Source organism: Salinivibrio sp. SS2, from assembly GCF_001722075.1.
Classification (GTDB): domain Bacteria; phylum Pseudomonadota; class Gammaproteobacteria; order Enterobacterales; family Vibrionaceae; genus Salinivibrio; species Salinivibrio proteolyticus.
This window is the reverse complement of the sequence record NZ_MEBP01000124.1, coordinates 1-57,671: the sequence shown is the minus strand read 5'-3', so window position 1 is coordinate 57,671 and position 57,671 is coordinate 1. Positions and strand designations below refer to the sequence as shown.

The window sequence follows — 57,671 nt, the reverse complement described above, 5'->3', positions numbered from 1 at the left end:
AGATGCAGGAGTCCATAGGCGCTCACAACCGCAGATGGTCATCACAAACTGCTCTAGCATACGTTTGCCTTGGCGAGTATGCGTGACTTCCGGGTGGAACTGTACGCCGTAGAAACGCTTCTCTTCATTAGCCATCGCCGCAAACGGACAGGTGTCGGTTTCAGCGATTTTGACGAAATCTTCTGGGATAGCGACCACTTTATCACCGTGGCTCATCCACACATCCAATAGCGCGGTGCCATCTTCTGCGATCGCATCTTCAATACCATCAAACAAAGCACTGTTGGCAACACGCTTAACTTGGGCATAACCAAATTCGCGGTGCTCAGAGCCGGCCACTTTACCGCCCAGTTGCTCAGCCATGGTTTGCATGCCGTAGCATACGCCAAGCACCGGCACGCCAGCATTAAAGACATACTCAGGCGCACGCGGTGAGCCAGCTTCAGCGACACTTTCAGGGCCACCGGAAAGGATGATGCCATCAGGGGCAAAATCACGGATATCTTGCTCTTCTACATCCCAGCTCCACAACTCACAATACACTCCGATTTCACGGACACGACGTGCAATCAGTTGCGTGTACTGGGAGCCAAAGTCGAGGATCAAAATACGTTGAGCATGAATGTTTTTGGTCATTATCTGGCTTTCTCAATTAAGTGGAACAAAGGGGCGTTGTCAGCCCTCTTGGACGAATAGAAAGCGGTGTGACCCTTAAGCCACACCGCCATACATTATCCGAGGCGATAGTTAGGCGCTTCTTTAGTGATGGTCACATCGTGAGCGTGTGACTCTTTCATGCCCGCGCCAGTCACGCGAACAAATTGCGCTTTGGTGCGTAAATCGTTGATGGTGGCAGAGCCAGTCAGACCCATGCATGAACGCAAACCGCCCATTTGTTGGTGAATGATTTCTTTCATCATGCCTTTGTAGTCTACGCGGCCTTCAATGCCTTCTGGGACCAATTTGTCGGCAGCATTGTCGCTTTGGAAGTAACGGTCAGATGAGCCTTTTGACATCGCGCCCACCGATCCCATACCACGGTACGATTTGTAAGCGCGGCCTTGGTAAAGCTCAACTTCACCCGGTGATTCTTCCGTTCCTGCCAGCATGGAGCCAACCATCACGCAGGATGCGCCAGCGGCAATCGCTTTACACATATCGCCCGAGAAGCGAATGCCACCGTCAGCAATGACCGGAATACCATATTCCTGCGCAACCGCTGCTGCATCACTGATAGCAGTAATTTGTGGTACGCCAACCCCGGTCACAATACGGGTGGTACAAATCGACCCTGGACCAATCCCTACTTTAACGGCATCAACACCAGCTTCAATCAGGGCACGAGCACCGTCTGCCGTGGCAACGTTCCCCCCTACGATTTGCAGGTTTGGATACGCGGCGCGTGTATCACGAATGCGTTGTAACACGCCTTCAGAGTGGCCATGTGATGAGTCAATCAAAAGAACGTCAACACCGGCTTCCACCAAGGCGGCCACACGCTCTTCATTGCCCGCGCCAGCACCGACGGCGGCACCCACGCGCAGACGGCCTTGCTCGTCTTTACAGGCGTTTGGTTTGCTTTCTGCTTTCTGGAAGTCTTTTGCGGTGATCATGCCGCTTAGGTGGTGGTCTTGATTGACGACCAAGATTTTTTCCACGCGGTGTTGCTGCATCATTTGCTGAACTTGTTCTCGATCGGCACCTTCTTGCACCGTGGCTAAGCGCGACTTCGGCGTCATCACTTCATCAACACGCTTGCTCAAGTCAGACACAAAACGTACATCACGGCCGGTGATAATGCCGACAAGCTCTTTTTGTGCGTTAACCACTGGATAGCCGGCGAAACCGTTGCGTTCGGTGAGTGCTTTCACATCCGCAATGGTCATTTCTGGCGTCACTGTCACAGGGTTTGTGACCATGCCCGCTTCGTAAATTTTAACCAAGCGAACTTGCTCAGCTTGCTGTTCAATGGTCATGTTTTTGTGGATAAAACCAAGGCCACCTTCTTGCGCAAGTGCAATCGCCAGACGGGCTTCTGTCACCGTATCCATCGCTGCTGATAAAACAGGGATGTTCAGGCTAATAGAACGAGTCAGTTGGGTTCGCAGATCCGCAGTGTTCGGAAGAACAGTGGAATGGGCAGGGACGAGGAGTACATCGTCAAAGGTTAGCGCTTCTTTCGCGATTCTCAGCATTGCAATATCTCACACCAAAATTTGTGAAGGGGAACAAAATATTGCCGCAGCATTATACGTATAGCGCAAACGTTTGGCTACAGGTTTTTACTGAGAATTTTCATTTATTGGTGTCTTTGATTTTAGGCGCTTAATATTCAATCACTTCGGGTGAAAACGCCCACTCACGCATGGCATACGCTTAGCAATTGGCATCCTCAAACCAGACAGGTAGTATGCGTGCAGGTGAATGAAAAAGGTTGGCGACGTGAGCACAAACAATCGCAACATTTTGACGGTGTCTCGGCTGAATGCCGAAGTTCGGCTGTGTCTTGAGCGCGATATCGGCATTGTCTGGTTAAGCGGGGAGATTTCCAATTTTACCGCCGCAGTCTCGGGGCATTGGTATTTATCGCTAAAAGATAACCAAAGCCAAGTGAAATGTGCCATGTTCCGCGGTAACAACCGTCGTGTTACCTTCAAACCGAAAAATGGCGACCAGGTGTTAGTCCGCGCCCGAGTGTCCTTGTATGAGCCACGCGGTGACTATCAGTTGATCCTCGAAAGCATGCAACCTGAAGGGGATGGGCGGTTACAACAAGAGTTTGAGCAACGTAAGCAAACGCTTGCGGCCCAAGGGCTTTTTGCTCAAAGCGAGAAAAAGCCGTTACCCGCTCAACCACGCCGTATTGGCATTATTACCTCCAAAACCGGCGCTGCCTTGCATGATATTCTGCATGTGCTCAAACGGCGCGATCCTAGCCTACCCGTTGTTATTTATCCTACGCTGGTGCAAGGGCGCGATGCCGCGGTCAGCATCGCGCAAGCCATTGGTCGTGCCAATAGCCGTGCAGAGTGCGATGTTTTGATTGTCGGTCGTGGCGGGGGGTCGCTAGAAGATCTCTGGTGTTTTAATGAGGAAATCGTCGCTCGTACTATCGCGGCCAGCACAATTCCTATCGTCAGTGCGGTGGGCCACGAGGTGGATGTGACCATTGCTGATTTTGTCGCTGACATGCGCGCCCCAACCCCTTCAGCTGCTGCGGAGCTGGTTAGCCGCGATCTGAGTTATCGGCTTCAGCAATACCAGCAACGCGAGCAGGCACTCAGTCGCGCGATGGCCGATGTGCTTTATCGTCAACAACGCCATCTCACCCAATTGTCGCACCGTTTGTCCCACCAGCATCCGCGCACGCGCTTACAACAGCAAAGCCAGCGATTAGATGAGCTACAACGGCGCATGCAACAGGCGATGATGACCAAAATTCGTCGCGCTCAGGCGCAATGTAACCAGTTGGACGGCCGATTGCAGCGTGCAACGCCAATCCACACCATTCATCGCCAGCAAGGGCATGTGAGCCAGCTTGAGCAGCGTCTTAATCACGCCATGGACGCTCACTTGCAGCACGCACAACAGCGGTTGCATACCCTGATGGCAACCTTAGATGCCGTTAGCCCACTGGCCACCCTAACCCGAGGTTATTCCATCACGCGTACGGACGATGGCAAAGTGGTGACCCAGACCGATCAGCTTAGCGTGGGTCAAACACTACATACCCATCTGCGTGAGGGTGACATCACAAGTACGGTCACCGCGCTTGCACCCGCTTCTGTCTCCCCCACGCAGGATTAACCTCTGCGCAACCGACTTCTTTCTGATCTGATTGTGATCGCCTGATCGAGGGGTTAATGCCCCTTGATCAGCTTCCTACCCTAAAAAGAATATTTATCAATACACTTCCCGAAAGCATAAGTTACATGTTCTGCATTTGGATTTTAAGCGATATAAAAAACTATCTAGGCATCTATTTTGGACGTGATCCAGAATTAATGAAAAGAGAATAGCGTCAGGTGATGGTTGAATTCTCACCGCTCAAAAACCCGCCTAGCGCGGTATGACAGCGGATCGTTTCACTGACTGTAACCTGCATTTTAATGTGATTTAGATCACTTTATTTCCGCAAAAGATCATGAAAAGGATCATAGAGCGACAAAGAAGATCAAAAAAAGCCCAGCGCGATGGCTGGGCGAGTCATTATTTTTTGTTTCGGTTTTTCACCATATCCATCAAGCGCTTGCGCTGTCTGGACTGAGAAAGCGTCAGCTTCTCTTTCTTCCCTTCATACGGGTTTTCACTATTCTGGAACTGGATCTTAATCGGGGTGCCCATAATATCGAGCGTCCGGCGATAGTAGTTCATTAAATAGCGCTTGTAGGAGTCCGGAAGTTCATTGACCAAGTTACCGTGAATCACCACAATCGGTGGGTTATAACCCCCGGCGTGTGCATATTTCAGCTTCACTCGGCGACCTCGAATCATCGGCGGTTGGTGGTCGTCCTGCGCCATCTTCATGATGCGCGTCAGCATCGATGTGCCTACACGCTTAGTCGCTGACTCATAGGCTTCTTGAATCGACTCAAACAAGTGACCCACCCCCGTACCATGCAGGGCAGATATAAAATGAACACGCGCAAAGTCGACAAAACCAAGACGGCGGTCGAGCTCTGATTTGACGCGCTCTTTCACTTCGCTATCCAATCCATCCCACTTGTTAACTGCCAGCACAATCGAGCGTCCGGCATTCAAGGCAAAGCCCAGTAGGCTTAAGTCTTGGTCAGAGATGTTTTCGCGCGCATCAATCACCAGCAACACCACATTGGCGTCTTCAATCGCTTTAAGGGTTTGGATGACCGAGAACTTCTCGACTTTATCCGTCACGCGCTTACGACGTCGTACACCGGCGGTGTCAATCATCACGTATTCGCGTCCATCACGCTCCATAGGAATGTAGATAGAGTCGCGTGTGGTGCCCGGCATATCGTAAACCACCACGCGCTCCTCGCCGAGCATGCGGTTGGTTAGGGTCGATTTACCCACATTTGGACGGCCAATAATGCCGATTTTAATCGGCTGGGCTTGAAGGCGGGCGTACTCGTTTTCCGCTTCCTCTTCGGTCATGGTGGTTTCGTCTACCGGCTCGATATCATCCTCACCGGTGAGATCAACCAAGCCAGCTTCTTGGTCTTCTTTAGCTTGTTCCGCGAACGGCATCAGCGCACGGTTGATCAAGGTACTTACACCGCGACCATGTGCGGCCGCAATTTGGTACATGTTGTCCATGCCTAATTGCCAAAAGTCAGACGCGGCGGTGTCCGGATCCATCCCGTCGACCTTATTCACCACCAAGAAAGATGTTTTTTCTCGGGTGCGAATATGCTGTGCAATCTCTTGGTCGGCCGGGGTTAAACCCACACGACCATCAACCATAAACAGGACAACGTCTGCTTCTTCAATGGCGGCCAAAGACTGCTCGGCCATTTTGGTTTCTACGCCTTCCTCGGTGCCATCAATACCGCCGGTATCGATTACGATGAACTCATGTTCACCCAGCATCGCTTTACCGTATTTTCGATCCCTGGTCAGTCCCGGAAAGTCCGCTACTAGCGCATCACGCGTGCGGGTTAGACGATTAAAGAGCGTCGATTTCCCCACGTTCGGGCGCCCTACAAGGGCAATAACAGGAATCATGTAGACCTCTTCTCTTTCATTCTCTTATCAATGAACAAGGCTCCTCACTGTCAGAGCAGTCAGGAGCCCAAAATAGTTATGTTGGCTAATTCTACTCGATGGTCAGTTTTCTCATTTGACCATCACGTGTGATCACAATATAGCCGTTATCCGTTTGTACTGGCGCAACGGCGATGCCATTGCCTTCCAGTGACTGCTGAGCAACAAACTCACCGGTTTGTGGATCAAGCCAGTGCAAATAACCTTGGCTGTCACCCACCATGATGTAACCACTGCTCGCCGAAGGTGGCGTGAGAATCCGGTATTCCAGTTCAGTGTTACGCCATTTTTCTAGGCCGTTGCGCGCATCCAATGCCACGACATCGTCTTTATCATCAATTAGATAAACGGTGTTGCCCGCAACCATAAAGTCTGTCGCTGTCGAAAAATCACGCTTCCACGCCGCTTGGCCAGAGCGCAAATCAATCGACACCAATTGACCATTATACCCCACCGCGTACAGGCGGTCGCCTTCAATCACCGGAGTGGCATCCACATCGACCAGACGATCAATTTCGGTCGCCCCTTTCGGCGTGGCAATCGGAATTTGCCAGAGCGAGCGACCATCTTGGATCATCGCCGCGCCCAATCGACCATTGGCCATGCCCCAGAATAAACCGCCGGAGATAGTGACTGGCGCACTGTCGCCACGCAAGCTGAGATTGGGCACATCGTTGGTGTTGTTCCATTGCACTTCACCCGATTCGGCGTCCAACGCAACTAGCTCACCACGGCTGGTATTGACCACGACCAGTCCAGCTTCAACCAAGGGTTTTGACAGGATTTCGCCGTTGACGTTTTGTTGCCAAACGAGCTCACCGTTTTCGGCATCCAGTGCATAGAGCACCCCAGTTTCCGCGCCGACATAGACTTTCCCGTAAGACGCACTCAAACCGCCCGAGAGCAACGCAGGTACATCGGTTTGCACTGATTGTTCCCATACCGACTGACCGGTCTGTAAATCGTACGCACCGATAAGGCCGTTACGATCTGCGGCAAAGACTTTGTCATAAGCCACGACCGGACGCAGTGCAGAGTAATAATGACCGACGCCATCACCGACTTGTGCTTTCCATTGCAAGCTTGGGGTAAATTGGCTATTCACCGTCGGCAATGGTGCCATTTGCACCACATCTTCTTCACCGGCACAACCGGCGAGCAACGCCAAGGCAGCTGCCATCGCCGCCCCACGCCATAATCCTTTTGTCATACCGCGACCTTACTGACTGAGGTTGTTAAGCTTCATATTGACGGTTGGGTTCTCTGCCGCTGCAAGTGACGCTGCATAGGCGCTACGTGCCGCATCTTTGTCGCCTTTAAGCAGCATGATATCACCACGGATCTCTTCCACTTTCGCGTGCCAGCTTGGTGCCTTCACGCTATCGAGCTCAGTCACTGCGGTGTCATAATTACCTAACTCCGCCTCAATCCGCGCAAGACGAGTGGCAATTAAACCATGAATGGCATCATCTTTAACCCAAGCACTGGCTTGACGCAGCTGTTCGCTCGCTTGCGCAAGCTCCCCTTGTTCAACCAGTTTTTTCGCCAATCGCATGGCAGCTAACGCACGATAGCCTTCGTGATCTTCGCTTTTAACCACGTTCTCAAGGGCGGCGGTTTCGCCTTTGTCCAGACCACTAAGCGCTTGAACATATTGCTGTGAGGCTTGTTCCTTGCTCTCAGTCACGTGTGCTTGGTAGTAACGCCATCCATATAGCACACCCAATCCGACTACAGCGCCAATAACAACGGCTTTGCCGTTATCTCGCCACCACTTTTTAATCGCTTCAACTTGCTGTTCTTCTGTGGTGTAGACGTCCACGATCTGTCCTCTCTAAATCAAATCTGCGAGTGTCGCGGCGACCTCGTCTTGTTTCAAGGTTTGCTGCTCGCCGCCTTTCAAATCTTTTACTGCCACGGTGCCATTCGCGACTTCATCTTCGCCAAGCACCAGTGCCACAGACGCACCGACTTTGTCCGCACGTTTAAATTGTTTTTTGAAGTTACCCCCGCCAAAGTGCGACATAACACGTAGGCCCGGGACTTGCTCACGTAAGCGCTCAGCCAGCTGCATACCGGCAACGAGGCTACCTTCTCCAACCGTGACAACATACACATCCACAGCAGGACGCACATCATCTTGGTTCAGAGTTTCGAGCATCAGAACGAGACGCTCGAGGCCCATCGCGAATCCAACCGCAGGCGTCGCTTTACCGCCGAGTTGTTCAACCAGACCATCATAGCGACCGCCGCCACATACTGTACCTTGGGCGCCAAGGCTGTCTGTGATCCACTCGAACACGGTGCGGTTGTAGTAATCAAGGCCACGGACCAAACGGTGGTTAACTTCGTATTGGATGCCTGCTGCGTCCAAGAGTTCACACAAGCCGGCAAAATGCTGCTTCGATTCCTCATCGAGGTAGTCGCTCAGCTTAGGTGCATCCACCAGAATGGCTTGGATGTCAGCATTTTTGGTATCCAACACACGTAATGGGTTGGTTTTCATGCGGCGTTTGCTGTCTTCATCCAAAACAGATTCATGCTGCATCAAAAAATCCACCAAGGCTTGGCGATAGTCAGCACGCGCTTGTGGCGAGCCAATTGAATTAAGCTCTAAACGGACGTGATCGGCAATGCCTAGCTCACGCCAGAGACGCGCCGTCATCATGATCAGTTCAGCGTCGACGTCTGGGCCATCGATGCCAAACACTTCCACACCAAATTGGTGGAATTGACGATAGCGGCCTTTTTGTGGACGCTCGTGACGGAACATTGGGCCGGTGTACCAAAGGCGATGTTCTTGGTTATAAAGCAAGCCATTTTCAATACCGGCACGCACACAACCCGCTGTCCCTTCAGGACGCAGTGTGAGGCTGTCACCATTGCGATCATCAAAGGTGTACATTTCTTTTTCGACAACGTCGGTGACTTCACCAATGGCGCGGCTAAAAAGATGGGTTGCTTCCACGATAGGCATGCGTACTTCGCTATACCCGTAAGCGCTGACCACCTGCTTGACCGTGTTCTCTAGTTTTTGCCATAGGGGAGACTGAGACGGGAGGCAATCGTTCATGCCTCGAATTGCTTGAATTGTTTTAGCCACGTTAACTTCCGTTACCGATTAAAGAGTGAGAATGGAGAAGGCGGCCGTTAGGCTTCGCCTTCCTTTTCAATTTGTGAGACGTCGATGCGGTTCTTTTCATCCATCATCGCCGCTTTCGCGCGAATTTTTGCCTCAAGTGCGTCGACAAGGTTCTCGTTATCAAAACGCTCTTTCTGACGCTTGCCATCGAGGTAATAGGCGCTGCGTTTGTTGCCACCCGCCAAGCCTAGGTGAGAGACTTCGGCTTCACCGGGTCCATTCACCACACAGCCAATCACAGAAACATCCATCGGCGTGGTGATGTCTTCAAGGCGCTGCTCGAGCGCATTCACGGTTCCTATCACATCAAATTCTTGACGCGAACAGCTTGGGCAGGCAATAAAGTTCACCCCACGTGAACGGATACGCAGTGATTTTAAAATATCAAAACCGACTTTGATTTCTTCCACCGGATCAGCGGCAAGGGATACACGCAAGGTATCACCAATGCCTTCCGCTAATAGCATCCCTAGGCCCACCGCAGATTTAACCGCACCCGCACGGGCGCCACCCGCTTCGGTAATGCCAAGGTGCAGCGGTTGATCGATTTGCTGCGCCAATTTTCGATATGACTCGACGGCCAAGAATACGTCTGAGGCTTTCACGCTGACTTTAAATTGATCAAAGTTGAGCCGATCCAAGATATCGACATGGCGCATCGCTGACTCAACTAGCGCGTCTGGGGTCGGTTCGCCATATTTTTCTTGTAAATCACGCTCCAGTGAGCCGCCATTCACGCCAATACGGATAGGGATATTCTTATCTCGCGCAGCATCCACCACGGCACGAATGCGTTCTTCACGGCCTATATTACCGGGATTGATGCGCAAGCAATCCACACCGTATTCTGCGACTTTTAAGGCAATACGGTAGTCAAAGTGGATATCCGCGACCAACGGGATCGAGGTTTGCGCCTTGATCAATTTAAAGGCTTCAGCCGCATCCATCGTCGGTACCGAGACACGTACAATGTCGGCGCCCACTTTTTCTAGCGCTTTAATTTGCGCTACTGTGGCATCTACATCTGTGGTGCGTGTATTGGTCATCGATTGCACCGCTATCGGCGCACCATCACCAATGGGAACATTACCGACGTAAATACGTTTAGACGGACGGCGTTTAATCGGGGATTCGGTATGCATGTCGACGTTCTCTGATTACTGCGGAAGGCGCAACCGTGCCACTTGGCCGGTTGGATAGCCATCAAGATCAATATTATCGCCATTAAAAGTAATGGTCACCGCACTCGGGGCGCCCAATACCAGTTGATAAGGCGGCTCACCGTTTAAAGTCAGTGCATCGCCGTTGGTTTTAATGCCCGTGGCCAAGCGCGCACCGGTGGCATCACGGACGTCAATCCAGCAATCGCTGCTAAAGCGCATGACCAATGTGTTGTCCGCAGCGACCGGCGCTTCGTTGTCGTTGCCGACACTGTCATTGGCAGCACGCTGGGCTTCATCGATTTGTTCGCTGATGCTCGGTTCGCTGGTCGTTGACTCTGGCGCCACGGCTTGTGTCGCTTGTTGTCCTTCGCCAGAGGCCGGCACCGATAGCTCTGGTTCAGCGTCCGAGATAGGTGCTTGTGCAGGGTCAGCCCCCGGCATGGTATCGGTGTCATTCGGCGTGGTCACCAACTCGTCCGCTGCTTGCTGTGGCACTAACGGTTCAACGGTTTGTTGATTTTGCCAGTACCAAGCACCCGTGATCCCAACCAAGATCAGCGCAATCACTCCTGAGAGCATCATCAAACGGCTCTCGCTTTTCTGACGACGTGTTTTGCGTGAAAAGCTCTGCATTTTTTGAATTGTCTCAGAACTATTAGCGTCGATATCCTGTTCTTCTAACAATTTATTCGAATCAATTTGCAGCAACTTAGCGTAGGATCGCAAATAGCCACGTGTAAACGTGGCCAATTGATCGGTATCTGGATTGTTGTTTTCGAGATCTTCAATCACGCTCACGCGTAATCTCAGCCTGTCGGCAACATCGCGAACACTCCAGCCCATTTTTTCACGCGCTTGCTTTAATACTTCCCCGGGCGCAGGTTGAGTATGCGTTTGCGCTTGTTCTTCCGTCTGTTCAGTATTCATTCGCTAGGTACAATTGATATTCTTTGGATTCTGGAAACTGTTGCGCCAATCGTTGTGCATCATGGGCAGCTTGCTCCGCGTTGCCTTGTTGTTGATGTGCCTTCACTAAAAGCAGCAACCCCGCAGGGCGCTCGCCGATCTGTCTTTGCAGACGTTGAATACGTGCGATAGCACGCGTCTCTTGCCCATCTTCGATTTCAAGTTTGGCAAGTTGCAATCCTGACCGTACTCGAAGTGGGTCATGATCGACGGCTTTTTCAAACAAGGCTTTTGCACTTTGCCTTTCCCCAGCCGTTAGCTGACAAAAGGCAGCATTTTCGTAACTGTCTGACACCCGATGATAATACGGTTGCGCAATGGCTTGCAAAAATGCTTGCTTCGCCGCAGCGAAACGCCGCTGCTCACACAAAAATACACCGTAATTGTTATATACGTCGCCATTATCGGGCGCCTGGCGCAATGCTTGTTGATAAAAACGGTCGGCTTTTTCACTTTCACCGACACGTTGTTGATAATACGCCATTGACAGCAAGGCACGATAGTAGTCTGGCGCATATCGTAGCGCTTGTTGTAAGTTTTGCTGCGCTTGTTGATAGCGATCACTGTTTAGGTAGCCTAATCCCAGTGATATTCGGGCATCCGCTGCCCGAATACTATCAAATTCTGAACTTTTTTGCTTTTCTACTGGCGTGGCACATCCAGCCAACGTCATGATGAGTAAGAGTACACAGCCAGTACGGTGCATGTCCCTATCCTTTTTTCTGAGCCTATCGGTCAGACTGGACGAACAGGGATAACCTCCTGTGCACCCAGTCGCTTCTCGGCGCGTTTGGTTCGATCAATGATATCGCCGGCCAATTGCCCACAAGCAGCATCAATATCATCTCCACGCGTCTTGCGTACCGTCACGGTAAAGTCGTATTCCATCAAGGTTTTCATAAACCTATCGATACGAGAATTACTCGGTTTCTTGTACGGAGACTCAGGATACGGGTTAAATGGAATAAGGTTAATCTTCGCTGGCGTATCTTTCAGTAGCTCTGCGAGCTGACGCGCATGCTCCATATAATCATTGACATGATCGAGCAAAATATACTCAACCGTGACACGACCACGGTTCGCATTCGATGTCGCAATATAACGGCGCACGGCATCAAGGAATGCCTCAATGTCCCAGCGGTCATTGATTGGCATGATCTGGCTGCGAAGCTCATCATTCGGCGCATGCAGAGAAATCGCCAACGCCACGTCGATTTTACCGATCATTTGCTCAAGACCTGATACAACCCCTGAGGTTGAGACCGTCACACGACGCTTCGATAGGCCGTAGGCGTTATCATCTAGCATCAGGTTCAACGCTGGGATCAGGTTTTTCATGTTCAGTAACGGCTCGCCCATGCCCATCATCACCACGTTGGTAATCGGACGGCGACCGGTTTCTTTTTCAATCCCGATTTCTTTCGACGCACGCCATACCTGACCGATGATCTCAGACACGCGCAAGTTACGGTTAAAGCCTTGGGCACCGGTCGAGCAGAATTTACAGTCCAACGCACAACCAACTTGCGAAGACACACACAAGGTAGCCCGGTCATCTTCTGGGATATAGACGGTTTCAACATCTTGACCAGCCACACGCATGGCCCATTTAATGGTGCCATCTTTTGAGTACTGGGCCGATGCCACTTCTGGTGCGCGGATCTCCGCCACACGCTTGAGTTTCTCACGCAACTTCTTGTTGATGTTGTTCATCTCATCGAAGTCATCGCAACCGAAGTGATAGATCCACTTCATGACTTGGTCGGCACGGAATGCCTTTTCGCCGAGCTCGTCAGCAAAATATGCACGGAGTGCCTGCCTGTCAAAATCAAGCAGATTAACTTTCTCTGTTGTCATTGGGGGTTGCCTCGTAAGAACTAGCTGTGTGGTAAAGACAAGTATATTCGCCATTGCGTCACGCTGCTTGTCCGCCCTGTTATGCTAACAAGGGGCTGGCGTGCGCGCGCAAGGCGCGAAATTGTACAGGCTTTAGATCACAGTTTCCACTCTCAGCGAGCAGGGTTATTTGCACTTAAGACGTAAAAAAAGAGGCCAACGCCTCTTTTTAAAACACCCGTGCGCTAAAAGCGGGATTAGCAACGAGGATGGATCTCATCGGCTGTGAAGAAGTAAGCAATTTCACGCTCAGCAGACGCGGGGCTATCCGAGCCATGCACTGAGTTGTATTGCATGCTTTCTGCAAAATCGGCGCGTAAGGTGCCACAGGCCGCTTCTTCTGGGTTGGTTTTCCCCATCAGCTCGCGATAACGGCTAATCGCGCTCTCACCTTCTAGCACTTGGACCATAATGGGACCCGAGGTCATAAACTCGACCAGTGACGCAAAGAACGGTTTGCCTTGGTGTTCGGCATAAAACCCTTCTGCTTGCTCCTTGGTCAGATGCAGCATTTTCGCTGCGACAATACGCAAACCAGCACTTTCGATACGCTGATAGATAGCACCAATGAGGTTACGCTCTACGGCATCAGGCTTGACGATAGAAAAAGTGCGTTCAATGGTCATTCGCTTTTCCTTTCACTCTCTATAATGGGCCTCAAGGGACGATACGGGCCTACCCTAGCAGACTTTATCCGTGCGCCCTAAGCCTAATCAGGCGAAGCGTTAACTGGCACAAAAAATCAGTGACATGCTTCGCCTGTTTTCAGTCAATGAGCGATTATTTCGCCTCATCCAACAACACACGAGCGAGGGTTTTCACACCCATACCGGTCGCGCCCACCGCCCATTTGTCATTCGCAGCTTTTCGGTAGGTGCCGGAGCAATCAACGTGCATCCAACCTTTTTGATAATCATCCACGAAGTAGGACAAGAACGCAGCTGCGGTGCTCGCGCCTGGCATGTATGCACCAGAAGACGCATTGGCAATGTCCGCGAACGATGAAGGCAAGAGTTTCCGGTGGAATTCTGCCAGTGGCAGCGGCCACATGCCTTCACCTTCTTGCTGCGCCGCCTCAAGAGTGCGATGCGCCAGTGAGTCGTCAAAACTGAATAAAGCGTGATAGTCATTACCCAGCGCGGCTTTCGCTGCACCGGTTAGGGTCGCACAATCAATCAAGAGTTCAGGCTTGTGTTCACTGGCGTACATCAGACCATCGGCTAAGACTAATCGGCCTTCCGCATCAGTGTTGAGCACTTCGACCGTCACACCGTTTTTGTAGGTAATGATATCCCCAAGCTTATAGGCGCTGCTTGAGATCATGTTTTCTGCGCAGCATAGGATCAGTTTGACGCGCTTATTCAGCCCTTTAGCAATCGCCATCGCTAATGCGCCGGTCGCGGTGGCAGCCCCCCCCATATCGGCTTTCATCGACGCCATAAAGTCAGACGGCTTAATGCTGTAACCGCCCGAGTCGAAGGTGATCCCTTTCCCCACTAAACACGCATAGACAGGGGCAGATTCATCACCAGTTGGGTTGAAGTCAAGCTGCAGCATGGTCGGTTTACGCGCCGAACCACGTCCAACGGTGTAAATGCCGTTCCAGCCTTGCTCAAGCAAATCGGTGCCAGAAATAATTTTATAACTGACCGCCTCCGGGGCCATGGATTTGACAAACTCCCCCGCGCGGGCAGCCAGTTGATGAGGGCCCACTTCTTCGGCAGTTTGGTTGATAATGTCGCGCACCCAATCGCCCACTTGCTGGCGCAGGGCGAACTCATCGGCATCGGCGCCACTGAGCACCGCCTGTTCAAATGCGACGGTATTTTTCGGGGCGCGCAAACCTTGATAGAACGCCCACGCCAGTTCCAAGTCCCACTGGTCACCACCAAGCGTTAATGCGGGTACGCCTTGCCCTTCAAGCTTGCGAGCGGCTTGCTGTACTCTATCGCGTTGCGTCTCGCCTTTTGGCGCGTGTACAACCGCTTTATCCGCCTCAAATGAGACCAAGGCGTTCTCGCCCCAATGCGCGGCTGCCGGTTCATGCGACAAAGTAACCATTAATGTTTCAGACATAGTTGCACTCCTTGTACTATCGCGCTGCTTTTTGCTGCGCAGCGTCATCCGGCTATCTTAATCGAGGTCGATGACAGCCAGTTGAATGTAAAAAAGCGAGCCGATTGGCCCGCTTTTAATAATGTGTTAGGTATTTGGCCACAGATACTGTGCCGAGGCAGTGGCTAAAATACAAGTATTATCAGCCACTCACGAGAGTTAACCCTCAGTCTAGCTCATCCATCCAACACATGATGATCGCTTCTAGGATACGCTCATTGGAACGTTCCGGATCGTCATCAAAATCCTCTAACTCAGTGATCCAACGGTGCAAATCCGTAAAACGTACCGCTTTAGGGTCTACATCTGGGTAGGTATCACTCAGTTCAATCGCGATATCGCGTGAGTCTGTCCATTTCAAGCTCATCTTGCTTCTCCGTCCTTAGCGGCTTGGATTAATGGTTTTCTGCCGCATGGTTGAGGGTATAACGTGGGATCTCGACCACGAGATCTTCATCCGTGATTTTTGCCTGACAGCCGAGACGCGATTCAGGCTCCAGCCCCCACGCTTTATCCAGCATATCGTCTTCTAGCTCGTCACTTTCGTCGAGAGAGTCGAAGCCCTCACGAACAATGATGTGACATGTGGTACAGGCACAGGACTTTTCACAGGCATGTTCGATCCCAATACCGTTTTTTAGCGCCACGTCGAGAACCGTTTCACCTTCTTTGGCCTCTAATTCTGCGCCTTCTGGACACAAATCTTGGTGTGGCAGAACAATAATCTTAGGCATGATTACACCTCATCAATGGATTGGCCGGCCAACGCATGACGAATCGATTGGTCCATGCGACGTGCCGCAAAGGTCTGGCTTGCTTTATCCAGCGCTTTGATTCCGGCTTCTATCGCAGCGCCATCATCACCGTTGCGCAGAGCGATCAGTTTTTCTATTTCATTCACCAGTGCTTGTTGCTCATCGGCATCAAGCAAGGTATCGCCATCTTGTTGCATCGCAACAAGCAGCCCTTCAATCACGCGGTCAGCTTCAACACGCTGCTCCGCTAAGTAGCGCGCGTCTTTGTCTTCTGCCGCATGGGTAAACGATGATTTGATCATCGTAGCGATCTCGTCATCGCTGAGCCCGTAAGACGGCTTCACTTGGATGGACGCTTCAACCTCGGTCGATTTTTCCATCGCGGTGACAGACAGCAAGCCGTCAGCATCCACTTGATAGGTAACGCGCACATGTGCGGCGCCAGCCGTCATGGGTGGAATGCCTTTCAGGCTAAACTGGGCCAGTGAGCGACAGTCGTCGACCATCTCACGCTCGCCTTGTACCACATGCACTTTCATGCCGGTTTGGCCGTCTTTGAAGGTCGTAAACTCTTGCGCTTTGGCGACAGGAATCGTGGTATTACGTGGAATGATTTTTTCCACCAAGCCACCCATGGTCTCAATACCGAGTGACAAGGGGATCACGTCCAACAACAACATGTCAGAGTCTGGCTTGTTGCCGACTAGAATATCCGCTTGAGTGGCCGCGCCCATGGCAACCACTTTATCTGGGTCAATGCTGGTGAGGGGCTCACGACCGAAGAATTGGCCAACCTGCTCACGAACCGCAGGCACACGGGTTGAACCGCCCACCATAACCACTTCCAGCACTTCATCAGCACTGACACTGGCATCTTTCAGTGCACGACGGCACGACATCAAGGTTTTCTTGATCAGTGGCGCCACCAGCTGATCGAAGGTTTCTCGCGTCAGCACGCCCTGCCAACCAAGCACATCAATGGCCGTGGTATCCGCCGACGATAGCGCAATTTTGGCTTGTGTCGCCGCGTGAAGCACCGTACGACGCTCATCACCACTCAGGGTTTCAAATCCGGCTTGCTCGCAGATCCACTGTTCAACCAAGTGGTCAAAATCGTCGCCACCCAGTGCCGAGTCACCGCCCGTGGCCATGACCTCAAACACCCCTTTCGAAAGGCGCAAAATAGAAATATCAAAGGTACCGCCGCCAAGGTCGTACACGGCAATCACGCCTTCTTGACCAGAGTCGAGGCCGTAGGCAATCGCCGCCGCAGTTGGCTCATTAAGCAGGCGCAAGACATTAAGGCCTGCAAGTTTGGCCGCATCTTTGGTCCCTGCACGCTGCGCATCGTCAAAGTAAGCAGGCACCGTAATGACCACGCCTTCTAAGGCGTCGCCTAGGCTGTCCTCTGCGCGCTCACGAACGGCACGTAAAATATCGGCCGAACCTTGAACTGGGTTAATCGCCCCTCGACGTGTCTCGACTTGTGGAAGACCGTTTTCGGTTTTAGAAAACTGATAAGGCAAATTAGGGTAGCGGGCTTGGACATCTTCCAATGAGCGTCCCATCATACGTTTCACGGACACCAAGGTGTTCGCGCTGTCTGTCTGCACTTTGTCTAGCGCATCGTAACCGACAGAAACAGTCTCTTCACCGTAGTGGACGACGGAGGGGATCAAAGGTCGGTCTTGATGGTCGTTCAAGGTGGTCGCCTTGCCACTTCGCACCGACGCTACCAAGGTGTTGGTGGTCCCTAAATCAATGCCCACCGCGTGTTTGTGCTCGTGCGGCGCAGCACTTTGACCGGGTTCTGAAATCTGTAACAGTGCCATGTCGAATCCTTAAACTTTACTGCGTTGACAGGCGAATAAGTGCAACATCAGCCCATGAGCTGATCTTCAACGCGTTCCACTTCTTGACGAAGTTTGACCGCAAACTTGAGCTTACGAACGATCACCGCAGCATCTTGCCACTGCGATTGTGCTAGCGCGGTTTTAACATCCGCAATCAAGCTGTCGTAAAGCGCTTGGGCTTTCTCACCAAAATCAAACAATGCCGCGTCGTCATGACTGTCGGTGATTGACTCAAGTTCTTCGCGCAGCATCATTTGCTGCATTAAAAACTCCGGATCCTGCATGGTCTGTTGCTCGTCTTTCAAGTCAATGCCTTGCAGGAGCAGCATGTATTCTGCGCGACTCACCGGATCTTTTAAGGTCTGGAACGCATCGTTTATTTGGGATGCTTTCTGTACCGCCTGAAGACGAGTCTTATCGTCTTGGCTAGCCACATTGTCGGGGTGGTACTGACGTTGCAGTTCCCGGAATGTGGAAGAAAGCGAGCTACCGTCCAGCTCAAACTGGTACGGTAGCTCGAAGAGTTCAAAATGATTCATGTGCTCTCACGAATTACACGTTAAAGCTTTCGCCACAACCACACTCGCTGCTCACGTTAGGGTTGTTGAACTGAAAGCCCTCATTCAGGCCTTCTTTCACAAAGTCCAGCTCTGTCCCTTCGAGATAAAGCAGGCTTTTGCTGTCGACAATCACCTTTACACCGTCACGTTCGAACACCTGATCGCCTTCTTGCAGCTCATCAGCAAACTCAAGGACATAAGCCATGCCTGAGCAACCTGACGTTCTGACACCCAGTCGCAGGCCGATGCCTTTGCCTCGGTTATCCAAAAAAGCTCTGACGCGATCAGATGCCGCTTGTGTCATGGTAATCGCCATAGTTACAACAACCCCTTGGTTTTACTGCTGGTGTTTTTTCTTGTAATCACTCACTGCCGCTTTGATAGCGTCTTCTGCCAAGATAGAGCAGTGCACTTTTACCGGCGGAAGTTCTAGCTCTTCGGCGATCTCTGAGTTTTTGATCGCGGCGGCATCATCAATTGAGCGGCCTTTTACCCACTCAGTCACCAGCGAGCTTGATGCAATCGCTGACCCACAGCCGTAGGTTTTAAATTTGGCGTCTTCGATGATGCCTTGGTCGTTCACCTTGATTTGTAGCTTCATAACGTCACCACAAGCCGGCGCACCCACCATGCCGCTACCGACAGACGGATCATCTTTTTCAAACGCACCGACGTTACGTGGGTTTTCGTAGTGGTCAATTACTTTATCGCTGTAAGCCATAATCGTTTCCTCAAATATGATTGCTCACTGTTGCCAGCTGGCGCGTTTTTTGAATTAGTGGTGCGCCCATTCAACGGTACTTAGGTCGATACCGTCTTTGTACATATCCCACAATGGAGACATTTCACGCAGTTTGTTAACCGCTTCGCGGACTTTTTCAACCGCGTAGTCCACTTCTTCCTCAGTGGTGAAGCGGCCAAATGAGAAACGCAGTGAGCTGTGTGCAAGCTCATCGTCACGTCCCAGTGCACGCAATACGTAAGAAGGCTCAAGGCTTGCTGACGTACAGGCTGAGCCTGAAGAAACGGCAAGGTCTTTCAATGCCATCAGCAAAGATTCGCCTTCAACAAACGCAAAGCTTACGTTTAGGTTGTGTGGAACACGCTGTTCCATATCACCGTTGACGTAGACTTCTTCCAGATCTTTAACGCCTTCGTAGAAGCGGTTACGCAATGCCAGTGCGTGTTGGTAATCTTTTTCACGCTCTTCTTTGGCAATACGGAACGCTTCACCCATGCCCACGATTTGGTGGGTAGGGAGTGTACCTGAACGCATACCGCGTTCGTGGCCACCACCGTGCATTTGCGCTTCGATACGCACGCGAGGTTTACGGCGAACATACAGCGCCCCGATACCCTTAGGTCCGTAGGCTTTGTGGGCGCTGAATGAAATCAGGTCCACTTTCATTTCTTGCACATCGATAGGCAGTTTGCCGACAGATTGCGCCGCATCGACATGGAACATGATCTTGCGCTCACGGCACAGTTCGCCAATGGCCGCGATATCTTGAATCACACCGATCTCGTTGTTCACGTGCATGATAGACACCAAGATTGTGTCGTCACGCATCGCTGCTTCGAGCTTTTTCATGTCTACCAAGCCATTTTCTTCTGGCTCAAGGTAGGTAACTTCAAAACCTTCACGCTCGAGTTGACGGCATGGGTCCAACACCGCTTTATGCTCGGTTTTACAAGTAATGACGTGCTTGCCTTTCTTCGCGTAGAAGTGAGCGATGCCTTTAATTGCCAAGTTGTCAGACTCGGTCGCACCAGAGGTAAAGACGATTTCACGAGGATCAGCATTACAGTAGTTCGCGATGTGCTCACGAGCGGTATCCACCGCTTCTTCTGCCTGCCAGCCAAAACGGTGCGAGCGAGAGGCCGGGTTACCAAAGAACCCGTCCATAGTCAGGTACTGACTCATTTTTTCAGCCACACGCGGGTCAACCGGACACGTGGCTGAGTAATCAAAATAAATGGGCAATTTCATGTTTTTCTCCAATTACACCGACATGGTCATCAGGAGCGAACATTGACACCAATGGTGGCACTGTCTTGCTTTACTTGTGAGCTAAAAGAATGTCTGGGCGCCAAGGTGGCATCCAGTTTAGCGTCCTGACGATCTGCTACTTGCTTCACTTCGTTATCTTGCATCAGCTCACCGAGCGTGATGTCATTTAGAAAACCGCTTATACGGGCACTTAAATCGCGCCACAAGGTATGCGTCAAACAGCGAGTACCGCCTTGACAATCAGCTTTACCTTGGCACTTAGTGGCGTCTACGGATTCGTCAACCGCCGCGATCACGGCACCTACCGCGATATCAGTGGCTTCTACACCAAGACGATAACCACCGCCTGGGCCACGAACACTGCTCACTAGCCCCGCCTTGCGCAGGCGAGAGAAAAGTTGCTCAAGGTAAGACAATGAAATGCCTTGACGCTCAGAAATGTCCGCCAGTGGCACCGGGCCCTGCTCAGAATGAAGGGCGACATCGAGCATCGCGGTTACCGCATAACGGCCTTTCGAAGTCAGTCTCATAACACGCTACCTGTGGTGAATAGATGGTCAAATGGTTACATACTTGAGTGTTTTGGTCAAGTATTTACCTGAGTAATTTAGTCAGGTTTTATTTGCCCTATTACGTCGTGCCAATGAAATCGATCAATGCCGTTATGAATTCTCTTTATTGGATGGTGATGCGTCTGTTGGCCGGGTCCCTTTTTCAACCGACGACAAGACGCCGCGCAGAATATTAAGCTCTTGGCTCTCCAGCCTTGCGCGATTAAACAGACGACGCAATTTGGTCATCACCATGCCAGGATGCTGTTTACGAATAAAACCGGTTTGGGTTAACACCTTTTCAAGGTGTTGGTAAAAACGGCTCAGCTCTTCATTAAGCGGATAGTCTTGAACCTGACTCTCGCCTTGATACGCTTGGCTTTCTAACCATGCCATACGCAGCTCATAGCAGAGTGTTTGTACCGCCATGGCCAAATTCAACGAGCTATAATCTGGGTTGGCAGGAATGGCTACATGATAATGACAGGTTTGCAACTCCTCATTTGTGAGTCCTGTGCGCTCACGGCCGAACACAATCGCAACCGGATGAGACGGTGCTTCAGACAAGGCCTTTTTCCCACACTCGCGGGCATCTAGCATCGGCCATTCTAGCGTTCGGCTGCGTGCACTGGTCCCAATCACCAAGCCACAATCGGCCACGGCTTTTTCAAGCGTGTCCACCACTCGCGCGTTATTGGCGATATCACTGGCACCGGCAGCCAGTGCAATGGCTTGTCCATCAACGTCACATTGAGGTGCCACTAGGGTCATACGGCTTAAGCCCATTACTTTCATGGCTCGTGCCGCCGAGCCGATATTGCCGGAGTGGGAAGTGCCCACTAGCACTACGCGAATTTGATCTAGCATGGTGTTATCGTCGTCTCTTGCACTACTGGGGTAATTATTGGCTTTGACTACCCGCAAGCAGAGGTCTGAAAGATCTGCGCAGTTTATCACAGTGCAATCGATAATACTTCTCAGCTAGGACCAGAGCGACTATTGACGAAAAACATGTTACCGCGCTAATTGCCTGATCCGTGGCGATGAAAAAATAACCACTTTCCTTTTCATCCAGCTCTGTTATACTCGCGCCCGCTTTCGTTCTTTAACATCCGTTGGGAAAATCGTATGCATCCGATGCTAAACATCGCCGTCCGTGCTGCACGGAAGGCTGGCGACTTTATCGCTAAATCTGCAGAACACAGAGACAACATCGAAACCGCGCAAAAAGGCACCAATGACTTTGTCACCAATGTGGACAAAGGTGCTGAGCAAATCATCATCGACATTATCAAGAAGTCCTACCCTGACCACACCATCGTTGGTGAAGAATCTGGCGTTGCGGAAGGTAAAGATAGCGACTATCAATGGATCATCGACCCACTGGATGGCACCACTAACTTCGTTAATGGCTTACCTCACTTCAGCGTTTCTATCGCTGTGCGCATTAAAGGCCGCACCGAAATCGGCTGCGTGTATGACCCAATGCGCAACGAGCTATTCACCGCACAACGCGGTGCTGGCGCGCAACTTAACAACAAACGTATCCGTACCGGCAGCGCAAAAGATCTGAACGGCACCATCCTCGCGACGGGTTTCCCCTTCAAAGCGAAGCAACATGCTGAAGGCTTTATGGCCGTGATCAGTGCTTTGTTTGTTGATTGTGCAGACTTCCGTCGTACCGGTTCAGCAGCCTTGGATCTGTGCTACGTGGCCGCTGGCCGTGTGGACGGTTTCTTTGAGCTAGGCCTTAAGCCGTGGGACCTTGCGGCCGGTGAGCTGATTGCTCGTGAAGCGGGTGCAATTTGTACCGACTTTAGTGGCGGCACCGATTACATGCACTCAGGCAACATTGTCAGTGGTAACCCACGTATCGTGAAAGGTATGCTGGCAAAAGTGCGTGAGAATGCGCCTGAGTCGATGAAGAAATAATCGACACGACAGACGAAAAAAGCGGTGCTCATCGAGCGCCGCTTTTTTTTATTCTCCAAACTGAATGGTAAAGCCGCGGCCACCGAGTCGGTAGCCGACAGCATTAAGGCATAGAGTCGAACTCTTGACCTTCTTTTTCCACCTCGGGTACCAGCAAGTGCTCGCGAGTAATCCCCAATTTCAGCGCCAACGCTGACGCAACGTAAATCGAAGAATACGTACCTACCGTGATACCAATCAGCAATGCCATGGCAAACCCGTGGATCATTGAACCGCCCAAGGTGAATAGGGCGATGACCACAAACAAAGTAGTCCCGGATGTAATCGTGGTCCGGCTTAAGGTTTGTGAGATAGAGGCATTGATGATCTCATCCGACTCACCTTTACGCAGCTTACGGAAGTTTTCACGAATCCGGTCAAATACCACGATGGTATCGTTCAACGAGTAACCCACCACCGTTAGCAACGCGGCAACAATGGTCAAGTCCACTTCCACTTGGAACAGTGAGAAGATCCCTAAGGTGATGATCACATCATGCGCCAACGCCATAACCGCACCGGCTGCTAGACGCCACTCAAAGCGGAATGAGACGTAGATCAAAATACAAACCAAGGCAATGATGATCGCCAGACCACCCGCTTCGGTCAGTTCGTCCCCGACGTTTGGACCCACAAACTCAATCCGGCGCATTTCAACTGCTTCACCCGTGCCTTCTTTGATCGCACGGAGCACTTCGTTACCCAGATTTTCGCCCTGCATATCATCGCGCGGACGCAAACGGACCATCACATCCGTGGCGCTGCCGAAGTTTTGCACCACCGCATCGTCAAACCCATTAGCGGATAAGGCTTCACGAATTGCAGGCAAATCTGCCGGCTGTTCGAAGCCGACTTCAATCAGGGTTCCGCCAGTAAAGTCCAGCCCCCAATTCAACCATTTGGTTGACAGGGTGACCACAGACGCGACAATCATGACAAGCGAAAAAACGAAGGCCAACTTGGACCAACGCATAAAGTTGATCGACATGTCTGGTTTAAAAATTTGAAACATGCTTGGCTCCCTTAAATCGACAGTTTCTTGACGCGTTTACCGCCGTACACCAGGTTAACTAGCGCACGTGTACCGATAATGGCCGTAAACATTGAGGTCAAAATACCGATCGACAGCGTCACAGCAAAGCCTTTGATTGCCCCTGTACCCACTGCAAACAAGATGATGGCAGTGATCAATGTGGTGATGTTGGCATCGGCAATGGTACTGAAGGCATTGGAGTAACCCCGATCAATCGCATGTTGTGGATTACGCCCTTCAATCAGCTCCTCGCGGATACGCTCAAAGATAAGTACGTTCGCATCCACGGCCATCCCCACGGTGAGGACAATACCGGCAATGCCGGGTAGCGTCATGGTCGCCCCAGGAATCAAAGACATGATACCGATGATCAGCACGATATTCGCAAATAACGCACAGTTAGCAAAAAGGCCAAAGCGACGGTAGTAAATCAAGGTGAAGATCATCACCGCGACCAATCCCCAGATACAGGCTTGTACTCCCATATTGATGTTTTGCTGCCCCATAGATGGACCAATGGTGCGCTCTTCAACAATAGAGATGGGAGCAATCAAGGCACCTGCACGTAACAGCAACGCGAGGTTGTGTGCTTCTGCAGGCGAGTCGATGCCAGTAATCCGGAAGTTACGCCCCAACGCCGATTGAATCGTCGCTTGGTTGATCACTTCTTCGTGCTTTTCCAAGATCACTTTGCCGTTTTCGTCGCGCTCTCCGCTGTCTTTGTACTCAGCGAAAACCGTTGCCATCAGTTCACCAATATGGCGTTTACTGAAGTCCGACATCTTGTCACCACCTTCGCTATCTAGCGAGATATTGACTTGAGGACGGCTGTATTCGTCACGCGACGAGCTCGCATCGGTAATATGAGACCCGGTCAGGATCACGCGCTTTTTCAACACGGTTGGACGACCATCACGGGTCATCATCAGCTCGCTACCCGGCGGCACTCGGCCAGCCATGGCAGCAGACAAGTCGGCGTCTTGATCCACTTCGCGAAATTCCAAGGTCGCCGTCGCGCCAAGAATTTCTTTCGCACGCGCCGTATCTTGTACACCCGGAAGCTCAACCACAATCCGGCTTGCGCCTTGACGTTGCACCAATGGCTCGGCCACACCTAACTCATTCACACGGTTACGCAAAATGGTGATGTTTTGGGCCACTGCGTAATTACGAATTTCTTTCAGGCGCTCTTCTTTATAAACGGCGGTCAGTTTGCCTTTATCGTCATCTACCGAGAAGTTCATATCCAGATAGTTGTTCGACAGCAGCTCAAGTGCTTTGTCTGTGTCTTGCGCATTACGCAACAGCACCACAACGCGGGTATTATCTTCAATTCGAATGCCGCGGTAGCGAATACGCGCTTCGCGCAGATCAGTACGGAAGCTGTCTTCCTGCTGCGTCATCAGCTTTTCGAGTGCCGCGTCCATGTCCACTTCCATGAGAAAGTGCACACCGCCACGCAAGTCAAGACCAAGCTTCATTGGCGTAGCACCCAGCGCGTCTAGCCAAGTCGGCGTCGCCGGCGCTAGGTTTAAAGCCACCACGTAGTCGTTGCTATCAAAACGGGACATCAGAAGATCTCGAGCACTGATTTGGGTCTCAGTATCTTTAAAGCGGGCCAACACGGTGCCGTCTTCGAGCGCGATAGATTGATAGGAGAGATCGTTGGATTCGAGGGTTTGTTTGATGGAGTCCAGCGCAGTCATATCTACCGAGGCGCCACGCGCCCCGGAAATTTGTACTGCTGGATCTTCACCGTATAAATTGGGAAGTGCATACACGATGCCGGTAACCAAGATTACCAGCAACATGATGTACTTCCACAAAGGATAACGGTTTAGCACAGCATGCATCCTTTATGGTTGCGAGAATTAAAGAGACTGGATGGTACCCTTAGGTAGAACAGCGGTCACGAAGTCTTTTTTAATCGTCACTTCGTTGTCGTCGTTCAGGGCGATGACAATAAAATCATTGTCTTCAGCGATTTGGGTGATTTTACCCACCAAACCACCACCGGTCAGTACTTCGTCCCCTTTGCTCATAGAAGCCATCAAGTTCTTGTGCTCTTTAACACGTTTGGCTTGCGGGCGGTAAATCATAAAGTAGAAAATCACCGCAAAAAGGCCAAGCATGATAAATAGCTGCATACCACCACCTTGTGGTCCGGCTTCAGCGGCTGCGTGAGCTTGTGAGATAAACATTCAATCACGTCCTCGTTCTAGTTGTTGAATTCGAAATCAGTCGAGCGGCGGCACTTCCTTGCCACGACGCGCGTAGAAATCCTCTACAAAGGCATCTAATCTACCTTCGTCAATCGCGTGACGCAAACCTTCCATCACTCGTTGATAGTAACGTAAGTTATGGATGGTATTGAGGCGCGCGCCAAGAATTTCGTTACAGCGGTCTAAATGGTGCAAGTAAGCACGGCTGTAATGGCGGCAAGTGTAACAGTCACACTCTGGATCCAGAGGCGAGGTATCACTTTTATGTTTCGCATTACGGATCTTGATCACACCGCCGGTAATAAAGAGGTGGCCGTTGCGGGCATTTCGGGTTGGCATCACACAATCAAACATGTCTACGCCACGACGAACGCCTTCCACCAAATCTTCAGGCTTACCCACGCCCATCAGATAGCGGGGCTTATCTTCTGGTAGTTGCGGACAGGTATGCTCCAAAATGCGGTGCATGTCTTCTTTTGGCTCACCCACAGCCAAACCACCGACAGCATAACCGTCAAAGCCAATCTCAGTGAGCCCTTTGACCGATACATCGCGCAGGTCTTCATATACACCACCTTGCACGATACCGAACAGCGCATTTTTGTTACCTAATTTGTCAAAGTGGTTACGACTGCGCTTTGCCCAACGTAGTGACATCTCCATCGACTTTTTCGCTTCGGCGTGCGTCGCTGGGTAAGGGGTACACTCATCAAAAATCATCACGATGTCTGAGCCAAGGTCATATTGGATCTCCATCGATTTTTCCGCATCCATAAAGATGCGATCACCGTTCACAGGGTTACGGAAATGGACCCCTTCTTCGGTGATTTTACGGATATCGCCCAAGCTGAAGACTTGGAAGCCGCCAGAGTCAGTCAAGATGGGTCCTTGCCACTGCATAAAGTCATGCAAATCCCCGTGCAGTCGCATTACCTCTTGACCCGGACGCAGCCAAAGGTGGAAGGTGTTGCCAAGCAAGATTTCGGCACCGGTTCCTTTAACTTCTTCTGGGGTCATTCCTTTTACGGTCCCGTACGTTCCTACCGGCATAAATGCTGGGGTTTCTACAGTCCCGCGCTCAAAGATCAAACGGCCACGGCGGGCGCGTCCGTCGGTTTTCTTCAGTTCGTATTCCACGAATCCTCCTCAGTGCCAGAGAAACAGTCTGGCGTGTGTCTTATGCGTGCAAGGTTTATCCTGCCGCAAGCATCGCACGAGCAGTTAATCTCGTGTCGTTGTCGATGAGTCAGCGTCTTGCTGACGGGTAATAAACATGGCATCGCCGTAGCTGAAAAAGCGATAGCGCTCTTCAACTGCCGTACGATAGGCGGCCATCGTATGTTCGTAACCGGCAAAAGAGCTCACCAGCATGATCAAGGTTGATTCCGGCAAGTGAAAATTGGTCACTAACACGTCCACCAGCTGCCATTGATAACCAGGATAGATAAAAATCTGAGTATCGTTAAAAAATGGCGCCAACGGCTCACCGTTTTGCTTCGCCGCTTGTGCCGCACTTTCCAGTGAACGCACCGAGGTGGTTCCCACCGCAATCACGCGTTTACCTTGCGCACGGGTGTGGTTCACCGCATCAACAACCTCTTGTGGCACTTCCGCATACTCTGCATGCATCACGTGCTCTTCGATATTGTCAACGCGCACGGGCTGGAATGTTCCGGCGCCGACGTGCAAGGTAACAAACGCTATATTGACGCCTTTTTCTTTAAGCGCAGCCATAATGGCATCGTCAAAGTGTAACCCCGCCGTTGGCGCAGCGACTGCCCCGGGCTTTTGGTTATACACAGTTTGATAGCGTTCTTTATCGCTCTCTTCATCAGGGCGGTCGATGTATGGCGGCAACGGCATATGGCCGATGTCGTTAAGCGTATCTACCACGCCTTTATCGCCATTTAGCTGGATTTCGAACAGAGCATCGTGGCGTGCCACCATCTCTGCAGGGATCTGTCCGTCATCGCCAAGGAATAATTCGGCACCGGGTTTGGGGGCTTTAGACGCGCGCACGTGGGCGAGGAAACGACGTTCGTCGAGCACGCGCTCCACCAGCACCTCTATTTTACCGCCCGACGCTTTGCGGCCATACACACGCGCGGGGATCACTCGTGTGTTGTTGAACACCATCAAATCCCCAGGCTCAACCAGCTCGAGGATATCTTTAAACTGACGATGTACCACCTCACCGCTTGTGCCATCGAGTGACAATAAGCGACTTGCACTGCGATCCGGCTGCGGATAGCGTGCAATTAACTCATCGGGAAGTTCAAAGTGAAAATCGGATAATTGCATGACATTTGCCTAGATAAAAAGCAGGCCGCTAGTATAGGTTCACCACGGTGAATATCAAGCAAGGTGGAGGATTAGTCGCCGCTTAAACTGTCACATCTTATTGCACTTCGCCTGCCTTTTATAACAACTATCCTTGATGCGTATCACGTCGAATTAGTGCTAGGTAGACTAGAGTGTAAGTATAGCTTCCCTTCCCTGTCTGACTGTAAGGAGGTGCCATGTTTATCGTTGATGACATGATGACCCGGCATCCACATACGCTCTCCCCGGAACACACCTTGGCCGACGCTCATACGCTGATGAGTGCCGAACGCTTTCGTCATTTACCTGTGGTTGATGATGCGCAGCGACTGGTAGGACTCGTGACGCAACGCGACGTGCTATCCGCTCAAGCCTCTTCGCTAGGTAAAGCGACTAACGGGGACAACGAAATGAATACGCCCCTGTCGCATTTTGCTCATCGTCAACTGGTGACGGTGGATCCAGAAGCCTCTCTACGCGCAGCCGCCTTGACCATGCTAGAGCGCAAAATCGGTTGTTTGCCTGTGATTAAAAATCAGAAGTTGGTTGGCATTATTACCGACAGCGATTTTGTCGCCATAGCCTCAACCTTGTTGGAAATCCAAGAAGAAACTGAGCCCATGGAGGCCGACGAATAAAAAAGGGGAGTGTCACCACTCCCCGTTTCGTCCCATCCGCATGGGTTAGAACTGATCTTCTTCAGTTGAGCCAGTCAACGCTGTCACCGACGATTGACCACCTTGAATGGTGTTGGTCATCTGGTCGAAGTAACCCGTGCCCACTTCTTGCTGATGCGCCACAAAGGTGTAGCCTCGTTCAGCCGCTTCAAACTCTGGGCGCTGTACTTTTTCGACATAGTGACGCATCCCCTCACCTTGCGCATAAGCGTGGGCTAAATCAAACATGTTGTACCACATGTTATGAATACCCGCTAAGGTGATGAACTGATACTTATAGCCCATGTCTGAAAGCGCTTGTTGGAAACGGGCAATCGTGTCTGCATCCAAGTTTTTCTCCCAGTTGAATGACGGAGAGCAGTTATAAGCCAGCAATTGATCGGGGTATTTGGCGTGAATGGCTTCGGCAAATTGACGCGCTTCTTCTAAATCAGGTTTGGCCGTTTCACACCAAACTAAATCGGCATACGGCGCATAGGCCAAGCCGCGAGAAATGGCTTGCTCAATCCCCGCACGCACACGGTAAAAGCCTTCGGCCGTACGCTCGCCGACAATAAAGTCCTTATCGTAGGGATCGCAATCCGACGTCAGCAAGTCTGCCGCATTGGCGTCGGTGCGCGCAATGACTAAGGTATCTGTCCCTGCAACGTCCGCTGCTAAACGCGCTGCCACCAGTTTTTGCACCGCTTCTTGGGTCGGCACCAATACCTTGCCCCCCATGTGGCCACATTTTTTCACCGACGCGAGCTGATCTTCGAAGTGCACCCCAGCGGCACCTGCATCAATCATGCTGCGCATCAACTCATACGCGTTGAGTACGCCGCCAAAGCCTGCTTCTGCATCGGCAACAATCGGCAAAAAGTAATCAATGCCATCTTCCGGGCTGCCCCCTTTCGACCATTGGATCTGGTCGGCACGGCGGAAAGCATTATTAATGCGCTTCACCACCGCAGGCACAGAGTCGACGGGATACAATGATTGGTCTGGATACATGCTTGAGGCAGTGTTGTTATCCGCCGCCACTTGCCAGCCGGAGAGGTAAATGGCTTCAATCCCCGCTTTGGCCTGCTGGACAGCTTGCCCACCAGTGAGTGCACCAAGGCAATTCACATAGCCCTTTTTGGCCTCACCATTGACAAGATCCCAAAGCTTAGCGGCACCGCGCTTGGCAATGGTGTTTTCTGGGACAAAAGAGCCGCGTAGGTTCACCACCTCTTCCGCGCTGTAAGTCCGTTTTACGTTTTTCCAACGTGGATTTTCTGCCCACTCTTTTTCCAGTTGAGCGATTTGTTGTTGGCGAGTTAAAGTCATGTTCCATTCCTCTTATTTCTCGGGCGCAAGCCCAGTCCTGTCAATCCATTTTGTTGTGTTGCTTCCGTGCCACTATGGCAAATACTGATACCCAGGTAGGGTTAAGAAGTTGACCAACTCATCACTGGTCGTCAGCTGTGCCATCAAGGCGGCTGCTTGCTGATATTGCCCGCGGGCAAAGACATCGGCCCCTAACTCGTGTTCCAGTACTTTCATCTCTTCACTAAGGTATTGCTCAAACAATGCCTTGGTAACTACTTGGCCATTGCTCAATGGCTTTTGGTGTTTGATCCATTGCCAAATCGACGCACGTGAAATCTCGGCAGTGGCCGCATCTTCCATTAATCCATAAATCGGCACACACCCATTGCCTGAGATCCATGCTTCGATGTATTGCACCGCGACCCGAATGTTGTGTCGCATTCCCGCTTCGGTGCGCTCTCCGTCACAAGGTGCAAGGAGATCGGCGGCGGTAATCGGCGCATCTTGCTCGCGGGAGATATGTAACTGGTTAGGCTTGTCACCCAGTGCGCGGTCGAACACCGCTTTAGCGGTATCTGCCAGCCCCGGGTGCGCAATCCATGTACCGTCGTGGCCGTTATTGGCTTCGAGGGTTTTATCTTTTTCAATCTTATCCAGCACCTGCTGGTTTTCAGCCGGATCTTTACTGGGAATAAACGCGGCCATACCGCCCATCGCTAACGCACCGCGCTTGTGGCAAGTTTTTACCAACAAACGGGAGTAAGCATTGAGGAAAGGTTTATCCATGGTCACGACTTGGCGATCCGGCAATACGCGATCCGGATGATTACGCAAGGTTTTGATGTAACTAAAGATGTAATCCCAGCGGCCGCAGTTTAGAGCCACAATGTGGTCGCGAAGATGGTAAAGAATTTCATCCATCTCAAACACGGCAGGTAGGGTCTCAATCAATACGGTGGCTTTAATGGTGCCACGGCTCAGACCAAATTCATCTTCAGCAAATGAGAAGACGTCACTCCACCATGCGGCTTCTTGATAGGCTTGTAACTTCGGCACATAAAAGTAAGGACCCGAGCCGGTCTCCAATAAGCGACGATAGTTGTGGAAAAAATACAAAGCGAAGTCGAATAAAGCGCCTGGAATGGGTTTGCCCTGCCACTCTACATGCTTTTCAGTGAGGTGAAGGCCACGCACGCGGCAGATCAGCCGAGCCGGATTATCATTGAGCTGATAACGCTTACCGGTATCAGGGTGGGTATAACTGATGGTGCCGTTGACCGCATCACGCAAATTCCGCTGCCCCTCAACCACTTGCGGCCACGCCGGTGCAAATGAGTCTTCAAAGTCTGCCATGAAGACCTTCACATTCGCATTCAGTGCGTTAATCACCATTTTGCGATCGACAGGTCCGGTGATTTCTAACCGGCGATCTTGCAGATCGCTGGGGATCCCACGAATGGTCCAGTCCCCTTGGCGAATTGATTCGGTTTCGGGTAAAAAGTCTGGCAAGGTGCCTGCGTCAATGCGCTGCTGACGGACTTCTCGCGCCGCGAGCAGCTCAGGCACGCGTGATGCGAACTTATCAGCGAGACTCGCCACAAAACATAACGCATCATCGGTGAGTATTTCAGCTTGTTCCGGTGATAACGCTTCTGTCAGCACCAGCGATTCACGTAACGTTGAACACGCTTCAGTCATGTTGCCTCCCTGGCCTCAGTTGTAATCCAATCACAACAAAAATGATTATTCCGCCACACTGCAACTTTTCTAGACAATGTGGTCACTGTTTAATCAAGTTGGCGTAGTTTGGCGTAAAAATCAACTAGAGATTCATTTCAACCTCGCAACAAAAAACACATAAACACAAATAAAACAGTAGGTTAAATAAAATAGAGTATTAGCTCGAATTGATTTTTTTGTACGAATTATTAGGAGGATATAAACCTGCTACGCAGATCATATTTTTGTCACCTCTTTGTAACTCATTACGTAATTTAATTACACATTAAGCAACAAAAGATGTGTGGGTGAGGTAATAAATTTATGATTATCAGCCAGTTAACCGAAACAGCAAGATGTGTTGATTATAAACCGACTCACTGGCGTGATAATAATCCAACGATTCTATTTCACTGGATGAGGTTTTATTGCAGAGGAATATGCTAAACATTTTGCTATTAACCGAGATAAAACTCCAAATAGCAGATGAGCGCTAGCTAGTCAGTCCGATTGAGTAATGCCGCCACCAGATCCGCCAATTTATTAAAGGTATCAATACGACTCGATGATGGACGCCACACCATGCCGATTTCACGATACGCGGCGCGTCCGGGGGGAATTTCTAGGTGTACGTCAAGATTATCGATTAAGCCATGATCAATCGCCATTTGCGGAATAAATGTGACGCCATTGCCGTTGGCGACCATCTGGATCAAGGTATGTAAGCTGGTCGCCATAAACGGGTTAATCTTCTGTGAGGCCGTCATTTGGCAGGCAGATACCGCATGGTCCGTGAGGCAGTGTTCGCGCTCGAGCAAAAACACCGACTCATCGGGCAAGGCATCGTAATCCACCGGCAGCGTTAATTGCGCGGCTTGCTTGCGGCTCATCACCATCTTGAAAGGATCACGGCCAACAATGCGGCTGGTCATGGCGCCGATATCCATCGGTAAGGCCAAAATCAGCACATCCATTTCGCCGTGTTTGAGCGCGGTAAGCAAGTTCGCGGTGGTATCTTCTCGTAACAAGAGATCTAAATTGGGATAGCGCTGGTTAACCTGCTGGACGACGTCGGAGAGTAAAAACGGAGCGATAGTCGGAATACAGCCTAAACGGACTTTGCCATGCATAGGATCAGACTGAACGTGGGTGAGCTCCATTAAATCTTGGCTTCGGGCAAGAATTTCGCGGCTGCGGCGTACCACTTCCTCTCCCATGCCAGTCAGCACCAAGGTTTTATTGTCTCTTTCAATGAGCTGAGCACCAATCAACTCTTCTAGATTTTGGATCCCGGCACTTAGGGTCGATTGGCTAACAAAACACAGTTTCGCCGCCTCGCCAAAATGGCGAGTTTCTGACAAGGTAACCAGATAGTGTAGCTGCTTAAGTGATGGATATTTGTTCATTCTGTCAAACTTTATACAATCGTTTTTTTCGATTATAACAATCTATTAATTCCACTTTTTTCAATGTAGCAAGTCAGCTATAGTTTGTCTCGCTTATATAGGAACCTGATCTTCAGGCAAACTTTTTAATTAGGAGCTGAGTTATGGTACTCGTAGGTCGTCAAGCACCAGATTTTACTGCCGCAGCCGTTCTAGGTAATGGCGAAATCGTTGAAAACTTCAACCTGAAAGAGTTCACCAAAGGCAAAAAAGCTGTTGTCTTTTTCTACCCACTCGACTTCACTTTCGTGTGCCCATCAGAGCTGATTGCATTCGATAAGCGTTTCCAAGACTTCCAAGCGAAGGGCGTTGAGGTTATCGGTGTGTCAATCGACTCTCAGTTCTCACACAACGCATGGCGTAAAACTGCCATCGAAGACGGTGGTATCGGTGCGGTTAAATACCCACTGGTTGCAGACGTTAAACACGAAATCTGCAAAGCATACGACGTAGAGCATCCAGAAGCAGGTGTTGCTTTCCGTGGTTCTTTCCTCATCGATGAGGAAGGCGTTGTACGTCACCAAGTCGTGAACGATCTGCCACTTGGCCGTAACATCGACGAGATGCTGCGCATGGTTGATGCACTGAGCTTCCACCAGAAGAACGGTGAAGTATGCCCAGCACAGTGGGAAGAAGGTAAAGCAGGTATGAAAGACTCACCAGAAGGTGTTGCTGCATACCTGTCTGAGCACTCTGCTGACCTGTAATTATTAACGGTCAAAAGGTGACGTGCCCTACGCACTGGACAATGTGAGATAATAATGAGGCCCGGTTAAACCGGGCCCTTTTTGTATCTATTCCCCCATGACACCTGACTTGCATTGTCACGCTTCCCTTTCCTTTCTACCGCTTCTACTAGGTAATTCCCCTGCCTGCTGTCACAATACAGCCTTTATTATTGACACTGTGTTGCTCACTAAGGGGTGGTATGTCTGTCTTGGTCGAAGTTTGTATTGATAGTATTGGCTCTTTAAAGGTGGCAGAGCGCGCTGGCGCTGACCGCATCGAGCTGTGTAGTGCACTGCGCCTTGGTGGACTCACGGCCAGTTGCGGCTATATGCAACTTGCCGTCCAACAAGCGAATATTCCCATTTATGCCATTATCCGGCCACGTGAGGGAGACTTTTTATACAGCAGTGACGAAGCAGAAGTCATGCTCAAGGATATTGCGATGGCACGCCAAGCTGGATGTGCGGGCGTGGTGATCGGCGCACTGACAGCCCAAGGACAGCTCGACTTGCCACTTATCGATGACATGTTGGCAGAAGCCAAAGGTATGGGCGTGACGTTTCATCGCGCGTTTGACCACTGCGCCGATCCTGAGTCAGCACTGGAAGCGCTTTTAGCGCGTCCCGCGATTGAGCGGGTACTTACTTCGGGCCAAGCCAGCAGCGCAGAGCAAGGTAAAGAGGCACTGAAACACTGGGTAGAAATGACCCGACAGGCTGCTTTACAGATCATGCCTGGCGCGGGTGTCACGCCTGATAATGCTGCGGCGATCCTCTCCCACTGCGGCGCGCGTGAAATTCATTTATCTGCCCGTATGGGTCAACCCAGTGCCATGCAACACCGCGCAGTGGCCACCATGGGCGAAGGTGATGATGCCTGTTACCCAATGACCAACCCCGCCATTATCCGGCAAATAAAAGCCCTTTCCGCACACTTGTAAGTGCGTGCAACAAGCTATGACACAACATTGAACTGTGACTGACTCGGATATTTTGATGCGCGAGCGCCGCCCTCGAGGCGGTAGCGTTGCATCGTAAAGGCGAGTTTTCTACCGTAAAAGCACAATGGTGTGAAAAGGAGTTTCCCTTGTCGGATAAAACATCGAGTAAAATCAGCAAAAAGCACTACGAAAAGAAACTGACGGAGCTACAAACCGAGCTAGTCAAACTGCAAGAGTGGGTCAAGCAAGAGCGCCTCAAAGTGGTGGTGTTATTCGAAGGGCGAGACGCCGCGGGCAAGGGTGGCGTGATCAAACGTATTACCGAAAAACTCAACCCACGTGTATGCCGCGTCGTCGCGCTAGATAAGCCCACCGAGCGCGAGCGTACCCAATGGTATTTTCAACGCTATGTTGAGCACCTGCCTGCCGGTGGTGAAATCGTTCTGTTTGACCGCAGCTGGTACAACCGGGCGGGGGTTGAGCGAGTGATGGGACTTTGCTCCGACGAAGAATACGAAGAGTTTCTACGAACCTGTCCCGAGTTTGAACGCATGTTAATGCGTGCTGGCATCATCTTGATTAAATATTGGTTTTCAGTTTCTGACGACGAGCAAGAAAAACGCTTTGCCGAACGTATTAGCACACCCATAAAGCGCTGGAAGTTCAGCCCAATGGACTTAGAGTCTCGCAGCCGCTGGGTGCAATATAGCGAGGCCAAAGATCGTATGTTTGCTTACACAGACACCAAAGACAGTCCTTGGTGGGTGGTCGAAGCGGACAATAAAAAGCACGCACGGCTCAATTGCATTGCGCACTTGTTATCGCAGATCCCGTATAAAGAAATCACCTACCCCGAGGTCGAGCTACCTGAAATCAATAAAGAAGGCTATGTACGCATGCCACTTGAAGAGCAAAGTTTTGTGCCCGATCAAGTCAGCGAGTGGCTCAATAATGAGCCAGACGATTAACCCTTATTTAAGCAGTTTTTCCAGCTCTTCTTTTTGAATATGGCGAACATCTTTTCCTTTCACAAAGTAAATGATGTATTCGCAAATGTTCTGACAGCGATCGCCAACACGCTCAATGGCGCGTGCTGACCACATCACTTTCAGTACGTTAGGAATTGAGCGTGGGTCTTCCATCATGTAGGTCATCAGTTGACGCAAGATCCCTTCGTATTCACGATCTAAGGAGTCATCTTTGCGATACACCCGCATCGCCGCCTCAATATCCATACGGGCAAACGCATCCAGCACCTCGTGCAGCATCTTCGCCGCACGTTGCCCTAGCGCTTCCAATGAGACGAGAAAAGGCTGCTGAGAGTGACTGGAGTTATCCAGTGCCATTTTCGCGATGCTGTCCGCCACATCACCAATACGCTCAAGATCGGTAATGGTTTTGATGATCGCCATCACCAATCGCAAGTCACTGGCGGTCGGCTGACGCTTGGCAATAATTCGCGTACACGCCTCATCGATCGCTACTTCCATGCCATTGACTTTGTGATCTTCACGAATAACATGACGCGCCAGATCGACATCTTGGTTATGCATGGCACGTAGTGCATCGGTCAGTTGGCGTTCGACCAACCCCCCCATGGTTAAAACATGGGTTCGAATGGCTTCAAGCTCGGCATTAAACTGCCCTGAAATGTGGCGACTGATGTTATGGTTGTCCAAGGCCTGCTCCTTATCCGTAGCGACCAGTTATATAGTCTTCAGTTTGTTTATTTTTCGGCGTCGTAAACAAGGTGTCCGTGTCCGCGTATTCCACCAAACGCCCCATATTGATAAATGCGGTTTGATCCGAGACACGCGCGGCTTGTTGCATATTATGGGTGACGATCACCACGGTGTATTGGCTTTTCAAATCATTAATCAACTCTTCAATCGTCAACGTTGAAATCGGATCCAACGCTGATGAAGGCTCATCGAGCAACAATACCTCTGGTTCAATCGCGATCGCACGGGCGATAACCAAACGCTGCTGCTGACCGCCTGACAAGCCAAATGCATTATCATTGAGTCTGTCTTTTACCTCATTCCACAAAGCCGCCCCTCGCAGCGCTCGCTCTACCGCATCATCTAGCACCCGCGGATCATTGATACCCTGCAGGCGTAATCCGAACACCACATTTTCATAAACAGATTTAGGAAAAGGGTTGGGCCGCTGAAACACCATACCAACTTGGCGGCGTAATGCGGGCACATCAACGTCGCGATCGTAAATATTTTGCCCATGCAGAGTCACTTCCCCGCGGACACGACAGCCATCAACCAGATCATTCATCCGATTAATACAGCGTAGCAAGGTCGACTTACCACAGCCGGACGGGCCGATAAACGCCGTGACCTTTCCCTTTGGGATCCGCATATTAATATCAAACAAAGCTTGTGTTTGCTGATAGTACAAATTGAGATGACGGATCGACAGCGCGGTTTGCTCTTCAGGCAAATTTGCCAAATCGAGCTCGGGCGTCAGGCCAATTCGGGAGTTTATCAAAAACATAGGTTGTCGAGCCTCATCATTATTGTTCCAAATCGCGATACTTTTCTCGCAAGTAATGGCGGATCCCGATAGCGGCAAGGTTTAACGCCACAATCACAGACACCAGTAAAAACGAGGTGGCGTATACCAGAGGGCGTGCCGATTCAATATGGGTACTCTGAAAGCCAAGATCATAAATATGATATCCCAGATGCATGAACTTACGTTCGAGGTGCAAAAAGGGGAAGTTACCATCCACCGGCAAAGCAGGTGCCACTTTCACTACCCCCACCAACATCAAAGGCGCAACCTCACCGGCTGCACGCGCAACGGCGAGGATCAGCCCAGTCATCATCGCCGGACTTGCCATCGGCAGCACAACTCGCCACAGTGTCTCGGCTTGGGTCGCACCTAATGCAAACGCACCATGACGAACACTGGTCGGGATGCGTGCCAACCCTTCCTCTGTCGACACAATGACCACGGGCAGCGTCAAAATCGCCAATGTTAACGCTGACCACAGTACGCCCGGCGTTCCAAAGACAGGGGCAGGTTGAGCGGCTTGATAAAAGAGCTCATCAATCGAACCACCGATGAAATAGACAAAAAAGCCCAAACCAAAGACGCCATAGACGATCGAAGGTACCCCGGCCAAATTAACGACCGCAATCCTAATCATCCGTGTAAACGCGGTTTTTGGCGCATATTCATGAAGGTACACCGCGGCAATCACCCCAAGCGGTGTCACAATCACAGCCATCAACAGCACCAAAAACACGGTGCCAAAAATGGCCGGAAACACACCGCCAGAAGCATTACCATCTCGTGGTGGCTCTGAGACAAACGCACCAATTTGATGGCCCCAAAAGAGCAGCTTCTCAACCCCGCTCATTGCGTTGGGGTACCATACCGCCAAGACGTTACGAAGTGGCAGTAGCACTTCTTCATGATGGCTATCTTTGACCACTAACATGGCATCATCTTGGTGATGGCGTAAACTTTCCAGCTTCTTCTCAAGCTGGGAATATTGGTCCAATAGCTGCGCGCGCTGCTCTGCGATATGGGCTGGGGGCTCACGATTTGCGGCATGGGCCAAGGCCCAGCGTTTTTCCTCTAAACGCAGCTGTTCCAGTTGATAATTGACACTGGCTAGGTGGACGCGTTCAATGTCATCAATCACATCACGTCGCGCGGACAAGGCATCAAGTCGCGCCTCAAGATCTGCCTCATCTAGGCGATGGCGCGTACCGTTCTCATCTACCAGCGCAACAGGCCATCCATAGAAAACCCCATTCTCGACCCGCTCTATCATGGCTAATGATGCCGGAGTAAATTGGCTGCGAATGTTAAACGTCAACAACTGCCGGAAGTCCACTCCCTCACGCTCGCGATTACCGATCTTGACCACTAAACGGGCATAATCTGGGTTAGCATCTTCCGGTAATGTGATGCCTGCATCTTGCAGTTGCGTCGCGTCGACACGGTCCGTTTGGTAAATCTGCCCAATCACCGTTTCTTGGCCTTCGGGTGTATTGAGCGTGAACTGGGTGATGGGCGTAGGCCAAAAATAGCCCAACCCGCGCGCACCAATAAGAAGCAACACACCAAGGATCGCAGTCAAGCTGACACTGACCATGCCTGCGGTTATCCACACCCAAGGGGTTCCTGATTTCATCCATGCGCGCATACGATCTCTCATCCCCACCTATAAGTTACTGTACTTGTCGCGCAAGCGTTGGCGTACGAGTTCAGCTAAGGTGTTAAACACAAAGGTAAATACAAACAAAATAAATGCGGTTAAAAATAACACGCGATAATGGGAACTCCCCACCTCAGACTCGGGCATTTCAACCGCGATATTGGCGGACAAAGTGCGCAACCCCTCTAACAGATTCCAATCCATGATGGGCGTATTCCCGGTCGCCATCAGTACAATCATGGTTTCGCCCACCGCACGCCCTAGTCCCATCATCACCGCCGAAAAAATACCCGGGCTTGCGGTGAGTAATACCACACGTGTCAATGTCTGCCAGTGAGTGGCCCCTAGGGCCAACGCGCCACTTTTTAAATGCGGTGGTACAGAGAAAATGGCATCTTCCGCAATCGAGAAAATGGTTGGCACTACCGCAAAGCCCATCGCAATACCGACTACCAGTGCGTTACGCTGGTCATAGCCTATCCCTAATTCATGGGTGATAAAGCGACGCGCATCGCCGTCAAACCATAGGTGTTCTAACCAAGGACCTAATTGCCAAGCCACCAAGGCAATCAGTAACAGGGACGGAATGATCACCAAGATTTGTGCGTTGTCCGGTAAGCGGCGGCGTACATAGCGCGGGATCATTCGCCAAATCATGCTAAGACCCAGCAAACAAAGTGGCACCATCAGCAACAGTAAAAATACCGTGGGCAGGTGTTGCTCAACCCAAGGGGCTAACCAGAGCCCGGCTAAAAAGCCGATAATAACGGTTGGCAGTGCCTCAATGGTTTCAACCGTCGGCTTCACGACTTTACGTAACCCCGAAGACATAAAATAGGCAGTATAAATCGCCGCACCAATCGCCATCGGGACGGCAAATACAAGCGCAAAGAGTGCCACTTTCAGGGTGCCAAAAATCACCGGGACCACGCTTAATTTAGCTTCAAACGTGTCATCCGCTGAAGTGGATTGCCACACATATTGGGGCTCTGCGTACCCTTCGTACCAGACCTTCTCCCAAAGTGAATGAACACTAACTTCTGGGTGTGGATTATCGACAGCAAACCATTGCCATACACCATCGGTGGCGGTAATCAGTGCCTGTGCACCAGGAGAAAATGCCATTGCTTGCGGCAAGGTATCGAGCATGGCCGCAAAGTAACGTTGCTTTTCGCTGGTCGCATGCAGCAAGCTCAGCCCCCCTTGCTCATCCGCAACCGCAATACTTTTACGGTGCAGCTCCGGTGAGGCCACAAACTTCCCTTTAGCTGGCTGAAATAACCGCACTTCGGTCAGCGATGGCTGGCCACTTTTCACCACATCAAACCACTGACTCAAGCCGCCATCTTGATGGTGTAACATTAACGAACGCCCACCTGCGAGCAAAGTCATCGCCTGAACCGGACTCTCCACCACATTGGCAAGATTAATGGTTTCACGTACGGCCATCTGTTGCCCGTGAATTCGCCACACCGTCAGTGTGCTGCCTTGGCGAACAAAGAGGCGCTGTCCGTCAGGCGAGAGCGCTATATTATCAACTGGCTCACTCAGTGAGTGACGTTCAATCCGTCCACTGCGATAAAGCACCAACTCCTGTGTGTGTGTCACCGCCACCAAAACAGGGGCTATATTTTCGCCGTGTAAGCTGTCTGGCACAGCGAGCGCTAATTGGCGTAGCGCCGACGAGTCCAGTATCACAGGTAAAGGAAATGCCGCCATACGGCGCAGCTTGGGTAATACCGAGGTACTATCGCCATACTCAGCGCGAAAACGTAGCTGCCAAACGCCTACTTGCCCCGGTTTGATTTCTACAGCCATAAAGGGCGCTGTGGCAGGGACTGTCGCCACCGCAGGACGGGGAATATCTGATAAGTTGCGCGCCAACATGACAGTTGCAACTTGGTCGACCTGTAAAGGACGACGGGCTACGGTTAAGGTGCCACTGTCATCAAGCGCATAAACCAGCTGCTCACGATTGTCAGCGCCAATAAAGTGCGGCGTAGCTGGTGTTGGCACACTAAAACGGCCGGTCGGCGTCATACTCGCTTGATGAAAAAGCGGTAACACGACGGTCAGCAAATAAAAGAACAAGAGCAGTAAAGTGACCAATACCATCACGCCACCAAGACGTACTGTATGCCGTGTAAACGTGTCTTTTAAACGTCTTACTCGATTGGCATCTTTGAGTGATGGTGAAGTGTGGGTCATTCGTGCCTCTTGTTTTAGATCAAGCCCTTAATTGTATGTCATTACAATGACATTTTTATGACATCCCTACTCTAAACAGGGATACCACCGAGGGCTGTACGCAATAAAAATGAAACAAACGGGCTTTAGGCTGGCGCAGGTTGATATTGGGCACAGTTTAGCGACTTTACTGCAAAGCAGCATAGACAACACCTTGACCGGCCTCAATAATTGACTCGACAATCGCCGTAAGGATCACGCATGAAACATTTTGTTATCACACTGATGGGTCCCGATCGCGCTGGGCTGGTTGATCAAATCTCACAGACCATTTTTACGTATCACGGGAGCTGGCAAGCCAGCCGCCTTAGCCAACTCGCCGGACAATTCGCAGGGATCATCCATCTATCTGTGTCTGATACCCATGCAGATGCGCTCGTCCATGCCCTTCGCGAATTGGATGGCTTACAGCTGCTGATCACCGACGCCAAACCAGTCACCCCTAACCCGACCACACATACCTTGTCGGTTACGGGCAACGATCGTCGCGGCATTGTTCAAACACTCAGCCAATTACTGGCCGCTCACGGTATCACTATTAATAAACTCAATGCGCAAACACAAAGCGCAGCCAATACCGGTGGGCAAATATTTACTGCTGATTTTTATCTGGATATTCCGCCGGATGCGGATGTCTCCATGTTACACGAAGCCCTTGAAGCACTGTCCGACGATTTGATCGTCGAGTTTGACAGTAATTTCACCCAGTAGAACAGGATTTTCTCACGCTTTATGACATTAGATACTTACCACGTCGACAAAGAATTAAGTTGGCTATCTTTTAACGAACGCGTCCTCCAAGAAGCCGCCGATAAGAGCGTCCCCATTATCGAACGTGTTCGTTTTTTGGGGATTTTCTCCTCCAACCTTGATGAGTTTTATCAAGTGCGTTTCGCGGACGTTAAACGCCGTATCATCATTGACGAAGAGCGTGGGGTCGACAGTCATGCCAAAGAACTTTTAAGTAAAATTCAAGCGAAAGTCGTCAAGCTAAACCAAGATTTCGACCACCTCTACAACGATATCTTGCTGGAGATGGCGCGCCGCAATATCTTTCTGGTCAACGAACGTCAGCTTACCGATAATCAATCTCAATGGCTAAAGCGCTATTTTCGCAGCAATATTCTGCCCTACATTACGCCGATTATGCTGACCAAAGACGTCGATGTATTGAGCTTTCTGAAAGATGCCTACTCGTACCTCGCCGTACAGCTTAAAAAAGAAGGGGAAGAGCCCAAGTATGCGTTGATTGAGATCCCAACAGATGATCTTGACCGTTTTATTAAAGTCCCTGAGCCCAAGGGGAAACGACAGCGCAAAACCATCATCTTGCTCGACAACATCATTCGCTTATGTCTCGACCAAATTTTCAGCGGTTTCTTCGACTACGACACGGTCGATGCTTATGCCATGAAAATGACCCGAGATGCAGAGTACGATCTCACCAATGAGGTGGAGCACAGCCTGCTCGAAAATATGTCGGAAAGCTTGGACCAACGCCTCACCGCTCTCCCGGTGCGCTTTGTCTACCAACGGGATATGCCGCCGGAAATGGTGAGTAAACTCATCCAAGTGCTGAAAATTTCTGATTATGACAGCGTCCTACCCGGTGCGCGTTATCATAATTTTCGCGACTTTATCGGCTTTCCTAATGTCGGGCGAAAATATCTGGAAAACCCGCCACTGCCGCCATTCGAATCGGCCGATTTTCAATTACATAACAATGCTTTCGATGCCATTCGTGAGCGCGACATCCTGCTTTACTATCCGTACCACACCTTCCGTCATATGACAGAGCTGGTCCGTCAGGCTTCTTTTGATCCGTCCGTGCGCAGCATTCGCATTAACGTGTACCGGGTGGCAAAGAACTCGCGGATCATTAACTCCATGATTGATGCAGCCAATAACGGCAAGCGTGTGACCGTGGTAGTCGAGCTACAAGCCCGTTTCGATGAAGAAGCCAATATCGAATGGTCGCGCGTGCTCACCGATGCTGGCGTCAAGGTCGTATTTGGTACCCCAGGGCTTAAAATTCACTCCAAGCTTTGCCTGATTTCACGCCGAGAAAACGGCGAATTACGTGATTATGGCCACATTGGCACCGGTAACTTCCACGAAAAAACGGCCCGTATTTATACCGACTTTGCACTTTTTACCGCCGATCAGCAGATCACGTCTGAAATTCGTAAGGTCTTCGAGTTTATCGAAAACCCTTATCGTCCGGTCAAGTTCAATCATTTGATCGTGTCACCACGTAACTCTCGACGCCGCATTCAAAAGCTGATTGAGCGCGAAATCGAACACGCGAAAGCCAAGCGTAAGGCCGGGATCACCTTAAAAGTGAACAACCTTGTCGATAAAAGCTTGGTAAACCTGCTTTACCGAGCCAGTAGCGAAGGGGTAAAAATCCGCATGATTGTACGCGGTATGTGCTCTTTAGTGCCGGGCGTAAAAGGCGTGAGTCAAAATATCAAGGCAATCAGTATCGTCGATCGGTTTTTAGAACACCCACGTGTATTTGCGTTTGAAAATGGCGGTGAGCGTGATGTCTATATCTCTTCCGCCGACTGGATGACCCGCAATATTGATAACCGTATCGAAGTCGGGGCACCCATCCGCGATCCGCGCTTAAAAGATCGCATCATGGACATCCTCGAGATCCAATTTTCCGATCGGACCAAGGCGCGTATCATCGACAAGGAGATGTCGAATACCTATGTTAAACGAGGGAACAAGAAAAAAATTCGATCGCAAATCGAGACTTACGATTTTCTCAAGCAGTTGGAGAGACAAGAACTCAAACACGCGGAAAAGTTGCAGCATGACACTCCCCCAAGCAAGTAATGATAAGCCGCGAGAGATTGCGGCCGTAGATCTTGGCTCTAATAGCTTTCATATGGTGGTTGCCCGCGTGGTCGGGCAAGGCCTACAAATTATCAGTCGCCACAAGCAGCGGGTGCGATTAGCCGCAGGGCTGGATAAAAAGCAGCGCCTAAGCGACGAAGCGATACAACGTGGTGTTGACTGTTTAGCCATGTTTGCCGAACGCCTTAATGGCATTGAGATAGACAACGTACGGATCGCAGCAACTCATACGTTACGCCAAGCCAAAAACGCACATGAATTTATTGAACGGGCGAATCAAGTCTTCCCTTACCCGATTGAAATTATTGCGGGTGAAGAAGAAGCACGCCTGATTTATCTGGGGGTCTCTCACACCCAGCAAAATCTGGGTCGCCGTTTAGTGATTGATATCGGTGGTGGCTCAACCGAGCTTGTGATTGGTGAAGACTTTCAGCCCCTGCTCGTTAATAGCAAACGCATGGGATGTGTCAGCTATAACGAACGCTTTTTCCCACAAGGCGCGCTGAGTGAAAAGCAGTTTCTCGCAGCCCAAACGGCTACCCAACAAAAATTGGAAAGTCTGGCGAGTCAATATCGCAAAGCAGGATGGCAAGTCGCGTTAGGCGCATCGGGCACCATTAAAGCCATTCGAGAGGTGGTGATTGGGTTGGGCGATGAGGATGGCATTATCACGCGCAAGCGCTTGGATAATGTGATTGAAAAGCTATTAAAGTTCAAACACAGTGACAGCATCGATTTACCGGGATTGACCGAAGACAGGCAGCCTGTCTTTGCCGCTGGGGTGGCGATTTTATCCGGTGTTCTCGACGCGCTCAAAATTGATGAATTGCGCTTCTCAGATGGTGCTCTGCGTGAAGGCTTGCTGTATGAGATGGAAGAGCGCTTCCAACGCACCGACATCCGTGGCCGAACCACAGATGATATGGCTGCACGCTACAATGTCGACCTTGATCATGCTCGGCGGGTGCAACAGACAGCCGCCCACTTCTATGCACAAGCCGAGCCCGAACAAGGCAGTAAAAAAACGGAATTGGCTGGCTTACTCAATTGGGCCGCTTTATTGCACGAAGTGGGGTTAAGCATTGGATATCCGGGCTATCACAAACATTCGGCGTATATTCTCAGCAATACTAACCTACCCGGGTTTAACCAAGAGCAACAAACCGTCTTGGCAACCCTCGCGCGCTTTCATCGTAAAGCGTTAAAGCTGGGAGAAATGCCCAAATTCACCTTGTTTAAACCCAAACTGATCGAAACGCTCATCTGCGCACTGCGGCTCGCCTGTGTGTTGCACTCACAGCGCAATGACGAAGCTCTCCCCGAGATTACGGTGACTATCGATAAAAACGGCGGTTGGCAGCTGCAGTTTCCCAAAGGCTGGCTGGGTGATAATCGCTTACTTGCGGCCGACCTGACCGCAGAGCAAGACTACTGGCAAGCGGCCGGCTGGTCGCTTTGTTTTAGCGACTAATCCAATCCAAGTGCGTGGCGCTGCGCATGCACCACCTGCGCCGGGAGGGGAATATATCCTTCTCGGCTTACTTCCTTTTGCCCTTGAGCAGAGAGGATATACCCCATAAACGCGGCCTCAAGCGGAGCTAGGGGCGCGTTGGGTGATTTATTGATATAGAGGTATAAATACCGTGTTAGTGGGTACTCACCGTCGCGAATTGACTGCTGAGTCGGCAGAACAGCGGGCTTGCCGGGATGACCGACGGCGAGCATTTTCGCCCCCGACGCTTGGTGACCCATCCCCGCGTATCCGATCGCATTTAATGAAGAGGCTACGGACTGCACCACAGATGCCGATCCCGGTTGCTCGTTGACGTTAGCACGAAAGTCGCCTCGACACAATGCCGCCTGTTTAAAGTAGCCATAGGTGCCGGATACCGAGTTACGCCCAAACAATTGTAGATCGCGATGTTGCCAACGCCCCGTAAGCCCTAACTGCCCCCAGCGGGTAATAGGCTCACTCGCCCCACACCAGAGCGTTCGCGAAAAGATAGCATCTAGCTGATTGAAGTTAATTCTCTGTAGCGGGTTATCTTGGTGGACATAAACCGCCATGGCATCAATCGCCACCGGCACAGCGGTGGGTGGATAACCGAATCGAGCTTGGAACGCATTTTCTTCACTGACCCGCATCGGACGGCTCATTGGGCCAAGTTGTGCTGTACCTTCCACCAGAGCGGGGGCCGCCGAGGCAGAGCCGGGGGTTTGCAGCTGGACATTTACGCCCGGGTACAAACGCTTAAACCCGTCGGACCACGCCGCCATCATGTTGCCTAGGGTATCCGAACCTACGGAGTTTAGGTTCCCCGAAACCCCGCTGATACGCTGATATTCCGGCAGCATTGACTGGGTCGTATGGCTCTGGGCTAGTGCAGTCCAAAGCAGGCTGACACAGAGTATGCCCCACCTTAACATGTCAATCGCTCCGGCAGCGTAAATGCAAAGGTACTGCCCATCCCTACCTCACTTTGGATCTCGAGCTCCGCATCATGATGGCTCAGGGCGTGCTTGACGATTGCCAAACCCAGACCACTGCCACCGGTTTCACGAGAGCGCGCCTTATCGACACGATAAAAGCGTTCGGTTAAGCGATCGAGGTGTTGCGGAGGAATGCCTTCGCCACTATCCGTGACCTCTAAACGCGGACCTTTGTCTGTGCGATACCATTTGACGGAAATCGCCGCCTGCGCTGGGGTATGCTTCACCGCGTTATAGACTAAATTGGAAATCGCGCTGCGGAGTTGGTCGTCATTGCCTTTTACTTTTAGGCTCTTATCAACATCAAACGTCAGCACATGCTCACGATCACCACTCAAGGTTTGCGCCTCTTTTTGCAAAACATCCAGCATGGCTGGCACATCAACATCGTGATCTAATTCTGGTTTTGCGGCCGCCTCAATTTTGGATAACGTCAGGAGCTGCTCAACCAGTGATTCCATGCGCGATAGCTGTTCAGTCATAACACCATGCGCTTTCGGCCACATTGGTCCTATCACCATGTCAGGATCTTCTGTCATCTCAAGATATCCGCGCAACACCGTCATTGGCGTACGCAGTTCATGTGAGACATTGGCGAAGAAGTTGCGTCGCATTCCTTCCAGCTGTTTGAGTTGGGTGATATCACGCACCACCATCAAGAACTCTCCCTCGGCATAGGGCATGGTACGAAATTCTAAGGTACGCGCACTGTTGATGTGGGAGCGCATTTCTAACGGTATATCGTAATTTGCCTCGGCGATGTAGCTGACAAACTCAGGCGCTCGAATAAGATTACTGATATGTTGGCCATTATCATCTGGCATTCGCAAGCCAAGGAGTTCTTGTGCCAGCTTGTTACACCACACAATCGAGCCATCACTTTCAAAGACTACCACCGCATCGGGCAAGGATTCGGCCCCGTTGCGGAAACGACGGATCAGGTTTGCTAACTCTTTGCGACGGCGGCGATTACGTTTTTGAAGCCGATAAATGCCATTAAACAATGGCTCCCAAGAGCCTGTGCCTGAAGGCGGGGTCAGGCTTTTATCTTTCCATAGCCAGTCGGACAGTTTGATTTGTTGATGCAGATGCCAAAGCAACATGGCAACCGTTGCACCCAATAGCAACCAAGGCAGGCCACCGAACAGCCAGCCAATAATAAACCAAGGCAAATAAAAAAAAGCCAGCTCCCAAGCTAGCTTCTTCCAAGACAGTCGTTCGACCATTTACTCTCCATCCACCCCAACGTATGTGGAGCGCTTTCTATCTTTTTAGTTGCGTGTCGAGAAGCGATATCCTGCGCCACGTACGGTTTGCACTAACTTATCATGGCCGCCCGCTTCAAGCGCTTTGCGCAAACGCCGGATATGCACATCAACGGTACGATCTTCAACATACACATTGGTACCCCAAACGTTATTCAAAAGCTGCTCACGGCTGTAGACACGCTCTTGGTGCGTCATAAAAAAGTGCAACATTTTAAATTCGGTTGGCCCCATATCGAGCGGTTCATCATTGGCTGTCACACGGTGCGAGACAGGGTCTAACTTGAGGCCTTGTACATCAATCACATCGTCCAGTGTGGTCGGTGATACGCGACGCATCACCGCTTTTAAGCGTGCCATGAGCTCTTTCGGTGAAAAAGGTTTGGTAATGTAATCATCCGCGCCAACTTCTAGGCCTCGGACTTTATCTTCCTCTTCCCCACGCGCGGTCAGCATCACTACAGGAATTTGTCGGGTCAGTTCATCGCGCTTAAGGTGCTTGATCAAGTTAATCCCCGATCCGCCCGGTAACATCCAATCCATGAGGATCATTTCCGGATAAGGCTCGCAAATTTGCGCCAGCGCCGAGTCGTAGTCTTCGGCCTCTACCGTTTGGTAGCCTTTTTGCTCCAGCACAAAGCACAGCATCTCTCGGATCGGCGCTTCGTCCTCAACAACTAGAATCCTTCTAACCATGATAATTACCTAGTGTTATCATTTAACTGGCGCCATTATGTGGATTTATTATGACATTTTTGTGACCCAGCGCGAGCAAATTCCCCACCCTTTGTGCATGCTGTGACCTAGCCAACACCTTGCTGTGTGACCAGCACGCGACTTGCACCTCCGCCCTGACTGTCTACGCGAACTTGGGCGCCAATCCGCTCGACCAACGTACTCACATGAGAGATCACACCAATTTGGCGTCCATCCGCCTGCAGGGTATCGAGACACGACAGCGCCATCTCTAAGCTGTCAGGGTCCAAGGTGCCAAAGCCTTCATCGATAAACAGCGATCCTAACTGACGGGTATCTGCCGCTAATGAGGCGAGCGCCAGTGCCAGCGACAAAGAAACCAAGAAACTCTCTCCTCCAGAGAGGGATTCCACGCTGCGCACTTCATCTCCCATATCATGATCCACCACCTGCAATGCTAACAAACTGTCGGGTACGGTTTGCAGCGCGTAGCGAGGGGAGAGCGAAGCAAGGTGCTCGTTGGCAATCTCCACCAGCTGGGCGAGTGTGAGTGATTGGGCAAGGTTACGAAATTTGGCACCGCTGGCCGAGCCAATTAAGTCGGCCAGTTTTAGCCATTGTTCCGTTTTGCTGCGCTGGGTATCAATTTTGTCCGTTAAACTCCCCGCTTGCTGACGTGCCTGCTCGGCTTGCGTCAGCCGATGCCGAATATCGAACACACGCTGCTCAGCCTGCTCTTGTGCGTGTTGCCACTCGGCTTGCTGCGTCTCCAAGACTGTCTCGTCATCTGTCAGCGCTTGTTCATCAAACCACGCTTTGGCGGTCGCAATGGCCTGATGACAATGATTTAGCTGCTGTTCACGTTCTTCAAAGCGTGTTTTTGCTTCCTGATAGCGCGCCTCAATCTGGTTTAAAGCTTGGCGTTCATCCGCCCGCCAAGCCTCGCTCAATGATAAATGCGCCATCAAAGTATACTGACTCATTCCCAGCGCAGGTTGCCACTGGATCCAACGCCTAACGGCGGTACGATAGTGCTGATTAGCATCTTGCCGTTGCTGCTGCAAAGTTTGCTGACGGGCTTGCAAGCCGGCGCGTTGTTCACTGGCTTGCGTATACGCCTTTTCCGCCTCAGCTCGACGCTGGCGCTGCGCGTCTATGCGTGATTTGTACTCAGTTTCTAAGCTCGCAAGATCCTGATCCCCCACCAGCGCTTGTCGCGCCGCCATACGCTGCTGATGTTGTTGGGCCAAGTTCACCAACTGCGTCTGACGTGACTGAATGGCATCTGACAAGCTCTGACACTGCTGTGTGAGCGTGGCAAGCTCGGTGTCGGTACGCTGCTTTTCTTCCGCCATCCCCTCACGCTCCGCTTGCAAAGCGCGGTATTGCTGGATTTTTTGTTCCATTTGCCGAATGTAACGTGCGGAGCCAACTTGTTGTAAGCTGGCCTGCCATTGGCCTTTGCCTAGCTGTTTATCGAGTGCTTCGCAGCGACTATCACGCTGAGCTTGTTGCTGGTGCCATTGTTCGTCAATGGCGCTAAGGCGTGTTTCACATTCGGTTAGCGCTTGGTCTAAGTGGTGACGACGGGCAACAAGCTGCTCTCGAGCTTGTTGCAACTCACTGAGTGCCGCATCAATCTGCTGAATATGGGCAAGCTGTTGCTGACGTTCGGTTATGGCTTGATAACAGGCCACATAGTCCGCTTGCGTCTGTTGGGCACGGGCTTCAATATCGATGAGCACATCACGCAGTGGCGTCTGCCTGTCGGTGTCACTATCCAATTCAGCGATGGCAACACGCAGCCCTTTTTCGTATTGATCACGCTCCGCCTGCCACACTTGTCCCTGCTCTCGCAACTCAGCACATGCATGCTCACTTTGCTGGTGTTGCTTTTGCCAGTAGTAATATTCTGCTTGGCTTTGATTGAGTGTCGCTTGCAGCTCAGCAAGACGCGTTTGCTGCTGATCAATCAAGCTTTCCACTACAGGCGCATGGTGTAAGTAAGGATGCTCAGTCGCCCCACAAAGCGGACAAGGGTCTCCCTCGTTAAGCGCCTGACGCAAGTCTTCCAACTCCATCACGGCCATCGCTTGCTGCAAACTGTGACGCGCTTCGTCAACCTGAGCTTGTTGGCGCGTTACCGTGTCTTTCAAACGCGTTAGGTGGGTTTGGCTATCGCGGAAAATGGCATCAAATTTTTCGAACTCCAACTGATTATGTTGGCAGCGCTCGTCCCAGTATTGCCAGTTATGTGCTTCATTTAAAACCGCCTCTTGTAGACGACGGGTAGACTGCAATTGGCTATAGCGCGATTGTTCGGCTTCTTGCTCCGCGATCAGGCGATAGGGTTCTGCAGCCGCTCGTTTTGTTTTTAACTGGTCACTGCTGGCATCCACTTGCGCAATATCCTGCTCAAGCTTATCGCGCTGAGGGCGCCATTGCTGGGCTTGCTGCTGTCGCTGTCTATGCTCATCACTCAGTGCGGCTAGCGCATCTTGGCAATCAAGAAACTGCTTGAGGTTGTCAAACACCGGCTGATAGTGCTCAGCCACGTGACCGAAATCGCCAAACGCTGCCAGTTGCTCAGCAATGATCGTTTCACGATGCACCAAATGCTGTGCATGGGCACGGGTTTGTTCAAGGGTCTGTTGCGCTTGACGCCATTTTTGCTGTTCTTCATTGAGGGTGATGTTTTGCTCACGCATTTGCTCATCAAGACTGGCTAATTGGGTCTCGATTTGCTGAGCCTCACGCACCTTCGGCTCTATATCAGCCCACGCTTGCTCGGCATCGGTCAATGCGCGATTGGCTTCTCGCCAACGATCCGCTTGTCGCTCATAGTCGGCGGCAACAGCCTGTTCATCTCGGGCTAGTGCAGCTAGATCTTTCCCCAAGGATAGCGACTGCCACTGGTAACGCTGCAGCGCATTGAGATCCTCTCGCGCCGCTTGGGCACGTTCAATCTGTGCCAATGTCTCTCGGCGCGCTTCCACACCCGCTTTTTCTTGTTCCGCCTCATCCAGTGCCACTTGCGCGTCATCAAGTGCTTGTTGCGCCTGCGCTAAGTGGGTATGTTGCTGGCGGTAGTCGTTCAGCATTTTGAGTTGGTGTTGATGATGTTTGACCGCCTGTTGGCATTGGGCTTGTTCATCCACCAATTGCTGCTCTTCATCTTCGCTCAGGAGCTGAATGTCACCGAGCTGTTGCATGAGCTGATCCAGTGCTTGTTTTTCATCACGGGCACGCTCATGGGCCATTTGGGATAAACGGCTGTAAATTTCGGTGCCAGTCATTCGCTCCAGCAGTGCTGCGCGATCATCTGCTGACGCTTTCAAAAAAGCCGCAAAATCCCCTTGGGGGAGCATCACCGCACGACGAAACTGCTCGTAGCTGAGCCCGACCAGACGCTCAATTTCACTGAGCACTTCCTGTTTCTTTCCTGCAAAACGTTGGCCGGTGGTGAGGTTTTCGAGCCAATGCTCACTGGCTTGGATCCGACCATCGGCTTTGCCTCGCGCGCGACGTACCGACCAATGGGCACGCCAGCGACTGCCGTCATGGGCAAAGAAGTCGACTTCTGCGTAACCTTCACCTTTTCCTCGCGACAAAATACTGCGCACATCGTTGGCTTTAACTCGGGTTGCAGGATCGCCGAGACCAATATCCGCATCGTTCTTTTTGTTGGCTTGAAAGCGCGGGATTTTGTCGTATAGCGCAAGACAGATAGCATCTAACAACGTGGATTTACCAGCCCCCGTTTTGCCAGTGATCGCAAACAAACCGCTATCACCCAAAGGGCCCTTCGAAAAGTCCAACTCAAACGGGTGTTGAATACTGGCCAGGTTCTCGCCACGTAATGCCAGAATTTTCATCGTTTATTGGTCCTCATCCTGTTCCAGTTGTTCAAGCAAATGTGAAAAAGTCGCTGCGATAGCCGGATCCGGCTCACCTTGATATTTTTGCTGCCAGCCGTGACGGAAAACTTGAAACGGCTCGACGTCAGACAAGCGCTGCTCACGAAATTGGCGCTCGTGGGTGCGGTCACGATAGTGCGGCGTTATCTTCGCCAAACGGATAGGCTGCCCCTCTAGCGCCGCGAGGATCTTCTCACGCAACATCGGTTGCGGGGCATCCAATAGAACAGGCACTTCCAATAACGGCTGCATATCCAGCGATAGTGAGGAAAGGGTCAGCGCCTGCAGCGCTTCTATCACTTCATCAAGCGGAGCAGGCTTGTCTGGCACACGCAGTAAGTCGACCTTTCGCGGTACTTCAAGAGAGCGAATATCGGCAAGCTGCTCCCCCTCTAACGTGACAGCGAGCACTTGATGACGATAGTGTCGCTCTGAAAGAGACAGTGGGATCGGCGAACCACAATAGCGAATTCGCTCTTGCTTCGCGACCCGCTGGGCAAGGTGCAAATGTCCTAGTGCCACATAGGCAACATCCTTGGCAAAAATATCAGCCGGCAGCGCATGCTGGTTGCCCCCGAGAATGCGTCGCTCAGACATTTCTGATAGCTGCCCACTCGCCATATAAACATGCCCCATCGCAATCAGCGCTTGGCTCCCCGTGCATTTGGCGCGCGCCGCTTGTTCAGTTTGCTGATAAATCTGTCGCACCCCTTCGATGAGACGATCATCGTCTTCCCCCAATCCTTCCGTGCGTAAATCACTGCTACGTAAAAAAGGCACTGCCATCACCCAAGCGGCGGTTTGCCCCTCTTTGTCCGTCACCGGTACCATCATACGCTCGGTATCTAAACTACCATCGCTGTGCCGTGAGATAGCACCAATTAAGTGTAAATCAAAGGCTTTGAGTAGCTCGTGTGGCGCATCGAGTTTGCTAGGTGAGTCATGGTTCCCACCGGTAATAATCACATTCAGTTGGGGCAATGCCTTAGCCACATCCGCTAAGAAGCGGTATAGCATACGCCAAGCGCTGGCAGGCGGATTGGCACTATCGAAGATGTCTCCGGCAACCAACAAGGCATCCGCCTCTTCATCTATCAATTGCTGCTGTAGCCAATCAAGAAACGCTTGGTGCTCTTGCTGACGATCATAGCCATGCAATTGGTGGCCAAGGTGCCAATCTGAGGTATGAATGATTTTTAACACTGCTGGGGTTATCCGTTGGTTGAAAAAAGACGAGGTCATAGACACACGCCAATGTCGCGAGCCGGGTAAAATTCTACGCTAATTGCAGCGACATTCGAGGATGAATGCAATACCATGTTGGCTTTCTCACAACTGGATGGATAAAGCCTCGCCATGATTTGGTTTAAGAACTTACTCGTCTACCACCTCACCCGTGACATTCCTCTCGATCCCGAACAGCTCGAAAGCCAACTCAAAGAGTTCGACTTTACCCCTTGCGGCAGCCAGGACATGCAGAAGTTTGGCTGGGATAAAGCATTGGGTAAGCACGGCGACATGCTGACCCATGTCAGCGGTGGCAATATTTTGATCCGGGCACGCAAAGAAGAAAAGCTGCTCCCTGCCTCGGTGATCAAAGATGCGCTAGAAGAAAAAGTTGATGCCATGGAGCAAGCCCAAGGCCAACGTTTGAAAAAACGTGAGAAAGACAGCCTAAAAGATGATGTTGTCATGGAGTTGCTCCCGCGCGCTTTTACCCGCCAAAGCCAGATGTGCGCCCTTCTCATGCCGGCAAAAGGGCTGGTTCTGGTCGATGCGGCCAGTATTAAGAAAGCCGAAGAGCTACTTGCCTTACTCCGTAAATCCATCGGTAGCTTACCGGTAGTGCCCGTCGAGACCCAAACACCGGTGGAACACGCCATGACAGAATGGGTGAAACAAGGCAGCACGCCTCAGGGCTTCCACCTTGGTGATGAGGCTGAACTCAAAGCACTGCTTGAAGAAGGTGGGGTGATTAAATGCAAACAGCAAGATCTCACCAGTGAAGAAATTCACGCTCACCTCGATGCCGACAAACAAGTCACCAAACTCGCCATGGACTGGCAAGAACAAATCCATTTTGTGTTGGGCGATGATCTCAGCCTTAAGCGCCTGAAGTTTTCAGAAGAGTTACGCGATCAAAACGCGGATATCGACCGCGAAGATATCGCAGCCCGACTGGATGCTGACTTGTCGTTGATGTGCGGTGAGCTCGATGTATTACTTGATGGATTATTCACGACCCTCGGCGGTTTACAGACCGACTAGTCGCCCGAGTGAGCCTTTGCATACTGATGCAACAGGCTTAATCCACACAAAGACTAGGTAATTCCTGCTGGTAGTGTGGGCACTGTCACAGTAAAATAGCGCCCACACTCACCTTCACTATGAAGGTGCCTGACTTACACTCAGACTTTAGCTAGGAATTATGTTTACTCCAGAACTACTCTCACCCGCCGGTAGCCTCAAAAACATGCGCTACGCATTCGCCTATGGGGCTGATGCCGTTTACGCCGGACAACCGCGTTACAGCTTACGCGTGCGTAATAACGAATTTAACCACGAGAACTTGAAAATCGGGATCGATGAAGCCCACGCTCAGGGCAAGAAGTTCTATGTGGTCTGTAACATTCAACCGCACAACGCCAAGCTGAAAACCTTTATCCGCGATTTACAACCTATCATCGATATGGGTCCTGATGCGCTGATCATGTCAGATCCAGGCCTTATCATGATGGTGCGTGAGCATTTCCCCGATATGGCAATTCACTTGTCAGTACAAGCCAACGCGGTGAACTGGGCGACAGTGAAGTTCTGGTATTCGCAAGGCGTTGAACGCGTAATCCTTTCACGTGAGCTGTCGCTTGAAGAGATCGAAGAGATCCGCAAACAATGCCCAGAGATGGAGCTTGAAGTATTTGTGCACGGCGCACTGTGCATGGCTTACTCGGGTCGTTGTCTGCTCTCCGGCTACATCAACAAGCGCGACCCTAACCAAGGTACCTGTACCAATGCGTGCCGCTGGGACTATAAGGTTCACGAAGCCAAAGAAGACGATGCCGGCCAAGTGGTACAAGTACAAGAAGTCACGCCAACATTGGGTGAAGGTCAGCCTGTCGACGATGTGGTTTTGCTTGAAGAAGGCCGTCGCCCCGGTGAATTAATGGCCGCTTATGAAGATGAGCACGGCACTTACATTATGAACTCAAAAGACCTCCGTGCTATTCAGCACGTTGAACGCTTGACCCAAATGGGTGTTCATTCGCTGAAAATCGAAGGTCGGACGAAGTCCTTCTACTACTGTGCTCGAACAGCCCAAGTTTATCGTCAGGCGATTGATGATGCCGTGGCCGGTAAGCCTTTCGATGAAAGCCTCATGAGCACACTGGAAAACCTCGCGCACCGCGGTTATACCGAAGGCTTCTTACGTCGCCATACACACGATAGCTACCAAAACTATGATTACGGCTATTCAGTCTCTGACCAACAGCAATTTGTGGGTGAGTTTACCGGTAAGCGCCGTGGCGATTTAGCGGAAGTTGCCGTGAAGAACAAGTTTGTTTTAGGTGATAGCCTTGAGCTCATGACGCCGAAAGGCAACGTCCACTTCACTCTTGAAGTCATGGAAAACCGCAAATCAGAGTCTATCGACGATGCCAAAGGTAATGGTCACTTTGTGTTTATTCCTGTGCCAGAAGATATGGACTTGGAATACGCACTACTGATGCGTAACCTACAATCTGGTCAAGATACGCGTAATCCATCAGGAAAGTAGTATGGCATTACTTATCACGGATAAATGCATAAACTGCGATATGTGTGAACCCGAGTGTCCCAACGGGGCTATCTCGATGGGTTCAGAGATCTTTGAGATCGAGCCAGATTTATGCACCGAGTGTAAAGGTCACTACGAAAAGCCGACGTGCCAGTCAGTCTGCCCGATATCCAAATGCATTATCACCGACCCTGATAATGTTGAGACCGAGGAGCAACTCCTAGAAAAGTTTGTGGTCATTCAAGGGATGGCCTAAACCATTAAAAGCGCCGCAAGGCGCTTTTTTTATGTCTATATCAACCTACAACGATGAACTATTGCTAAGCGCGTAGCAATAATGCATGACAGTCTAGAGTAACGACGTTGCATTGAGACACTCAGGCTCGCACATATCGCAGTTTATGCACTCATCAAGCCGCGACTAAGCATGCGTTAGTAAAAACGTATAGTGAAAGGCGAGCGAAACACTTCACGCCGTGCAATTCTCTAACATGAATACGCTCTTGAATTAGGGATACCTTAAACGCAAAAAAACCCAGCTTTTCAGCTAGGGTTTCTAAATAGTGGCGGAGGGCCGGGGTTGCGGACAACGGGCAGGCCATCCTGCGGGACTCATTCGCCCGCAGGGCGAACCTGGCCAATAACAAAAAAACCCTGCTAAAATTAGCAGGGTTTCTAAGTAGTGGCGGAGTGGACGGGAGTCAACGCGCACTGCAAGTGCCGCGACCAAGACGTCAGGCTCAGGGGAGCTTAAACGCAAAAAACCCCAGCTTTTCAGCTAGGGTTTCTAAGTAGTGGCGGAGTGGACGGGACTCGAACCCGCGACCCCCGGCGTGACAGGCCGGTATTCTAACCAACTGAACTACCACTCCGCACCAATTCTGTCTCATCAAAGTCTTACTTATATCTGCTTTGATGCTTAAATTGTGTCTGTGTGACGGGAGTTTTGAAGCGAGACGCGCAGTGTACGTCAGTACATGAGCATCGCAGCTATCAAAAATCGCAAGCAACAGTCACAATTTATAATCAAAGCCTGGCGATGTCCTACTCTCACATGGGGAGACCCCACACTACCATCGGCGCTGCTTCGTTTCACTACTGAGTTCGGCATGGAGTCAGGTGGGT

The 57,671-nt window shown here is 51.1% G+C and carries 50 protein-coding genes, 1 tRNA gene and 1 rRNA gene (1 of these 52 running past the window's edge); 12 read left to right on the top strand and 40 right to left on the bottom strand.

From position 1 onward, the window contains the following. Positions 1–636: the 5' end (the start) of a glutamine-hydrolyzing GMP synthase gene (gene guaA / locus BGK46_RS15175; protein WP_069590677.1), read on the bottom strand. The gene continues 942 nt to the left of window position 1, outside the view; only the first 636 of its 1,578 coding nucleotides appear in the window; it begins with the start codon at positions 634–636; the stop codon falls past the left edge of the window. 95 nt (positions 637–731) lie between these two features. Next, positions 732–2,195: an IMP dehydrogenase gene (gene guaB, locus BGK46_RS15170; RefSeq protein WP_069590671.1), complete on the bottom strand. Its 1,464-nt coding sequence runs from the start codon at positions 2,193–2,195 to the stop codon at positions 732–734. Between the two features lie 247 nt (positions 2,196–2,442). On the opposite strand from guaB, the gene xseA reads away from it, so the two are divergent. Next, positions 2,443–3,807 carry an exodeoxyribonuclease VII large subunit gene (gene xseA, locus BGK46_RS15165; RefSeq protein ID WP_069590694.1) on the top strand — a complete coding sequence of 455 codons (1,365 nt, stop codon included), beginning with the start codon at positions 2,443–2,445 and terminating at the stop codon, positions 3,805–3,807. 402 nt (positions 3,808–4,209) lie between these two features. On the opposite strand, the gene der is transcribed toward xseA, so the two are convergent. The 19 genes from der to trmJ form a co-directional block, all read right to left on the bottom strand. After that, the gene (der, locus tag BGK46_RS15160) at positions 4,210–5,703 is read right to left on the bottom strand and encodes a ribosome biogenesis GTPase Der (protein ID WP_069590670.1); all 1,494 of its coding nucleotides are present in this window, start codon (positions 5,701–5,703) and stop codon (positions 4,210–4,212) included. A 91-nt stretch (positions 5,704–5,794) separates the two neighbouring features. Beyond that, on the bottom strand, positions 5,795–6,952 hold the full coding sequence (gene bamB, locus BGK46_RS15155) for an outer membrane protein assembly factor BamB (protein WP_069590668.1): 1,158 nt from the start codon (positions 6,950–6,952) through the stop codon (positions 5,795–5,797). Positions 6,953–6,961: 9 nt separating this feature from the next. Continuing rightward, entirely contained in the window at positions 6,962–7,564 is a 603-nt protein-coding gene (locus tag BGK46_RS15150) for a YfgM family protein (protein WP_069590666.1), read from the bottom strand. Between the two features lie 12 nt (positions 7,565–7,576). Continuing rightward, positions 7,577–8,845 (bottom strand): histidine--tRNA ligase, encoded by a 1,269-nt coding sequence (hisS, locus tag BGK46_RS15145; protein ID WP_069590664.1) that lies wholly within the window; start codon positions 8,843–8,845, stop codon positions 7,577–7,579. Between the two features lie 47 nt (positions 8,846–8,892). Further along, positions 8,893–10,026 carry a flavodoxin-dependent (E)-4-hydroxy-3-methylbut-2-enyl-diphosphate synthase gene (gene ispG / locus BGK46_RS15140; protein ID WP_069590662.1) on the bottom strand — a complete coding sequence of 378 codons (1,134 nt, stop codon included), beginning with the start codon at positions 10,024–10,026 and terminating at the stop codon, positions 8,893–8,895. Between the two features lie 15 nt (positions 10,027–10,041). Beyond that, the gene (gene rodZ, locus BGK46_RS15135) at positions 10,042–10,974 is read right to left on the bottom strand and encodes a cytoskeleton protein RodZ (protein WP_069590659.1); all 933 of its coding nucleotides are present in this window, start codon (positions 10,972–10,974) and stop codon (positions 10,042–10,044) included. Next, complete coding sequence (gene pilW, locus BGK46_RS15130) at positions 10,964–11,719, bottom strand: type IV pilus biogenesis/stability protein PilW (RefSeq protein ID WP_069590658.1); 756 nt, start codon at positions 11,717–11,719, stop codon at positions 10,964–10,966. Before pilW ends, rodZ begins: the two co-directional genes overlap by 11 nt. A gap of 29 nt (positions 11,720–11,748) precedes the next feature. After that, on the bottom strand, positions 11,749–12,870 hold the full coding sequence (locus tag BGK46_RS15125; protein ID WP_069590656.1) for a bifunctional tRNA (adenosine(37)-C2)-methyltransferase TrmG/ribosomal RNA large subunit methyltransferase RlmN: 1,122 nt from the start codon (positions 12,868–12,870) through the stop codon (positions 11,749–11,751). Between the two features lie 236 nt (positions 12,871–13,106). Further along, the gene (gene ndk, locus BGK46_RS15120; RefSeq protein ID WP_069590654.1) at positions 13,107–13,535 is read right to left on the bottom strand and encodes a nucleoside-diphosphate kinase; all 429 of its coding nucleotides are present in this window, start codon (positions 13,533–13,535) and stop codon (positions 13,107–13,109) included. A 154-nt stretch (positions 13,536–13,689) separates the two neighbouring features. Next, positions 13,690–14,985, bottom strand: coding sequence for an aminopeptidase PepB (gene pepB, locus BGK46_RS15115; RefSeq protein ID WP_069590652.1), 1,296 nt, complete (start codon positions 14,983–14,985; stop codon positions 13,690–13,692). A 205-nt stretch (positions 14,986–15,190) separates the two neighbouring features. Next, the gene (gene iscX, locus BGK46_RS15110) at positions 15,191–15,385 is read right to left on the bottom strand and encodes a Fe-S cluster assembly protein IscX (RefSeq protein ID WP_175418670.1); all 195 of its coding nucleotides are present in this window, start codon (positions 15,383–15,385) and stop codon (positions 15,191–15,193) included. A gap of 34 nt (positions 15,386–15,419) precedes the next feature. After that, positions 15,420–15,758 (bottom strand): ISC system 2Fe-2S type ferredoxin, encoded by a 339-nt coding sequence (fdx, locus tag BGK46_RS15105; protein WP_069590648.1) that lies wholly within the window; start codon positions 15,756–15,758, stop codon positions 15,420–15,422. 2 nt (positions 15,759–15,760) lie between these two features. After that, positions 15,761–17,611, bottom strand: a complete 1,851-nt coding sequence (gene hscA / locus BGK46_RS15100) for a Fe-S protein assembly chaperone HscA (protein WP_069590647.1) — start codon at positions 17,609–17,611, stop codon at positions 15,761–15,763. 47 nt (positions 17,612–17,658) lie between these two features. Next, entirely contained in the window at positions 17,659–18,171 is a 513-nt protein-coding gene (gene hscB / locus BGK46_RS15095) for a co-chaperone HscB (RefSeq protein WP_069590645.1), read from the bottom strand. A gap of 13 nt (positions 18,172–18,184) precedes the next feature. Then, on the bottom strand, positions 18,185–18,508 hold the full coding sequence (iscA, locus tag BGK46_RS15090; protein WP_069590643.1) for an iron-sulfur cluster assembly protein IscA: 324 nt from the start codon (positions 18,506–18,508) through the stop codon (positions 18,185–18,187). Positions 18,509–18,529: 21 nt separating this feature from the next. After that, on the bottom strand, positions 18,530–18,913 hold the full coding sequence (gene iscU / locus BGK46_RS15085) for a Fe-S cluster assembly scaffold IscU (protein WP_069590641.1): 384 nt from the start codon (positions 18,911–18,913) through the stop codon (positions 18,530–18,532). A 54-nt stretch (positions 18,914–18,967) separates the two neighbouring features. Continuing rightward, the gene (locus BGK46_RS15080; protein ID WP_069590640.1) at positions 18,968–20,182 is read right to left on the bottom strand and encodes an IscS subfamily cysteine desulfurase; all 1,215 of its coding nucleotides are present in this window, start codon (positions 20,180–20,182) and stop codon (positions 18,968–18,970) included. 29 nt (positions 20,183–20,211) lie between these two features. Then, the gene (iscR, locus tag BGK46_RS15075; RefSeq protein ID WP_069590637.1) at positions 20,212–20,733 is read right to left on the bottom strand and encodes a Fe-S cluster assembly transcriptional regulator IscR; all 522 of its coding nucleotides are present in this window, start codon (positions 20,731–20,733) and stop codon (positions 20,212–20,214) included. Between the two features lie 132 nt (positions 20,734–20,865). Continuing rightward, positions 20,866–21,621: a tRNA (cytosine(32)/uridine(32)-2'-O)-methyltransferase TrmJ gene (trmJ, locus tag BGK46_RS15070; protein ID WP_069590635.1), complete on the bottom strand. Its 756-nt coding sequence runs from the start codon at positions 21,619–21,621 to the stop codon at positions 20,866–20,868. Positions 21,622–21,882: 261 nt separating this feature from the next. Here trmJ and suhB point away from each other — a divergent pair, with 261 nt between their 5' ends. Next, positions 21,883–22,686, top strand: coding sequence for an inositol-1-monophosphatase (gene suhB, locus BGK46_RS15065; RefSeq protein ID WP_069590632.1), 804 nt, complete (start codon positions 21,883–21,885; stop codon positions 22,684–22,686). A 103-nt stretch (positions 22,687–22,789) separates the two neighbouring features. Here suhB and secF read toward each other — a convergent pair whose 3' ends face one another. From secF to queA, 5 genes are all read right to left on the bottom strand, one after another. Then, positions 22,790–23,737 (bottom strand): protein translocase subunit SecF, encoded by a 948-nt coding sequence (gene secF, locus BGK46_RS15060; protein ID WP_069590631.1) that lies wholly within the window; start codon positions 23,735–23,737, stop codon positions 22,790–22,792. A gap of 11 nt (positions 23,738–23,748) precedes the next feature. Beyond that, positions 23,749–25,602: a protein translocase subunit SecD gene (gene secD, locus BGK46_RS15055; protein WP_069590629.1), complete on the bottom strand. Its 1,854-nt coding sequence runs from the start codon at positions 25,600–25,602 to the stop codon at positions 23,749–23,751. A 27-nt stretch (positions 25,603–25,629) separates the two neighbouring features. After that, complete coding sequence (gene yajC, locus BGK46_RS15050) at positions 25,630–25,959, bottom strand: preprotein translocase subunit YajC (protein WP_069590628.1); 330 nt, start codon at positions 25,957–25,959, stop codon at positions 25,630–25,632. A 36-nt stretch (positions 25,960–25,995) separates the two neighbouring features. Then, a complete protein-coding gene (gene tgt / locus BGK46_RS15045) occupies positions 25,996–27,117 on the bottom strand; it encodes a tRNA guanosine(34) transglycosylase Tgt (protein ID WP_069590626.1) in 1,122 nt (373 codons plus the stop codon). An 84-nt stretch (positions 27,118–27,201) separates the two neighbouring features. Continuing rightward, positions 27,202–28,281 carry a tRNA preQ1(34) S-adenosylmethionine ribosyltransferase-isomerase QueA gene (gene queA, locus BGK46_RS15040; protein WP_069590624.1) on the bottom strand — a complete coding sequence of 360 codons (1,080 nt, stop codon included), beginning with the start codon at positions 28,279–28,281 and terminating at the stop codon, positions 27,202–27,204. A 218-nt stretch (positions 28,282–28,499) separates the two neighbouring features. On the opposite strand from queA, the gene BGK46_RS15035 reads away from it, so the two are divergent. Then, positions 28,500–28,940: a CBS domain-containing protein gene (locus tag BGK46_RS15035; protein WP_069590622.1), complete on the top strand. Its 441-nt coding sequence runs from the start codon at positions 28,500–28,502 to the stop codon at positions 28,938–28,940. A 45-nt stretch (positions 28,941–28,985) separates the two neighbouring features. On the opposite strand, the gene aceA is transcribed toward BGK46_RS15035, so the two are convergent. The 3 genes from aceA to BGK46_RS15020 form a co-directional block, all read right to left on the bottom strand. Further along, entirely contained in the window at positions 28,986–30,290 is a 1,305-nt protein-coding gene (gene aceA, locus BGK46_RS15030) for an isocitrate lyase (RefSeq protein ID WP_069590620.1), read from the bottom strand. Between the two features lie 72 nt (positions 30,291–30,362). Beyond that, on the bottom strand, positions 30,363–31,970 hold the full coding sequence (gene aceB, locus BGK46_RS15025; protein ID WP_069590619.1) for a malate synthase A: 1,608 nt from the start codon (positions 31,968–31,970) through the stop codon (positions 30,363–30,365). 518 nt (positions 31,971–32,488) lie between these two features. Beyond that, positions 32,489–33,397, bottom strand: a complete 909-nt coding sequence (locus tag BGK46_RS15020) for a hydrogen peroxide-inducible genes activator (protein WP_069590616.1) — start codon at positions 33,395–33,397, stop codon at positions 32,489–32,491. A gap of 143 nt (positions 33,398–33,540) precedes the next feature. On the opposite strand from BGK46_RS15020, the gene BGK46_RS15015 reads away from it, so the two are divergent. The 3 genes from BGK46_RS15015 to ppk2 all read left to right on the top strand — a co-directional run bounded on the left by BGK46_RS15015 (position 33,541) and on the right by ppk2 (position 36,073). Next, entirely contained in the window at positions 33,541–34,143 is a 603-nt protein-coding gene (locus BGK46_RS15015) for a peroxiredoxin C (RefSeq protein ID WP_069590615.1), read from the top strand. Between the two features lie 221 nt (positions 34,144–34,364). After that, entirely contained in the window at positions 34,365–35,105 is a 741-nt protein-coding gene (locus BGK46_RS15010) for a copper homeostasis protein CutC (RefSeq protein WP_069590613.1), read from the top strand. Between the two features lie 146 nt (positions 35,106–35,251). Continuing rightward, positions 35,252–36,073, top strand: coding sequence for a polyphosphate kinase 2 (gene ppk2 / locus BGK46_RS15005; protein WP_069590611.1), 822 nt, complete (start codon positions 35,252–35,254; stop codon positions 36,071–36,073). A 3-nt stretch (positions 36,074–36,076) separates the two neighbouring features. On the opposite strand, the gene phoU is transcribed toward ppk2, so the two are convergent. Genes phoU through BGK46_RS14985 form a run of 4 tightly spaced genes read right to left on the bottom strand, consistent with a single transcriptional unit; the run spans position 36,077 to position 41,499 of the window. Then, entirely contained in the window at positions 36,077–36,784 is a 708-nt protein-coding gene (phoU, locus tag BGK46_RS15000) for a phosphate signaling complex protein PhoU (RefSeq protein WP_069590609.1), read from the bottom strand. 10 nt (positions 36,785–36,794) lie between these two features. Then, positions 36,795–37,613: a phosphate ABC transporter ATP-binding protein PstB gene (pstB, locus tag BGK46_RS14995; RefSeq protein ID WP_069590607.1), complete on the bottom strand. Its 819-nt coding sequence runs from the start codon at positions 37,611–37,613 to the stop codon at positions 36,795–36,797. Between the two features lie 19 nt (positions 37,614–37,632). After that, the gene (pstA, locus tag BGK46_RS14990) at positions 37,633–39,279 is read right to left on the bottom strand and encodes a phosphate ABC transporter permease PstA (RefSeq protein ID WP_069590605.1); all 1,647 of its coding nucleotides are present in this window, start codon (positions 39,277–39,279) and stop codon (positions 37,633–37,635) included. Positions 39,280–39,297: 18 nt separating this feature from the next. Beyond that, positions 39,298–41,499, bottom strand: a complete 2,202-nt coding sequence (locus BGK46_RS14985) for an ABC transporter permease subunit (protein WP_069590603.1) — start codon at positions 41,497–41,499, stop codon at positions 39,298–39,300. Positions 41,500–41,739: 240 nt separating this feature from the next. Between BGK46_RS14985 and BGK46_RS14980 the strand changes: the two genes are divergently transcribed. The 3 genes from BGK46_RS14980 to ppx are packed head-to-tail and all read left to right on the top strand — an operon-like array spanning position 41,740 to position 45,874. Then, entirely contained in the window at positions 41,740–42,249 is a 510-nt protein-coding gene (locus tag BGK46_RS14980; protein ID WP_069590601.1) for a glycine cleavage system protein R, read from the top strand. Positions 42,250–42,270: 21 nt separating this feature from the next. After that, positions 42,271–44,382: a polyphosphate kinase 1 gene (gene ppk1 / locus BGK46_RS14975; protein WP_069590599.1), complete on the top strand. Its 2,112-nt coding sequence runs from the start codon at positions 42,271–42,273 to the stop codon at positions 44,380–44,382. Then, the gene (gene ppx / locus BGK46_RS14970) at positions 44,360–45,874 is read left to right on the top strand and encodes an exopolyphosphatase (protein ID WP_069590598.1); all 1,515 of its coding nucleotides are present in this window, start codon (positions 44,360–44,362) and stop codon (positions 45,872–45,874) included. The genes ppk1 and ppx overlap by 23 nt, the downstream gene beginning before the upstream one ends. On the opposite strand, the gene BGK46_RS14965 is transcribed toward ppx, so the two are convergent. The 5 genes from BGK46_RS14965 to BGK46_RS14945 form a co-directional block, all read right to left on the bottom strand. Further along, a complete protein-coding gene (locus BGK46_RS14965) occupies positions 45,871–46,830 on the bottom strand; it encodes a PstS family phosphate ABC transporter substrate-binding protein (RefSeq protein ID WP_069590596.1) in 960 nt (319 codons plus the stop codon). The two genes, ppx and BGK46_RS14965, sit on opposite strands and share 4 nt — an antisense overlap. Beyond that, positions 46,824–48,119: a phosphate regulon sensor histidine kinase PhoR gene (gene phoR, locus BGK46_RS14960; RefSeq protein WP_069590594.1), complete on the bottom strand. Its 1,296-nt coding sequence runs from the start codon at positions 48,117–48,119 to the stop codon at positions 46,824–46,826. Before phoR ends, BGK46_RS14965 begins: the two co-directional genes overlap by 7 nt. A 45-nt stretch (positions 48,120–48,164) precedes the next feature. Continuing rightward, the gene (gene phoB / locus BGK46_RS14955) at positions 48,165–48,854 is read right to left on the bottom strand and encodes a phosphate regulon transcriptional regulator PhoB (RefSeq protein ID WP_069590589.1); all 690 of its coding nucleotides are present in this window, start codon (positions 48,852–48,854) and stop codon (positions 48,165–48,167) included. A gap of 107 nt (positions 48,855–48,961) precedes the next feature. Next, entirely contained in the window at positions 48,962–52,729 is a 3,768-nt protein-coding gene (locus BGK46_RS14950) for an AAA family ATPase (RefSeq protein ID WP_069590587.1), read from the bottom strand. A gap of 3 nt (positions 52,730–52,732) precedes the next feature. Next, complete coding sequence (locus BGK46_RS14945; protein WP_069590585.1) at positions 52,733–54,013, bottom strand: exonuclease SbcCD subunit D C-terminal domain-containing protein; 1,281 nt, start codon at positions 54,011–54,013, stop codon at positions 52,733–52,735. A 117-nt stretch (positions 54,014–54,130) separates the two neighbouring features. Here BGK46_RS14945 and rdgC point away from each other — a divergent pair, with 117 nt between their 5' ends. The 3 genes from rdgC (at position 54,131) to BGK46_RS14930 (ending at position 56,802) form a co-directional block, all read left to right on the top strand. Beyond that, on the top strand, positions 54,131–55,039 hold the full coding sequence (gene rdgC, locus BGK46_RS14940; protein ID WP_175418669.1) for a recombination-associated protein RdgC: 909 nt from the start codon (positions 54,131–54,133) through the stop codon (positions 55,037–55,039). A gap of 160 nt (positions 55,040–55,199) precedes the next feature. Further along, complete coding sequence (yegQ, locus tag BGK46_RS14935) at positions 55,200–56,546, top strand: tRNA 5-hydroxyuridine modification protein YegQ (protein WP_069590581.1); 1,347 nt, start codon at positions 55,200–55,202, stop codon at positions 56,544–56,546. Position 56,547: 1 nt separating this feature from the next. Then, positions 56,548–56,802, top strand: coding sequence for a YfhL family 4Fe-4S dicluster ferredoxin (locus tag BGK46_RS14930; RefSeq protein ID WP_069590579.1), 255 nt, complete (start codon positions 56,548–56,550; stop codon positions 56,800–56,802). 539 nt (positions 56,803–57,341) lie between these two features. Here the strand turns inward: BGK46_RS14930 and BGK46_RS14925 are convergent. Both BGK46_RS14925 and rrf read right to left on the bottom strand, forming a co-directional pair. After that, positions 57,342–57,418 (bottom strand) — tRNA-Asp (locus BGK46_RS14925). Between the two features lie 159 nt (positions 57,419–57,577). Further along, a 5S ribosomal RNA gene (gene rrf / locus BGK46_RS14920) occupies positions 57,578–57,671 on the bottom strand; the annotation flags it as partial.

What these genes read in the sequence shown, in the direction of transcription:
- guaB (WP_069590671.1), bottom strand. Translation starts at nt 2,195, where the DNA reads ATGCTGAGAATCGCGAAAGAAGCGCTAACCTTTGACGATGTACTCCTC.
- der (WP_069590670.1), bottom strand. Translation starts at nt 5,703, where the DNA reads ATGATTCCTGTTATTGCCCTTGTAGGGCGCCCGAACGTGGGGAAATCG.
- bamB (WP_069590668.1), bottom strand. Translation starts at nt 6,952, where the DNA reads ATGACAAAAGGATTATGGCGTGGGGCGGCGATGGCAGCTGCCTTGGCG.
- ispG (WP_069590662.1), bottom strand. Translation starts at nt 10,026, where the DNA reads ATGCATACCGAATCCCCGATTAAACGCCGTCCGTCTAAACGTATTTAC.
- rodZ (WP_069590659.1), bottom strand. Translation starts at nt 10,974, where the DNA reads ATGAATACTGAACAGACGGAAGAACAAGCGCAAACGCATACTCAACCT.
- pilW (WP_069590658.1), bottom strand. Translation starts at nt 11,719, where the DNA reads ATGCACCGTACTGGCTGTGTACTCTTACTCATCATGACGTTGGCTGGA.
- BGK46_RS15125 (WP_069590656.1), bottom strand. Translation starts at nt 12,870, where the DNA reads ATGACAACAGAGAAAGTTAATCTGCTTGATTTTGACAGGCAGGCACTC.
- ndk (WP_069590654.1), bottom strand. Translation starts at nt 13,535, where the DNA reads ATGACCATTGAACGCACTTTTTCTATCGTCAAGCCTGATGCCGTAGAG.
- pepB (WP_069590652.1), bottom strand. Translation starts at nt 14,985, where the DNA reads ATGTCTGAAACATTAATGGTTACTTTGTCGCATGAACCGGCAGCCGCG.
- fdx (WP_069590648.1), bottom strand. Translation starts at nt 15,758, where the DNA reads ATGCCTAAGATTATTGTTCTGCCACACCAAGATTTGTGTCCAGAAGGC.
- hscA (WP_069590647.1), bottom strand. Translation starts at nt 17,611, where the DNA reads ATGGCACTGTTACAGATTTCAGAACCCGGTCAAAGTGCTGCGCCGCAC.
- hscB (WP_069590645.1), bottom strand. Translation starts at nt 18,171, where the DNA reads ATGAATCATTTTGAACTCTTCGAGCTACCGTACCAGTTTGAGCTGGAC.
- iscA (WP_069590643.1), bottom strand. Translation starts at nt 18,508, where the DNA reads ATGGCGATTACCATGACACAAGCGGCATCTGATCGCGTCAGAGCTTTT.
- iscU (WP_069590641.1), bottom strand. Translation starts at nt 18,913, where the DNA reads ATGGCTTACAGCGATAAAGTAATTGACCACTACGAAAACCCACGTAAC.
- BGK46_RS15080 (WP_069590640.1), bottom strand. Translation starts at nt 20,182, where the DNA reads ATGAAATTGCCCATTTATTTTGATTACTCAGCCACGTGTCCGGTTGAC.
- iscR (WP_069590637.1), bottom strand. Translation starts at nt 20,733, where the DNA reads ATGAGACTGACTTCGAAAGGCCGTTATGCGGTAACCGCGATGCTCGAT.
- trmJ (WP_069590635.1), bottom strand. Translation starts at nt 21,621, where the DNA reads ATGCTAGATCAAATTCGCGTAGTGCTAGTGGGCACTTCCCACTCCGGC.
- suhB (WP_069590632.1), top strand. Translation starts at nt 21,883, where the DNA reads ATGCATCCGATGCTAAACATCGCCGTCCGTGCTGCACGGAAGGCTGGC.
- secF (WP_069590631.1), bottom strand. Translation starts at nt 23,737, where the DNA reads ATGTTTCAAATTTTTAAACCAGACATGTCGATCAACTTTATGCGTTGG.
- yajC (WP_069590628.1), bottom strand. Translation starts at nt 25,959, where the DNA reads ATGTTTATCTCACAAGCTCACGCAGCCGCTGAAGCCGGACCACAAGGT.
- queA (WP_069590624.1), bottom strand. Translation starts at nt 28,281, where the DNA reads ATGCAATTATCCGATTTTCACTTTGAACTTCCCGATGAGTTAATTGCA.
- BGK46_RS15035 (WP_069590622.1), top strand. Translation starts at nt 28,500, where the DNA reads ATGTTTATCGTTGATGACATGATGACCCGGCATCCACATACGCTCTCC.
- aceA (WP_069590620.1), bottom strand. Translation starts at nt 30,290, where the DNA reads ATGACTTTAACTCGCCAACAACAAATCGCTCAACTGGAAAAAGAGTGG.
- aceB (WP_069590619.1), bottom strand. Translation starts at nt 31,970, where the DNA reads ATGACTGAAGCGTGTTCAACGTTACGTGAATCGCTGGTGCTGACAGAA.
- BGK46_RS15020 (WP_069590616.1), bottom strand. Translation starts at nt 33,397, where the DNA reads ATGAACAAATATCCATCACTTAAGCAGCTACACTATCTGGTTACCTTG.
- BGK46_RS15015 (WP_069590615.1), top strand. Translation starts at nt 33,541, where the DNA reads ATGGTACTCGTAGGTCGTCAAGCACCAGATTTTACTGCCGCAGCCGTT.
- BGK46_RS15010 (WP_069590613.1), top strand. Translation starts at nt 34,365, where the DNA reads ATGTCTGTCTTGGTCGAAGTTTGTATTGATAGTATTGGCTCTTTAAAG.
- pstB (WP_069590607.1), bottom strand. Translation starts at nt 37,613, where the DNA reads ATGTTTTTGATAAACTCCCGAATTGGCCTGACGCCCGAGCTCGATTTG.
- pstA (WP_069590605.1), bottom strand. Translation starts at nt 39,279, where the DNA reads ATGCGCGCATGGATGAAATCAGGAACCCCTTGGGTGTGGATAACCGCA.
- BGK46_RS14985 (WP_069590603.1), bottom strand. Translation starts at nt 41,499, where the DNA reads ATGACCCACACTTCACCATCACTCAAAGATGCCAATCGAGTAAGACGT.
- BGK46_RS14980 (WP_069590601.1), top strand. Translation starts at nt 41,740, where the DNA reads ATGAAACATTTTGTTATCACACTGATGGGTCCCGATCGCGCTGGGCTG.
- ppk1 (WP_069590599.1), top strand. Translation starts at nt 42,271, where the DNA reads ATGACATTAGATACTTACCACGTCGACAAAGAATTAAGTTGGCTATCT.
- ppx (WP_069590598.1), top strand. Translation starts at nt 44,360, where the DNA reads ATGACACTCCCCCAAGCAAGTAATGATAAGCCGCGAGAGATTGCGGCC.
- BGK46_RS14965 (WP_069590596.1), bottom strand. Translation starts at nt 46,830, where the DNA reads ATGTTAAGGTGGGGCATACTCTGTGTCAGCCTGCTTTGGACTGCACTA.
- phoR (WP_069590594.1), bottom strand. Translation starts at nt 48,119, where the DNA reads ATGGTCGAACGACTGTCTTGGAAGAAGCTAGCTTGGGAGCTGGCTTTT.
- phoB (WP_069590589.1), bottom strand. Translation starts at nt 48,854, where the DNA reads ATGGTTAGAAGGATTCTAGTTGTTGAGGACGAAGCGCCGATCCGAGAG.
- BGK46_RS14950 (WP_069590587.1), bottom strand. Translation starts at nt 52,729, where the DNA reads ATGAAAATTCTGGCATTACGTGGCGAGAACCTGGCCAGTATTCAACAC.
- BGK46_RS14945 (WP_069590585.1), bottom strand. Translation starts at nt 54,013, where the DNA reads ATGACCTCGTCTTTTTTCAACCAACGGATAACCCCAGCAGTGTTAAAA.
- yegQ (WP_069590581.1), top strand. Translation starts at nt 55,200, where the DNA reads ATGTTTACTCCAGAACTACTCTCACCCGCCGGTAGCCTCAAAAACATG.
- BGK46_RS14930 (WP_069590579.1), top strand. Translation starts at nt 56,548, where the DNA reads ATGGCATTACTTATCACGGATAAATGCATAAACTGCGATATGTGTGAA.